Here is a 57,671-nt window from a genome sequence, read left to right on the forward strand (position 1 = left end):
TCATGAGTTTAAAATCGTTGTTTTTCTAAATGACTGAAACAATTACTCTTAGCGTTCTTTCTACTCCGCTTTCCCTGAAACCAATGAATAGGTGATTATAACTAGCAAGATTACTTCTTCATCAACCGACAATTATATATGTTGGATACGCGGGTCGTATCATTTGCCCTGAAGGTGATTCTTAGTTTGTCTTTACTTTTTGTTACCTCCGTTGGCAGATCAATGATTTGTTCTACAAAGCCTTCCTGCGTCTGGGTGAGGCTGATGCTTTGTGTCCAGTCGCCAATCACGATGTCGAAGGTGTATTTTTTAGAATCGCCTCCCCAATAGGTCAGTAACAGTTGGGTAGGAGAGTCGTATCCGCATTTCATGTCGAAGGCAAACCAGCCGTTTTCGTACGCCATGCGGTATTTGTGGAGGTATCCTTCTCCGGTGCGGGTATTATCGCCATCCAGGTTGTGGTCGCGCTCCGGTTGCATTTCCCCTAATACAATGTAATCGAGGGTCTTCCTGTCCAGGGCTGCAATCCGTTCTAGTTCTGCTTTCCGCTTATTTTCAGCCGTTTCCCACTCTTTGGGAGAATACACATCCCAATATACCGTCTGATACTGATCGTACACCTGGTAGAAAGGTATCATGGTTACATTTTCCGGGCCTCCGGGAGCTTGTGTAATAAATGTCTGTGACTTGCCGGATAAGGGTTTGATGTAGTTTGTCATACTTTTTTCTTCGGATACGAAAACAGGGATATCACCTTGATTCCGCTCTTCTGTTCCGAATACTCCGGCCAATAGGGTAGGGCCATAGAATACGGCGCGACGGTCTGCATTATCAGGCATAGAAACGGTATGGAGAGACATCGGCAGGTTGAGCTCTATTTTGTCTCCCTTTTTCCATTTGCGGTTGATGCTTATGTACGAACCTGCTTCGGAAGTTATCTTCTGGGTAGAACCGTTTACCTTTACAGATACGCCTGATGTAGCCCATGCCGGATAGCGTAAGTGTATCGTGAAGGCTTCATTTTTAGGACATTCTTCCAGTCGCATTTTAACTTTCCCGTTTTCCGGATAAGCTGTTTCCATCTGCAGTTTTACGTTTTTATCTTTCCAGGTAAGTACCGATGGGATATAGAGGGTAACGTATAGCGAAGCCCCGTCTGCACCATAGGCATAGATGGCGCCACCATATTTGGAATGGTTTTCAAATCCGCTTCCCATGCAGCAAGTAAAGTTGTTTGTTTTGCTGTAAAAGTTCTTTTTGGTGCCCATGCCCAATGATACGAAATAACAGGTTCGTCCATCGTGTGGATGCTGAGAGGCCAATATATGATTATATAAGGCTTTTTCGTAATAATCAAGGTATTGGGGGGCATTAGTCCATTCATACAGAAATTGTGTCAATTTCAGCATATTATAGGTGTTGCAGGTTTCACAGGTATTGGTACCCAAGCGGTCGTTTAGTTTGTCGGGAACCGAAAGGTATTCTCCCATACTGTTGCCTCCGTTGGCATACGAATGATGATGTACAAGCGTATTCCAGGAGAAATCGGTTATTTTATGGTCGCGCTGATTGCCGGTCAGTTCATATTGCCGGGCGCTTCCGATTAGTTTGGGTATCTGTGTATTAGAGTGTAATCCCTGCAAGGCGTCGATGCCGTCTGCCAGTTTGTCTTGTAGTTTTTTATGATAAAAGATGTACGAAGCCTCCAGGTATTTCTTGTCACCGGTAAGGGCATATACCTGTGCAAAAGCTTCATTCATACCGCCATATTCGCAATCCAGCATTGCTTGTATCTGTTCATCATTCAGACCGGATACTACATCTGCCAGATAGTCGGATAAGTTGACTAACACCTTTTTGGCTGTTTCATTTCCGGCCAGTAAGTAAGCATCGTTCAGCCCCATCATGGTTTTGTGCTCGTTATACCATGGAACCCAGAGGCCGTTCAGGTCGAAGCCTTTGGAGCGGATAATCCCTTTCTTTACTTCCTTAAATACCTTATCGCCTCCCGGCATACCGCCAATAAAGCCGTTTACAAACCATATCTGGCAGGAGTCCAGTTCGGCTACGATATAGTCTACCCGCTCTTTGAAGCGTTCGTCTCCGGTGGCAGCATATTGCTGGGAGGCAGCTGTCAGATAGTGGCCCAAGGTATGTCCGGCTATACCCATGTTTTCCCAGCTTCCGTATGATTCGGCTTTCGGTGTCAGGCCTGCGTTTTTGCGGAAATTAGATAATAAGCGGTCCATATCCAGTTCCAGCATCCAGGCGGCATTTAAGTCCATTGCATGCTTGAACGGACTGTCCAGCAGGCGTACATCTTTTATTCCGGCATATTTTACTTTGGCAGGAACTGTGTTTTTTACGACTATTTTTTTACATTTTTCACAGGCCAGGCTGCCGGTGACTATTATACTACTTAATAATAAGGTATAAATCAGTTTCTTTTTCATAATGATAGATAGTTGATTGTTTACCGCAAAAGTACGACAGGAGCGGCAGAGAGAATAACTTAAAAGTCCATTTGTATGCAACTATTATCTATAAAACGCTCTTCTTACCTTGTATTCTTGTTTTGAAACTCTTTGGGTAATAGTCCGAACTGTTTTTGGAAGCATTTGGAGAAATAAGACGGATTATTAAAGCCCACCTGGTAGCAAATCTCATTGATGCGGAATTGGCCTTCCGATATGAGGGTTGCAGCCTTTTTCAGGCGGATCAGCTGGATCAGTTCATTCGGTGTCATGCCTGCCAGGGATTTTACTTTCGCAAATAAACCGGAACGGCTGATGTGTAGTTGTTCAGCCAGTATGTCTACCGAAAAATCGGTATTGGCTATGTTTTTGTCTATTATCTTGTTCATCCGGTCGAGGAATTGCTCGTCTGCCTTGTTGCCGGCTACGCTGTGTAGCGGTGTGAAGGGCATTTCCGAGAATTTCTTCCGGAGCTCCCTTCTGGATCGTAGCAGGTTCTCAATCTGTGCCAGAAGTAGTTGGGGCGAGAAGGGCTTTTCCATGTAGGCATCAGCCCCGGACTGCATGCCCGACAGCTTAGACGCCTTATCCGTTTTGGCCGTGAGCAGGATCAGGGGGATATGGCTGAATTCCAGATTTTCTTTCACTTCGCGGGTAAACGATTCGCCATCCATAATCGGCATCATAATGTCACTGATGATGATATCTACGGCTTGTTTGCGTAGCTGTTCCAGCCCTTGTTTTCCGTTCCTGGCCTCGATTACTTTGTAGCGGGTATGCAGGCTTTCTGTCAGGAATTTACGCATGTCGGAATTGTCTTCTACAATCAGCAGCAGGGGCTTATCAGATACCGGCTCATTCCCCTTTAAGGCCAGCGGCTTTTTCAGGTAAGGTTCTTCATCGGAAAGTATCTCTTTCTGTTCCCCTTCAGGGGTGGAAACTCCTTGTTGCACCAGGGGTAATGTAAGGGTAAATACTGTTTCTTCGCCGGGAACGCTTTCTACTTCTATCGTTCCTTTATGGGCATCGGCCAGTAGTTTTACAAGTGAAAGTCCTATTCCGGTGCCCGGTTTGGGTGTCTGAGCCACTTGGTAGAAGGGTCTGAAGATGTTCTTATATTCTTCCGGCAAGATACCCTCTCCATTGTCTAATATTTTGATTATCAGATAATCGTTTTCGGTGTTACAGGAGATTACAATCCGGCTCCTGGCGTGTTTTATGGCATTTGTCAGTAGGTTGCTCACGATCTTTGTCACTGCTTCTCCGTCTATTGTGGCAGTAATGCTATGATCCTCCATTTCCAGGTTCAGTGAGATATCTTTTTGTTCGGCCAGCGGTTTGAAGCGGATATACACATTCTGCAGCAGTTCGTAGACGGAATGCCGGGCAAAGCGGATAACAAAAGCTCCTTCTTCCGCCTTACGGAAATCCAGCAACTGGTTAACCAATGATAAGAGCCGCTGGCTGTTACGGTCGATAATCTTCAGGCTGTCTTGCATTGCCTGGGGCATTGTAGCGGCTGCATCCATGATTTTTTCAAGTGGCCCGATAATCAGGGATACAGGCGTGCGTATCTCATGCGCTACTAGTGTAAAGAAGTTTATTTTCGCCTCGTGCAGCTCTTTCTCCTTGTCATGCTTTAGCTTGGCTATCCTTCTTTTATGTTTGATTTCCGTACGGCGGCGCATCATATAGATAGCACATCCGGATATCCCCATAATGATGGCTGCATACAGGAGATAGGCCAGGGGTGTAAGCCAGAAAGGCGGGCGGATCGTGACAGACAAGGTAGCTTCCTGCTCGTTCCATTTGCCGTCGCTGTTGCTTCCGGCTACGCGGAACAGGTATTTCCCGGCCGGTAGGTTGGTGTATGTGGCTTTCCGTTGGTTGCCGATGATGTTCCAGTCTTTGTCAAAGCCTTCCAGCTTGTATTTGAACTGGTTCTTATTCGGAGCGCTGTATCCAAGGGCCACATATTCAATGCTTAATACGCTTTCTTTATGAGATAGTTCTATCTCGTCGGTATAGAGGGAAGAGCGGTTTAAGATACTTTTCTCTCCGATAGGAATGTCTTTGTTAAATACCTGTATGTTTGTGATGTAGACCGGCGGCACAAAATGATTTCCGGAAATATCATCCGGGCGTATGATATTAAAGCCGTTTGTTGTTCCGAGGTAGAGGGAGCTGGTAGAGCTAAGTAGTCCGGATGCCACGTTGAACTGGTCGCTTTGCAAGCCATCATTCTTATAGAAAGTCTGTATTTCTTTATCCGAAAGTGAATAACGAACCAGCCCGTGGGGAGTAGTAAGCCATATATTTCCATCAATGTTTTTTACGAAATAAATCAACTGATTGTCAATGTTTAAAGGGGTTTTCTGAAAAGAATTACTTTCTTTTTCATACACTGCCAGCCCGTTATCGGTACCCAGCCATAGCTTGCCGTTTTCGTCAAAATGGAAGGAATTTACCTGATTATTGGGGATAGAGGTCGGGTCGGTAGGTATATGGTAGTAGTGGTACCAGCTTTTGTCCAATTTGTTGTATCTGTAAACCCCTTTGCCCCAGGAAGAAAACCAGATATTCCCATCCCGGCTGTCTGTAATATCAACTGTTGTTGTACCTATTTCCCGCATCCTTATAAAGTTGTCATTTTCACGGTCATACAGGCAGATTCCTTCCATGGTTCCTATCCATAGGTTGTTGTCTGTATCTTTGTAGATGGCGTAGATACTGTTTCCATATAAAGAGGAGGGATCGCCTGCTTTTGGGTAGTACTGAGAGAAGCGGTTTGTTTTCAGGTCCAATACGTTAAGCCCTCCGGAATAGGTACCAATCCACAGTTTGTTATCGTCCAGACATAGTGCATGTATATTGTGGTATGACAGGCTGTTGTGTCCTTTTTGAGAGGTGTAATTAACAAAGGTTTTCTGCTTCGGGTCAAAGAGGCTCAGTCCTCCGTCGTCTGAGCCGATCCATATCTTGCCGGACGGATCTTCGCAAAAGCAACTGATGATATTTCCCCCTATCGAATTGCCGTATTTGGAGTGGGCATAGCCCTCTATGTTTCCCTTTTTAGGCGGTGCGTAGTTTATGCCTCCGTAGTAGGTGCCTACCCATAAGCCGCCTTCTTTGTCTTTAAAGACGGGGTAGACGAATTTGTCTGATAAGCTGCTGTTTTTCAGTTCAGAAGAAGTCATTAGTTCGCTTTCATATGTCTCGGTATTGAAGATACTCAGTCCGTCGTCTGAACCGATGAGCAGGATGCCGGGCTGGTATTCCGTCAGGCTGTGTATATGCGAGATACCGTTTGGCATCCCGGGAGCCAGGTAAGATTCTATCGTGCCGCTTTCCCTGTCGAGCCTGCAAACGCCTTGGTTCCAGGTGCCTATCCAGAAATCTCCTTTGAGGTCTTCCAGCATGGCATAGATGCCGAAGTTATTGCTCTGTGCCTCATTTATCTTAATTGATAATGACACAAAGCGGTCGGTGGCGGCGTCATAGCGGAATAAAACCTTGTTGTTCCGTTGAGGCGAGGCCCATACTACGTTTCCGGGATCAATATACATCTCAAGCATCATCTCCATATTGTCCGTTTTTCCGGAAGGATCGGAAGAGAGGTATTGGAATAATTTACCGCTTGGCTGATTGTAGCGGAACATGCCTTGGGTGAGGGTTGCAAACCAGATATTTCCATCCGCATCTTGCCGTATGGCGGCCACGTGGCTCCGGATTCGTATGCCGTCGGCTGTTTTCTCGTCAAAGGCTTGAAACTTCTCCATTTCAGGCAGATAGATGTATATGCCATCATCCGTACCTATCCATAGTTTCTTGTCATGGTCTTCGTATAAGGAGTAAATATAGTTGCTGCCGAGGGAGGAGGAGTCATTGGGTATGTGCCGGAAATTTCTGAAGGTATATCCGTCGAAACGGCTCAGCCCATTCTCTGTACCAAACCACAGAAAGCCGCATTTATCTTGGGTGAGGCTTCGTACGGTGTTGGATGGCAGCCCATTCTCTACCTCGTAATGCCTGAACCGAAACCTTTCCGCATAAGCCTTCACAGCGAAAAAGCTGATACAAACAAACAGACAAATGATGCGGAAATGCTGTGTTTTCATGTGGTATAATCATTAAAGTATCTACAAAAATAAGGTTTTTCTTCAAATAAATGTACATAATACAGTGAATCTTCTTTCGGAACAAAATTGCTGGGTCACAGCTGTGACCCACGTGGTTCACGGCTGTCGACCAGCTGGGTCACAACTGTCGACCACCTGATTCACAACTGTGACCCAGCTGATCCATATCTGTAACTCAGCAATTTTGTGGCTACAAAAAAAGTACAAAATAATGATAAAATAATCTAATGATTGCGTTTTAATACATTGAATATTAGAGTAATATATATCTATTTCCCTGGCGCTTTCGTTGCACAATCCTTTTATTCTATTGGATGATTGTTCAGCTTACTCTTATTAATGTTCTTTTTATTTGTGATGATATAATTCCTTAAAATACAATGTCAAACATTAACTTCAGTAACATGAAAAAACAGACACTTTTGATGACTATCGGTAGAAGTATGCTACTGGTAGGATGCTTTGTTTTCTTATGTCCTGTTTTGCACGCAAACGCCTTGTACAGTGAGCGTGGCACCGAAAAACAGGATATTGCTCAGCAATCTATTACTATTACGGGGACAATAACAGATGAATTTGGCGACGGCTTGCCGGGTGTCAATATTGTAGAGAAAGGGACGACCAATGGTACCCTGACGGATATGAATGGGAAATACTCTATTTCAGTAAGTAGCTCGTCTGCGGTGTTGATGTTTTCGTATGTAGGTTTCCAGACACAGGAGGTGGCCGTTGGTAATCAGCGGACGATCTCCCTTAGCATGTCGGAAGATTCCAAGGTTATGGATGAAATCGTAGTGATTGGATACGGAACCCAGAAAAAGGCTGATGTTACAAGTGCTGTAGCCAGTGTAAAATCCGAATCCTTCAATAAAGGAGCCATCCTGGATGCCGGACAGCTGGTACAGGGTAAAGTAGCCGGTTTGCAGATTACCTTAGCTTCCGGAGACCCTGCTGCTGCTACCTCTGTTATGTTGCGCGGAAACTCCAGTATTAATGGTACTTCAGACCCGCTGATACTGGTAGACGGAGTACCGGGAAGCTTCTCTACTGTTGCTCCCGAAGAAATCGAATCGATTGATGTATTGAAAGATGGCTCGGCAACGGCTATCTACGGTACGCGCGGTACCAATGGTGTGATCATCATCACCACCAAAGGCAGCAAGCGGGATACACCTAACTCTATAGACTATAACGGCTATATCTCTATCTCCGACATCGCACGTACGCCTGATTTTATGTCGGCTTCCGAACTGCGCCAGCGCTGGAGCGATGGCTATTCGCCCTCCGGAGCAAATGATAAAGACTATGGTGCTACTACAGACTGGCTGGACGAAATAACACAAACCGGTATCAGCCATGTACATAACCTGACTTTCAGAGGGGGTGGTAAGCAACTGGGTGTAATTGCCAACCTGACATATGACAAGAAAGAAGGTACCATGAAAACATCTGAGTCTGAGAATATCCGGGGACGTCTGGAACTGACTCACCGTATGTTTGACGACCGCCTGACTACCAATGTTTCCCTTATCGCCAACGAACAAGTGCGTAGCCTTGATTTTGAAAAAGGTGTTTATCGTCAGGCTTGTATTCAAAACCCTACACAGCCTGTCTACAACGATGATGGAACCTATATGGAAAGAAACGTTTACTTCTACGACAACCCAGTTTCTTTGCTGAATGAAAAGTTGGGAGAAGTACGTAGCCGCAACATTCGTTTTACAGGTAGTATGGAGTTCCGCCCGATAGAAAGTCTGGCGCTGAAAGCCATGTACACACGTAAGGGACAGAGCAGATTGACAGGCTCTTACCTCACCAAGAAACACCCGACCAGTACAGAAGGATCGTATAACGGACAAGCCTACAGATATACCAGCAACTATGTAAATAACCTGATAGAACTTACCGCCAGTTGGAACCAAACATTTGACAAACATGCTTTTACTGCTATCGTAGGATACAACTACGAAGATACAATGGACGAAAACTTCTCGGTTACAAACCGCGACTTCCCAACAGACAGTTATACCTATAACAACCTCGAAACTGGTATGGCATTGGCTAAGGGGATTGGTGGAACAGGCGCCTGGTCTTACAAAGGAGCGGATAAGTTGATCGGTCTGTTTGCCCGTGTAACCTACAATTTTGATGATCGCTACCTCTTGATGGCTTCTCTTCGCCGGGAAGGTTCTTCCAAGTTTGGAGACGACCATAAATGGGGTTACTTCCCCGGAGCATCTGTGGGTTGGCGTATCAATGAAGAAGAGTTTATGGAAGATTACAGCTGGCTCGACAACCTGAAAATACGTGCCGGATACGGGGTTACAGGTATCAACGTAGGTAGGAGATACGAGTCGTTGGCATCTATCAACTACGAAGGTTACTTCCTCTATAACGGTGCATGGACCAACACGTTAACTCCTGTTCGTAACCCGAATCCGGACTTGCGCTGGGAAAAGAAATATGAATATAATGTGGGTATCGACTTCGACCTGTTCGGTGGACGCTTTGGCGGAGCTGTTGATGCGTATCTGCGTGATACAAAGGATGCTTTATTCGGCTATACGGTTCCGGTACCTCCTTACATTTATTCCAGTATTATGGCCAATGTGGGCGAGATCCGCAACCAGGGGATTGAGGTATTGTTAAATGCCATCCCGGTTCAGACCAAGCATTTTGAATGGAGCACTAATATGTCGTACTCAACTAATAAGAACAAGCTGAGATCTATCTCCAATGAAGAGTTTCAGATGTCTACAGACTATTATTATCCTGATGATGTATATGGTGGCGGCTATACCGGAGAACCTATCCAGCAGTGGACTCATATTGTGAAGGTAGGGCAACCTATCGGTAACTTCTGGGGATTGAAGTCCGTAGGTCTTTCCTCTGAGGGTAAATGGGTGGTAGAACGCCTGAAAAAAGACGATCAGGGAAATACAGTCGGAACCTATTATGATTATGCCGAAAATGCAGGAGACGAAGACAAACAAAAGCTGGGTAATGGTGTGCCCAAGCACTTTTTAAACTGGAATAATACTCTTCGTTTCAAGAACTTCGACCTGTCTATCAATATGCGTGGAGCTTTCGGTTTTGAGATACTGAACTTCCAGAAGATGTATTACGGAAACCCAACGATACAGTATAATGTATTGAATTCAGCCTTTGATAAACTGCCGGTAGTAGACCTTGCAACAGGAAATCAAACAGGCGATAAGATAGCGATAAACGACTCTCAGCGCTATGTAAGCGAGTATGTGGAAAAAGGTAACTACTGGAAGATAGACAATGTAACATTGGGTTATACCTTCAACCTGAAAACGAAGTATGTAAAGAACCTGCGGGTATATGCCTCTTGCATGAACCTGGCAACTATTACAGGCTATGATGGCATTGATCCGGAAATAGAAATCACCGGCTTATGGCCTGGAACCGACCAACGGGACAAATACCCCACTGTACGTTCTTATACATTCGGTATTAATGCAACTTTTTAATCAATAAATAAAGACAGAATTATGAAAAAGATATATAAATGGGGCTTATACATGCTAACAGCCAGCTTGATGCTAACCAGCTGTTTCGACCTCGAAGAAGAAGTATATGCAGAGATAACGGAATCTTCCTTTATTCCTACGGATAAGGATGTGTCGGCTCTTATCGGAAGCGCCTATTCGCCTATGCGTTACATGATGGACTGGTATGGCTATTTTGACCTTCAGGAAGAGCCGGGCGATTGTATCATTACCCCTACACGCCCCAACGGATGGGACGATGGAGGTACCTACCGACGGATGCACCAGCACGCCTGGACGTCTGAACAGGGACAGCCCGAAAGTACCTATGGCAGATGTTATGAAGGTATAAATAATGCCAACCGGGTTATGGACCAGATTGAGCGGGATGAGCTTCCTGTAGGTGATTTGAAAGAGGCTACCCTGGCTGAGCTACGCGCCGTGCGTGCTTTCTGGTACTCTATTTTGCTTGATACACACGGGAATGTGCCGATTGTAACTGCTTTTACGGATGAGGTACCTACTCAGTCTACCCGTCAGGAACTCTTCAATTTCATAGCCAGTGAGATACTGGAGATAATGCCTCTGTTAAGTTCAAAGGCAGATGTGAGCACCTATGGGCGTATCAACCAGTGGGCAGCTTATATGATCCTGGCCCGTATGCACCTGAATGCACAGGTATATACCGGAACCCCTCAGTGGGAAAAAGCGCTGGAATACGCCAATAAGATTATAGACTCAGGCATTTACAGCCTGTCGGCAGATTTTTCTGACAACTTTAAAATGGATCTGGATCATAATAATAAGGAGTGTATCTTCAATGTGCCTTACGACAGGACGTATGGCGGCTTCTACCAGTTTGCCAAGTGGTATCCTCCGGTTTCCAAGTTACATTTTGGTTCTTCTTACCAGTGCTGGGGAGGTTCTTGCGCCAATCCGCAGTTTATTAATGCATATGACCAGGAAGACTTGCGTTTGCAGAAAACCTGGATCATGGGTGAGAGATATGCCTATAACAATCCTAACGAACTTATCTGGACTGCAAAGAACTATCTACCTTCTTTAACCTGTATCAAGGATGGTGTGAACCATACCAGCATTGATTACGGATACCGTGTAGGCAAGTATGAATATGACAATGTTACCGCCTGGGCATGGGGCAATGACTTTACGTATTTCCGTTATGCGGAAACGTTGATGATTAAGGCCGAATGCTTATTGCGTTTAGGCAGAGACGAGCAGGAAGCTGCTAGTATCGTGTCTCAGATACGTGCCCGTGTATTCGACAATCCGCAAAAGGCAAAGGTAACGGTTGACTACCTGAAGGGTGATACAAAGATCAAGTACGGAACATTAGACTGGGACAACAATATAGATGTTCTCGGCGACCAGTCTCCGGTCTATCTGGGAGGATTGTATGACGAATACGGCTTTGAGTTTGCCTGTGAGGCACAACGCCGTACGCACATGATACGCTTTGGAACCTTCTCTACTAAGAACTGGTTTAACCATACAGCGGTAACTGATGGCCATACAGCGATATTTCCTATACCACTGGAAACGCTTCAGGCGAATGCCAACCTGAAACAAAATCCGGGATATAATTGATAAATAAGTAAGAGATGAAAAATGCTATAATAGTAGCACTAATGGCGTGGGCTCTTAGCTCTTGTAGCTCTCAGCAGAGCGAAGAGCCTTTTACGCCTATTCGCGAAGTTTCCTTTACCCAGGTACAACTGACAGATAACTTCTGGGCGCCTCGCATAGAGGTCAACCGGACGGTGTCTATCCCTTCGGCTTTCCACCAATGCGAGATCAATGGCCGGTTCGACAACTTCGCACTGGCAGGTGGACTGATCAAAGGGGAGCATAAAGGCGACTTCTCCTTTGACGATACGGATCCTTATAAGATTATAGAAGGAGCCTCGTATTCGCTGGCCGTAAAGTATGATCCGAAGCTGGATGCCTATCTGGACAGTGTTATTGTCCTGATTGCTGCAGCACAGGAGCCGGACGGTTATCTGACTACCTGTGTAACCAACAAATGCGAGCGTTTGTCGCGCTGGTGGGGAAGCTCCCGCTGGGAGAAGATAAACAGTCACGAATTGTACAACAGCGGGCATCTGTACGAAGCAGCCGTAGCTCATTATAAGGCTATCGGTAAGCGTACCTTACTGGATGTGGCACTGAAGAATGCCGACCTGGTGTGTGAAACCTTTGGTCTGGGCGAAGGACAGATCAAGTACCCTTCCGGACATCCTATTATTGAGATGGCACTTGTAAAGCTGTACGACGTAACAGGCGAGCAGAAATACCTGGATCAGGCACGATACTTTGTCGATGAAGCGGGAAGGCTCTCCAACGGGCGTCAACCGGGCATCTATAGCCAGGATCATATGCCGGTATTGGAGCAGGAGGAGATTGTAGGGCATGCAGTTCGCGCAGCTTATTTCTACTCCGGCGTAACGGATGTTGCCGTACTACAGCAGGATGAAGAACTACTGAATGCTGTTAAGCGTGTGTGGAATAACATGGCAAGTAGGAAGTTGTATTTAAACGGTGGGATAGGCTCTCGCCCGCAGGGAGAGGGTTTTGGCCCTGATTACGAGCTGAATAATTTCAATAATTATTGCGAAACCTGCGCCTCTATAGCTAATGTATATTGGAACCACCGGATGTTTCTGGCAACCGGAGAATCGCAGTATGCAGATGTGTTGGAAAGAGCTTTGTATAACGGCCTGATTGCCGGTGTGTCATTAAGCGGTGATAAATTCTTCTATGATAATCCGATGGCCTCTGATGGCGTACACGAGCGGGAAGAGTGGTTTGGCTGCGCTTGCTGCCCGGGAAATGTGACCCGTTTCATGGCTTCTGTTCCGGGTTATATGTATGCTACGAATAATCAAGGAATTTTTGTAAATTTGTATGCAGAGGGAAAAGCCACTGTCAAACTGAATGATATGGAGATAGGACTGCTGCAGCAAACCAACTACCCCTGGGAGGGCGATGTGGAACTGACGGTAAATCCGTCGGAAGCCGCTGATTTCTCGCTGATGTTGCGTATTCCGGGATGGGCAGTTGATAAGCCGGTGCCTACTGATTTGTATCATTATGTGGACAATGCACAGCCAAAGGTAAGGCTCTCTGTCAACGGAAAAGACGTGAAACAACAGATCAGTCATGGCTATGCTGTGATCAGTCGGGAGTGGAAATCAGGCGACAAAGTATCCCTTCATATCGACATGCCCGTCAGAAGAGTACAGGCGTGCGAAGAAGTAAAGTATGACAAAGGCCTGTTGGCAATGGAACGTGGGCCGGTTCTGTATGTGATGGAGAGTATCGATCAGCCGGAAGCCTATCTTTTTGATATTGTTGTTCCCCGCGAGTCAAAGATTAACGCTCACTACGAGAAGAGTATGCTTAACGGAGTAGTAGTGTTAACGGGTGATGCTTACAAGGTAGAGAAAGGAGCCGATAAAGCGCTTGTGGAAAAACCATTCACCTTTAAAGCCATTCCTTACAGTACATGGAATAACCGGGGGAAGGGGCAACTGGCTGTCTGGACACCCGAAAGGAAAGAAGATGCGAAAATCAAGCCGGAACCTACGATTGCCTCACGGGCTGAAATGGTAAACGGCTGGGGCTTCAATGACCAGTTTGAGCCGTCTTCTTCGGACGATATCAATACGCCATACCACTATTGGTGGCTGCGTTGGGGTACGGAGGAAACCATCGGTTACAAGTTTGAAAAGCCGGAAACGGTGTCAAGTGTAGAAGTGTACTGGTTGGCCTTTGAGCATTACGACGTGATTTATAAAGAACCCGAATCATGGAAGTTAATGTACAAAGAGGGCAATACCTGGAAGGAAGTGAAGAATCCTTCGGGCTATGGTACGGAAATCGACAAGTACAATAAGGTAACATTCGACCCGGTTACGACTACCGAACTGAAGCTGGTAGCCCAACTTCAGCGACCCAAAGCCCCTGAGCAGGCTTCAGTAGAAGAAAAAGGTCCGCAAGTGGTAGATGTAACGCGCAGAGGCTATTCAGGCGGTGTTATTGAATGGAAAGTAAACTAAAAGTAACGAGACATAATCTAACGTTATAAATCTAATAGTATGAGAAGAATAGCTGTTTTTGTTTTATTGCTTTCTATCGTCTGCGGGATGCAGGCGCAGAAGAAAGAGCAAGCTCATGGTTACCCGATCAATCCGGTGCCTTTTACATCTGTGAAGGTAACAGACGCTTTTTGGGGGCAACGCTTAAAAGCCAGCCGCGAAGTAACGATACCCCTTGCCTTCAGTAAATGCGAGGAGACAGGGCGTTATGAGAATTTTGTGAAAGCTGCTAATCCCAGTCCGCTTTATAAAGTGGAAGGCTTGTCTTTCGACGATACGGATGTGTATAAGACAATTGAAGGGGCCAGCTATTCTATGCAAACATACCCGGACAAACAATTGGCGAAGTATATAGATAGCGTATTGGTGATTGTTGCTGCGGCACAGGAAGCCGATGGCTATCTGTTTACTTCCCGTACAATGAATCCCGAACATCCGCACGAATGGGCGGGAAGCCAGCGCTGGGAGAAGGTAGAAGAGCTAAGTCATGAGTTCTACAACCTGGGGCACATGATAGAAGGCGCCATTGCGCATTATCAAGCTACGGGCAAACGAAACTTCCTGGATATCGCCATCAAGTATGCAGACTGTGTAGAGGGCGAGATAGGGGAGGGTTCCGGCAAACAGGTGAAGGTACCCGGACATCAGATAGCAGAAATGGCCTTAGCCAAGCTATACCTGGTTACAGGGCAACAAAAATACTTGGATCTGGCGAGGTTTTTCCTCGACAAACGTGGATATACCACCCGGCAGGACGAGTATAGCCAGGCGCACAAGCCCGTGCTCGAACAAGACGAAGCCGTGGGGCATGCTGTACGTGCAGCCTATATGTACTCGGGCATGGCAGACGTAGCAGCTCTTACCGGAGATGCCGGTTACATCCATGCTATTGATAATATCTGGGAGAATGTAGTTACCAAGAAGCTGTATATCACCGGTGGGATAGGGGCTACAAGTCACGGAGAGGCGTTCGGCAAGAATTACGAACTGCCCAATATGTCTGCCTATTGCGAGACCTGCGCGGCGATAGGTAATGTGTATTGGAATTACCGCTTGTTCCTCTTGCATGGCGAGTCTAAGTATTATGATGTGTTGGAACGTACATTATATAATGGGCTAATCTCGGGTGTTTCACTGGACGGCGGGGGCTTTTTCTATCCCAATCCGCTGGAATCCATAGGGCAGCATCAGCGTCAGCCCTGGTTTGGCTGTGCCTGTTGCCCGTCTAACGTTTGCCGTTTCATCCCTTCTTTGCCGGGATATGTTTATGCCGTGAAGGATAAGGACGTATATGTGAATCTCTTTATGGGCAACACCTCTGAAATAGAAGTAGGAGGAAAGAAACTGACACTTAAGCAAACGACAGATTACCCCTGGAACGGAGATATCCGCATGGAAGTGACTCCCAAAGGCAAGCAAGACTTTACCTTGAAAATACGTATCCCCGGATGGGTACAAAACGAGGTAGTTCCCAGCAAGCTGTATAGTTATACAGATCGCAAGCAACTGAATTATACGGTGAAAGTGAACGGATCGCCAATGGAAGCCGAGCTGGATAAAGGTTACTTCAATATCTCCCGCCAATGGAAGAAGGGGGATGTAGTAGAGGTACATTTCGATATGGAGCCTCGTACGGTAAAAGCGCATCCGAACGTGGAAGCAGACAATGGGCGTGTGGCTGTAGAAAGAGGACCAGTTGTCTATTGTGCCGAATGGCCGGACAACGACTTCAGCATCTTGAGTGTATTTATGAATCGTAAGCCGGAATTTACAGTTGAAAGCAAGCCGGGCCTACTGCATGGCATCAGGCAGATCAACACAAAGGCACAGGCTTTGAACTATGACGAGAAAGGCCGCTTACAGACCCGGGATGTTACTTTGTCGCTCATTCCTTATTATGCCTGGGCGCATAGGGGAAGCGGCGAGATGGCAGTCTGGTTGCCTCAGGATGTAAGTGCTACCCGCCCGTCTGCACCTCCTACTATCACTACCAATGCAAAGGTAACTTCCTCGCACGAAGCCAAATCCATAACAGCTGTAAACGACGGAATGATGCCCAAAGGAGGAGAAGATCGAAGCGCTCCCTATTTTCATTGGTGGCCGAAAGAAGGTACAATCGAATGGATTGCGTATGAGTTTGATACGCCTCAGAAGGTGACTGCCTCTTCTGTTTACTGGTACGACGACGCGCCCTGGGGCGGATGCCGTCTTCCTCAAAGTTGGAAAGTCTACTACCGGGATACTGCCGGAAACTGGCAAGCAGTAGCTAATTCTACGTCTTACGGAATAGAGAAAGGGATGAGTAATGAAGTCCTTTTCGACCCGGTGACGACAAAAGCCTTGAAACTGGAGGTAGTTTTACCGGAAAAAAATGCAGCAGGTTTGTTTGAATGGTCAGTAGAGTGATATGAAAAAAATACATTTGGTTTTATTAGGTGTTCTTTTGTCTGTAACGATATCTTACGGACAAGGAACGATAGATGATTACAAACGTGCCTATTCCTTGCCGGAGAAGTTCAGGAATCTGATTCCCGGCGCAAATGTGTATCCCCGTTGGCTAGGGGATACACATTCTTTTTGGTATGTGAATAATACATCTGCAGGAGATGAATATATACTGGTAGATGCCGATAAGAAGAAGCGGACCATCATGCCGGACAGTATGAAACAACGGTTACAGGCAGAGGCGGCACAAATGGCCGGAAGGCGTAGCAGCCGCTATTGGGGCGAATGGGATGACGAAAAGACAGGCGACTCGATACCTTCGCCCGATAAACAGCGAATCGCTTTCATCAAAAACAGCAATGTGTATGTAAAAGAAGTGGCTAGTGGGCAGATAAAAGCCCTGAGCAATGACGGGGCAGCCGGCGAGTATTATTCTACGGATATTCGGTGGTCGCCGGATTCCCGGAAGCTAGCTGTCATGAAGATACGCCCTGCCGAAAGGCAATATTTCTATATGGTAGAATCGTCACCTGCCGACCAGTTGCAACCCAAACTGCATACCCGCGAATATGCCAAACCGGGTGATGCCTTACCTTTCTATGTTCCGCATATTTTCCATGTAGAGAGTGGACAACACCTTGCCCCCTCTACAGAACTGTTCGCTTCCCAGTATTACCTGGCCCGCCTGGAATGGGAAGCAGACAGCAAGTCCGTTTTATTTGAGTATAACCAGAGAGGGCACCAGGTGTACCGGGTGTTGGAGTTCTCGGCTGAAACAGGCTTGGTTCGCCCGCTAATAGAAGAAACAAGCGATACCTTTGTGAATTACAGACGCTATTTCAGAAAAGATCTGGCAGGCACGAACGAAATAATATGGATGAGTGAGCGAGACAACTGGAATCATCTCTATTTGATAGACAAAGCCTCTGCAAAGGTAAAGGCGCAAATCACCAAGGGCGAGTGGTATGTAAGAGAGGTACTATATGTAGATGAAGAGAACCGCCTGATTTATTTCTCGGCCAGCGGAATGGCTAAAAAGGAAGACCCCTACTTGGTTCGTTACTACCGTATCAACATAGATGGAAGCGGCCTGACCTGCCTTAGCCTGGAAGAGGGAATGCATACGGCTTGGTTTTCTGCCGACCGGAAATATATGGTTGATGTTTGGTCTAAAGTGGACGTCGCCCCCAAAGCGGTTTTGCGCGACGGCAAAGACGGCAAGATACTGATGGAACTGGAATCGCCCAACCTGACAGCCTTGAAAGAGGCCGGTTGGATAGCTCCGGAGCCTTTTGTAGCCAAAGGGCGCGACAATAAAACGGACATCTGGGGCGTTATCTACCGACCTACGAACTTCGACCCGAAAAAGAAATATCCGGTGATAGAGTACATCTACGCAGGTCCCGGCAGCGCCTATACGCAGAAAGCCTTCCGCCCCTTTATGGCCACTGCGCAACAGATAGCAGAGCTGGGCTTTATCGTTGTACAATGCGACGGGATGGGGACTTCTTTCCGCAGCAAGGCATTTGAAAGCATCATCTACAAAAATCTGAAGGATGCCGGATTCCCGGACCGCAAGGCCTGGATAAAAGCAGCCGCCAATAAGTATCCCTTTATGGACATAGAAAAAGTAGGTATCTACGGAGCTTCTGCCGGTGGGCAGGAAGCGATGTGGGCTGTCTTGTTTCATCCGGAGTTTTACAAAGCAGCCTATGCTGCCTGCGGATGCCATGACAATCGCATGGATAAGATCTGGTGGAACGAACAATGGATGGGATATCCGGTTGATAGCAGTTATATTGCCTGTAGCAACGTAGAGAATGCGCATCTGCTCACCCGCCCGCTGATGTTGATGGTGGGCGAACTGGACGACAATGTAGACCCAGCTTCTACCATGCAGGTAGCAAATGCCCTGATCAAGGCAGGCAAGGAATTCGAACTGGTGATTGTGCCGGGCATGAATCACACGCTGGGCGGCGATTATGGCGACCGGAAGCGCTTTGACTTCTTTGTAAAACATTTGCTGAACGTAACCCCTCCCGACTGGAACCTGATTGGTGACCTGAAGAAATCGAATTAATCTATATCGGATAGAAATTATCTGTTTGACGCATATGATTACTTGCCGTACCTTTGTAGTGTTGATATGAAAAGCGTATAATAATAAATAAAATACAGACATTATGAAAACATTAGATTATCTTCATTTAGATGCTGCAGGTGCAGGCAAAGTAGTAAGTGGTTTACAACAATTATTAGCAGATTTCCAGGTCTTCTACACAAACCTTCGCGGATTCCATTGGAATATTAAAGGGCATAGTTTCTACGTGTTGCACGAAAAATTTGAAAACATGTATGACGATGCCGCTGACAAGGTAGACGAAATAGCAGAACGTATCCTCATGCTGGGTGGCGTGCCGGAAAACAAGTTCAGCGAATACCTTAAAGTGTCAAACATCAAAGAAGTATCAGACATATCCTGCGGGGATGAAGCCGTTAAGAGTGTCCTTGATTCTCTCGGCAAACTAATTGAGGAAGAACGCACCCTGTTGTCGCTGGCTTCCGAAGTGAACGACGAATCAACCGTAGCTTTGATGAGCGACTACCTGAAAGAACAGGAAAAGACCGTCTGGATGCTGGTTTCTTACCTGTCATGTGATTGCAAGAAGTAACAATTTCTGATTTGCACATTAGTTATATTTTTTCGCTCGTTACCTAACAAAAATAGGTGACGAGCGATTTTTTTTTGGATACGTGCTATTTCCGGCTGTTACATTTCCGATTTAAAAGGGAACAAGGGGCTTCTTGAATGTGCGCTTTCTATGTGTGTTTTGAGTTCCCGCACTTTTTCCGGGTATTGCGTTACAGCATTTAACTGTTCCGAGGGATCGGCATTCAGGTTGTATAGTTCCATATAGGCCTTGCCGGGATTGTTGACGTTGAAAGTGATTAGCTTCCAATTGTCTTTTATGACGGCTTGTTTGCCCCCTTCTTCGTGAAATTCCCAGTACAGGTAATCATGTTTCTTTTGTTCGCCACTTTTCGTTAGTTCCGGTAGATACGAAAGGCCATCAACTCCAAGAGGCACCTGTTCGCCTATCAAGTCACACATCGTTGGCAGAAAATCCCAGAAAGCCGACACGTGGTAACTAACCAAGCCTTTGCTGATCTTCTTGGGCCAGGAAACAATAAAGGGTGTACGGATGCCGCCTTCATAAAGGTCTCTTTTGTGTCCCCGGAAGCCGCCACTGCTGTTGAAGGCAAACGGGTTGTGCCCTCCTTCGATATGCGTCCCGTTGTCAGACGTAAAGATTACGATTGTATTTTCTGCGATACCTTTGCTTTCAAGCAAATTCATGATTTGTTGGACACCTCTGTCTAAGCGGCTGACCATCGCGGCGAATGTAGCACGAGGTTTCGGCTGAGCCGTATATCCTCCCTGAGGGAATGGTTTTTCGTCGAACATTCCGTCATATTCCCCCAGTTCGTCGTCAGGTACGATTAGATCCGCATGCGGAATGGTAGGTGTGAGGTAGAGGAAGAACGGCTTTCCTGCATTTTCGCGAATGAAATCCAGAACTTTTCCCATGATGAGGTCGTGCGAATAAACCTGCTTGTTTAGGTTTACTTTGGTTTGATTTTCAAATAGGAAGCGGGGGTAATATCGATGGGCATTGGCCTGTCCCAGATAGCCAAAGAAATAATCGAACCCTTGGCTGTTCGGATGTCCTTCGGTATGCGGGCCACCCATTCCCCATTTCCCGATACAGGCCGTTACATAGTGTTTGCGCTTCATAATCTCCCCAACGGTGATCTCATTGGCTGCCAGAGGGTAATCGAAGGAGTCGCCTTCTTCGCTCACTACCCCTTTATTGCCCCGGATAAAGCTATGTCCGGTATGTTTGCCGGTCATGAGCGAGCAACGCGAGGGAGCGCTGACTGTACTTCCCGAATAATGCTGGGCGAAGCGAATCCCGTTGGCCGCCAGCTTATCAATGGCCGGAGTCTTGATAAAACGCTGTCCGTAGCAGCCCAGGTCACCTATTCCCAGGTCGTCTGCCATGATATAAATAACGTTGGGCGCTTGTTCGTTGCCCTGATCCTGCGCCATTATTCCGGAAACTCCCATGCCGATCGAAGCTGAGCAGTAAACCGTTCTTTTAAGCCAATGTGTCATAAGAGGAGTATTACCTTTAAAGTTGCGAATCAAAAGTACAAATTATTTTAGCGCCTGTTTCTATTTTCAGGGCTTGAATTTTAGCTCGAGTTGGATGTTGGGAGGAGGGCCGGGGCGGCCGTCTTCGGTATTGCTGATGGTGAGTCCCATCAGACGGACTTTCTTCTGCGAAGTGTCGATATGCTTCAGCATTTCTTTGGAGGTATCCCAGAAGAAACGGAAGTCGTGAACGGGATTGGGAAAGGTTTTGCTACGGGTAATGATCTCGAAGTCGGTATATTTTATCTTTAAGGTAATGGTTCGCCCGTAGAACTGCTTTTCTTCGATACGTTCCCAGGTTTTTCGGGCAATGTGATATAGTTCCAGTACCATCTTTGTCGATAGTTCCAGGTCTGTATCAAAGGTATTTTCCGCACCGATGGATTTACGTATACGGTTGGGATTGACTTCGCGTTCGTCAATGGCGCGCGCGTTCTCGTAATAGAGATGCCCCGCTTTCCCGAAGTGCTGGAGCAGGTAGGTTTCGCTCATCTGCTTCAGATCATAGCCCGAATGAATACCTAACTGGTGCATCTTTTTAGCTGTCACCTTTCCTACACCGAAGAAGCGTTCGATCTCCAGCGACTCAACAAACTTTTCCGCATCCTTCGGATGTATCAGGAACAGCCCGTCAGGCTTCTTATAGTCGGACGCTATTTTTGCCAGAAACTTATTATAGGAAACTCCGGCAGAAGCTGTCAGACCGGTTACTTCCCGGATACGATTTTTAATCTCTTTGGCTATGAGAGTGGCTGAGGCCATGTTCTTATGATTCTCGGTGACATCGAGAAACGCCTCGTCAAGCGACAAAGGCTCTACCAGATCCGTGTATTCAAGAAATATCTCCATGATCTGGTCGGAAACTTCCTTGTAAACCTCAAAGCGTGGCGAAACAAATATCAGGAAAGGGCATTTGCGCAGAGCCGTCTTGGAAGGCATCGCCGAGCGAACACCATAGCGCCTGGCCTCGTAACTAGCTGCTGCCACTACTCCTCGCGCTTCCGCATACCCCACAGCAAGCGGCTTCCCCCGATACTCCGGAAAGTCCCGTTGCTCAATAGACGCATAAAACGCATCCATATCGATATGTATAATCTTTTTCAACTGCCTTCGACTTGTTTCTGTAGTTTTCGTAACAGAACGTTAATATACGTATTTTTGGAATATTGCCAAAAAGAAAAGGCTGCCTCGGAAGACAGCCTTTCACGTATATAGTTTTTCTTAACTATGCTTGAAGTATCCGATGTCTTTCGGGTCGAAAGTGGTGATGTAGGAGTAGTGTTTGTTTACTTCGGCTTGTCCGTAGGTGATGTACACTTCGGCGGAGCGGCGGAAGTTGACTTCGTCCTTGTTGGCATCCTGCAAGAGGAGGTAGCCCATTATGCAGTGTCCGGCAGTTTCTACCAGGCGGCGTGCGTGGAAGTCCAGATACTCGCTGTCTTTGGGATCCATTACCAATCCTACGATCTCGTCATATCTTGATGTCATCTCGATTAACTTCTGGCGAAGAGGTTCCAACTCCGGCTTGTAATCCAGCGCTTCGTATTCGCGGATCTGAGTCAGGTACGTACCGGTGGTGACGTGGCGGATGGCTGCTACCACCTGCAACTGGGTTGTTCCTTCGTAGATGTTGGTGATACGTGCGTCGCGGTACAAGCGCTCGCAGGCATAGTCTTTCATGAATCCTGAACCGCCGTGTATCTGGATAGCGTCGTACGCATTCTGGTTGGCATATTCGGTAGTCATACCTTTGCCCAGCGGTGTGAAGGCATCTGCCAGTTTGCTGTATTTCTTCATTTCCTGGCGCTCTTCCGGTTCCAGTTTGCGGTCTCTGGAAATATCTTCCAAAGCCTTGTACACATCCACAAAGCGGGAGGTTTCGTACAACATGGTGCGGGAAGCATCTGTCTTGGCACGCATTAAGGCAACCATCTCGTAAACAGCAGGGAATTCGATAATAGCTTTTCCGAACTGCTTGCGTTCCAATGCGTAGGCATATCCTTCGCGATAGGCAGCTTCACAAAGTCCGACTGCCTGAGCCATGATTCCCAAGCGGGCACCATTCATCAGAGCCATTACATATTTGATAAGTCCCAGTTTGCGTTCTCCGCAAAGTTCGGCTTTTGCATTCTTGTATACAAGCTCACAGGTAGGAGAGCCCTTGATACCCATTTTATTCTCGATACGACGTACATTTACACCTCCGTTACGTTTGTCGTAGATAAACATGGAGAGGCCGCGTCCGTCCCTGGTTCCTTCTTCCGAGCGAGCCAGCACTAAGTGGATGTCCGAGTCGCCATTGGTAATGAAACGCTTCACACCGTTGAGATACCAGCAATCGTCTTTTTCGCTATACGTAGCTTTCAGCATAACAGACTGAAGGTCTGATCCGGCATCCGGCTCGGTAAGGTCCATAGACATGGTTTCTCCCCCACATACACGAGGAATATAACGCTTGCGCTGATCTTCGTTTCCGAATTCGTATAGTGTTTCGGCGCAATCCTGCAATCCCCAGAGGTTTTCAAAGCCCGCATCGGCACGTGATACCATGTCGGCAGCCATAATATAGGGAGTGATCGGGAAGTTTAGCCCACCGTATCTGCGCGGCATGGAAATGCCCATCAATCCGGCTTTACGTACGGTATCCAGGTTTTGTTGAGTGCCTGAAGCATAGCTTACCCGCCCGTCTTTCACCTTCGGACCTTCCTGGTCTACGCCTTCTGCGTTTGGAGCGATGATCTCGTCGCATATTTCGCCTACAATTTCCAATACTTTTTCATAACTATCCATTGCATCTTCGAAATCGTACGGAGCATAATCGAACTCGTCCTTGTCGGCATAGTTGCGCTCTTTCAGTTCAACGATACGTTTCATCAACGGGTGATGCAGATGATGCTTAAACCCGGGTGTATCTAAAAAATAATTGGCCATGTTACTTAGTATTCTGTTTGTAGTACTTAATCATTTTAGGAAGAACCTCTTCTACAGAGCCGGTTATAACGTAATCGGCAATGGTATTGATAGGTGCATTCGGGTCATTATTCACAGAAATAATGATAGAGCTTTCCTGCATACCGGCAATGTGCTGGATTTGTCCGGATATTCCGCAGGCAATATAAAGCTTCGGACGAACGGTTACGCCGGTCTGTCCGATCTGGCGTTCGTGCTCAAGATATCCGGCATCTACAGCGGCGCGTGATCCGCCTACCTCGCCTCCGATAACGGCTGCCAGGTCGTATAGCAACTGGAAGTTTTCTTTTGAGCCTACACCATATCCTCCCGCCACAATAATAGGCGAACCTTTGATATTGGTCTTGCTCTTCTCCATTTGCCTGTCTATTACGCTTACAACAAAGTCGGCATCGCTTACGAATTTGCTGATATCATGTTTCTTTTCTTCGCCTTTGTAATTGGCATCTACTACCTCTTTTTTCATTACGCCTTCGCGAACGGTAGCCATCTGTGGGCGACAATCCGGGTTGATAATTGTAGCAACGATATTTCCCCCGAAGGCCGGACGTATCTGGTAAAGCAGGTCTTTATATACCTTATTAGCTTTCTTTTCTTCGTGATCGCCAATCTCTAAGGAGGTACAGTCGGCAGTCAGGCCACTTCCCAAGGCGGAAGATACACGCGGACCCAGGTCTCGTCCAATGCTTGTTGCTCCCATCAGGGCAATCTGAGGTTTCTCTTCCCCAAACAGTTTTACCAAAATAGAGGTATGAGGTAGCGAAGTGTAAGGAGCCAGGCGCTTATCGTCGAACACGTGAAGCACATCCACACCATACGGAAATACCTGCTTACCAATGCTATCCAGTTTATGACCGATAGCAACAGCCTCCATCTTACATCCCAAAGTATTGGCCAATGAACGTCCTTTCGTCAGCAACTCAAGGCTCACATCGGCTACAATACCGTCTTCTATTTCGCAGTATACAAATAAATTATTCATATCTTATCCGATTGTGTGGTTTAAAATTAATTCTTTCATCAGTTCGTCGATGTTATGATCGGTAGGCTCAAAGGTTTTGCTTTCTTTGGCCTGGAAAATAACATTCTCTATCTTTTTAACCTTTGTCGGAGAACCGGAAAGGCCACATTGTTCCACATCAGCCTGTACGTCGGCTACGCTCCACTCTGTTAAGTTGAGATAAGGACGATTGCTGAACAATTCGGTATAGTCTACAGTAGCCTCTTGTTTTTCGGTAACTGTCTTAGCATGTTTGTATTGCTGAATATATTTTGCGTTACGAGGTCTGCAATCAGCGGCGCTTCCGTTTACTGTAATAACAATCGGGAGCTTACCTTCTACTGTTTCAACACCTCTTTCCAGGCGACGTTTAACTGTAATTTTTCCGTCTTTTACCTGTAGGATGTTTTCAGCATATGTAATTTGGGACAATCCTAACTTCTCGGCCACCTGAGGTCCTACCTGGGCTGTGTCACCGTCTATCGCCTGCCGTCCGCAAATGATCAGGTCGTAATCCTTGATTTTACGGATCGCCATAGAAATGGCATAGGAAGTAGCCAGTGTATCTGCTCCGGCAAAGGCACGGTCGGTTAACAGATAACCTCCGTCTGCTCCACGGTATAAGCCTTCTCTGATGATTTCGGCTGCGCGTGCCGGACCCATTGTCAGCAACGTAACAGTTGATCCCGGATGCTCGTCTTTCAGTTGTAAAGCTTGCTCCAGTGCATTCAGGTCTTCTGGGTTGAAGATAGCAGGAAGTGCGGCACGGTTTACAGTTCCGTCTGCCTTCATGGCATCCTTCCCTACATTGCGTGTATCCGGCACTTGTTTTGCTAATACAATAATCTTTAAACTCATAACATTTATATTTTTCATGGCAGGTTAGTTCCGAAACCAACTTACCCAATTATTAATTCTCGCGCTGCAAAAGTAATTAAACATTCTAAAAATCAAAGAAGATTCGCGCGAATTATGCACACTTTAGACTTTTTTGAGCATTAAAAACGAAAAGTTTCACCTAGGTGAGAATTTTTTCTCACGCTGATGAGAACTTTTTCTCACTCGCATGAGAATTTATTCTCATCCAGATGAAACTTTTTGTTTTTTTACATAAAAAAATCCGTAAATACATGTGTATTACGGATTTAATTCGTTTGTTTTGAGGTGGGTTATTCTTCTACCGGAGAGAAATCGTCTTTTCCAACTCCGCAAAGGGGGCATACCCAGTCGTCGGGTATATCTTCAAAAGCTGTTCCTGGTGCTATGCCACTGTCTGGATCTCCTTCTGCCGGATCGTAGATGTACTCACATACATTACAGATGTACTTTTTCATTGCTTTACTTTTAAATGGTTTTATTTATAAAAATATTAATCACGTTTACCTAATTCATGGTCGATGCTATACAGGCCGTGTACGCCATATATTTTGAATTTGTCGAGAATGCTTTTGGCTGTATCTTCTTCTTCTACCTGCTCGCGAACGAACCACCAAAGGAAATCCTGTGTTGCCTTATCGTTCTCGGCAATAGCAATATCCATCAGTTTGTCAATCAGCTCTGATACATAGCATTCGTGTTTGTACACCTGCTCAAAGACAGCTTCCGGGCTATCCCATTTGTTGGGAACGGCATCAATCGTGCCAATCGTCACTGTACCTCCGCGCATAACAGAATAGTCTATCAACTTGTGCGCGTGTTCTGTCTCTTCTCCGGTTTGTTTCATCATCCAATGGGCACATCCGGAAAGTCCTAAATCTTTAAAATAAACAGCCATTTGTAAATACAGGTTAGAAGACTCCATCTCTGCTTTGATCTGTTCATTAAAGGCATCTGATAATTTTTTCGTTAAATTCATGATATTAATCGTTTTTATTATTGATGAACAAAAATAGGGAAGCAAAATAACTTTCCCTCTTTTTCGTTTATCGAAATTATTTATCTGCTTATTAATAAAACAAATTAGAAGGCAGGAAGTTTAAAATTATAGGATTAAAATGATTGGGGTTCCAATATTTACTATTGATTTGATTTTGTGGCGGATGTTGTTTTCTCCAGTATCCGTAAGGCGATGAGAGAGGCCGACGCCTTTGTTGATGTTCTTTTTTAAAAACTATTTAAAGATAAATCACAAAAATCATCTATATTTTTTTAACCGGAATTAGATGTAATTTTTAAAACGTATGCATGCGATTTTTTAGGCCAAAATAAGGATGAATAATATTCTTAATAACTACATTTGTAAAAAGGTTTCGACGACTTCGTGTAAAGACTCTCTGTTGTGGATTAAAAAGTGGATGGCTTATATGGAAATTATTGAATTGGAAGGCGAAGATCAACGATTATATCGCTTGGTTGCGCATTTGGTGATGAATAAAAATGTATTAAGTTATAATCAGAATTATCCGTTTAAAACATCACCCGAATACCGTTGGTTTGTAGCTGTAGACAATGAAGTTACGCTAGGATTTATCCCTGTAAAAATGGGGAAAGGGAAAGTTACGATCAATAATTATTATATACCGGATGATCAGGAAACTGTTTTTTCTGCCTTATTGAAAAAACTTATTAAAAAGTTTCACCCTGATTTTGAGATTGAATCAATTACACAAATACGACATATTCCTGTTTTTGAGAAAAACGGATTTTTAATTGTTTTGAACTGGAGTAAATATGTAAAAATGAAAGTGCAGATCAATGAAAAAAAATGTCTATGAATTAGCTATGCGCCGCTTGGAAATTACCTTTAATGAGTTTGATAATATTTATATTTCTTTCTCAGGAGGTAAGGATAGTGGCATTATGTTAAATCTGTGTGTCGACTACATGCGGAAAAACGGTATAACAAAGAAAATCGGTGTTTTTTGTATGGATTACGAAGTGCAGTATAATGAAACGATTCAATATATTGACCGGGTATTCAAAAGCAATCAGGATATTCTTGAAATATACCGTATTTGCGTACCGTTTAAAGTAGTAACCTGTACCTCTATGCATCAGTCGTACTGGCGTCCCTGGGATGATGCATATAGGGATATCTGGGTAAGGGATATGCCGGAAGGGAGCTATACAAAGGATCATTTTCCGTTTTATAATGAAGAACTGTGGGATTATGACTTTCAGAACCTTTTCGCCCAATGGTATCATCACCAGAAAAAGGCAAGAAAAACCTGTAGCCTGGTAGGCATACGTACCCAGGAGAGCCATAACCGCTGGAAAGCCATCTATAGCGGACGTAAGAAGCTGATGTATTGCAATCTGAAATGGACGCATCGCGTATCAGACGATATATACAACGCATATATGATATATGATTGGCTGACAACGGATGTATGGACGGCAAACGGACGCTTCGGTTGGGACTATAACCATTTGTATGACCTTTATTACCAGGCAGGTGTATCTTTGGATAAACAACGGGTGGCCAGTCCCTTTATCATTGCCGCTCATGAGAGTTTGCATCTTTACCGAGCCATCGACCCTGATATGTGGGGGAAAATGATCTGTCGTGTAAACGGAGTGAACTTTACGGCTTTATATGGCAATACAAGCGCGATGGCGCGATTTAAGTCTGTCTTGCCGAAAGGGCATACCTGGGAGAGTTATATGCACTTTCTTTTGTCTACCTTGCCGGAAGCTACCCGTTTGAATTATTTGAAAAAACTGTCTGTCAGCATTAGCTTCTGGAGGAATAAAGGGGGCTGTCTGGCAGAAGAAACGATCGAAGCCTTAAGAGCTTGCGGTATCGAAATAGATGTGCAGGAGCGTTCTAATTATCGAACCTCCAAACGCCCGGTCAGGATGGAGTATCAGGACGATATTGATGCTCCGGAATTTAAGAATCTTCCAACCTTCAAGCGTATGTGTATCTGTATACTGAAAAATGATCACCTGTGCAAATACATGGGCTTTTCCCTCACGAAGAAAGAGTTGGAAAGTAAGCAGCGAATCTTGGAGTTTTATCAAAATTTATACACATAAAATCAAATGAACGAATACAAAAGCCCGGTGTATGATATAAAACCGGTACCTATAGAGAAAATTCAAGCCAATGCCTATAATCCCAATGTAGTAGCACCTCCGGAAATGGAACTACTCGAACTCTCGATATGGGAAGATGGATATACCATGCCTTGCGTATGCTATTATCTGCCCGATAAGGATCGCTATGAGCTGGTAGACGGCTATCACAGGTATAAGGTTATGAAAAAGTCTAAACGCATCTACGAGCGCGAGAAAGGAATGCTGCCTGTTGTTGTTATAGAGAAAGACCTTTCAAACAGGATGGCTTCTACTATCAGGCATAACCGTGCCCGTGGGACGCACAACATAGCATTGATGACCAATATCGTGGCAGAACTCAAAAACTCGGGCATGAGCGATGCCTGGATTATGAAGCATATCGGTATGGATGCCGATGAACTGCTCCGGCTCAAACAAGTATCAGGACTGGCGGCTTTGTTTGCCGACAAAGATTTCAGTATACCGGATTAAGCTAAAATATAATTACGTAACTTCGCGTTTGATTGGATAAGTAAATCACGTAGAAATATAATAAAATGAAGATACAGCGAAGATATAGACTGCTTTTTTTATTACCGGCGCTTATCTTCCTGTTATGGTTTGTTATGTTTTTACTGATGCCCCGTAATTTGTTTTCTGTACCTTACTCCACCCTTTTATACTCTTCTGATAATGAATTGTTAGGCGCTCGTATAGCAACTGACGGACAATGGCGTTTTCCGGAAACGGACAGTTTGCCGGATAAGTTCATTACCTGTCTGACGATGTATGAAGATAAACGCTTTTTTTACCATTTGGGGGTTGATCCAGTAGCCGTCTTCCGGGCTATTCGTCTGAATACACGAGCCCATAAAGTAGTGAGCGGGGGAAGTACCATAACTATGCAGTTGGCACGTATTGCCCGGGGCAACCGGGACAGGAATTTCCGCGAAAAGCTGATAGAGATGTGTTGGGCGGTGTTTCTGGAGACTACACATAGCAAAAAAGAGATATTGAACCTGTATGCCTCGCATGCTCCCTTCGGAGGGAATGTGGTAGGGGTAGAAACGGCTTCCTGGCGCTATTTTGGACGAGGGGTAACTGATTTGTCATGGGCAGAAAGCGCCACCCTGGCTATACTTCCCAACGCGCCGGCGCTGATACATCCGGGCAGGAACCGAACGCAACTGAAAGCAAAGCGGGACCGCTTACTGGCTGTCCTGCATAAGAAAGGAATCTTGGACGAACAAGGCTATGAACTAGCCTGTATGGAGCCCTTGCCCGATGCCCCGCTTCCCTTGCCTGATGAAGCTCCGCATCTGTTGGCGCGCTTGGCTGTTCAGGCACAAGGTACCCGGATTGTTTCATCTGTAAAGTACCAGTTGCAGAAACAAACGCAAGATCTGGTGAATCGCTATGCCGCCCGCTATAGTTCAAACCATATCTATAACCTGGCGGCTTTGGTGGCTGATGTAGAGACCGGAGAAGTATTGGCTTATGCCGGAAATGTGAGCAATATGCAGGATGAGAAAAGGGGTGGGAGTGTGGATGTCATTATGTCTCCACGAAGTACGGGTAGTATCCTGAAACCCTTTTTATATGCCGGAATGCTGCACGACGGCATGATTCTTCCGTCTACGCTTGTGTCTGACATTCCGCTCAATATCAATGGCTTTATGCCTCAGAATTATAACAAGACCTTTTATGGGGCTGTTCCGGCTCACCGGGCAATCGAGCGTTCGCTGAATGTTCCCTTGGTACGTATGCTCTCGCAGTATAATACCGGGCGCTTTATGACGCTATTGAAGCAGTGGGGAATGACTACACTTCGCTTTTCTGAAGATCATTATGGGGCGGCTTTGATACTGGGAGGTGCGGAAGGTACACTCTGGGACTTATCCGGCATGTATGCCTCCATGGCTCGTACCTTGTCTCACTACAGATCCTATAACGGACGCTATAATCCGGAGGATATTCACCCCTTAACGCCCTTTCCGGCCAAGCCTAAACCGGTTATCGAATCTCTTTCCGATAAGCGTTTGAAAGATAAATCGTCTTTGTCGGCGGCTTCTCTCTGGTTTACCTTTGAGGCTATGTCGGCCTTGAACCGTCCGGAAGAAGAAGCGGATTGGCAGCAGTTTGAATCGATGAAGCAGATAGCCTGGAAAACAGGTACCAGCTACGGAAGCCGTGATGCCTGGGCGATAGGTGTTACCCCGCGCTACGTAGTAGGTGTATGGGTAGGGAATGCTTCGGGCGAAGGCCGTCCGGGGCTGACAGGAGTAGGGAATGCGGCCCCCGTTTTGTTTGATATCTTCACCTTGCTTCCTGCTACTTCCTGGTTTGATGCGCCGTATGATGAATTGGAAAAAGTAGCGGTTTGCAGAAGCAGTGGCTACAAGGCTTCTTCTATCTGTAATCCGGTAGACTCGGTCTATATTCCGCTTTCGGGTATGGTTACCCGCTTATGTCCGTATCATCAACTGGTACATCTTTCTGCCGATGAACGTTTCAGGGTGAATAGCTCCTGTGAGTCGATCGACCGGATTGTTACCCGCTCTTGGTTTGTTCTTCCTCCTTCGCAGGCGTATTATTACAGGAACTATCATATTGATTATATTCCTCTTCCACCCATTAAACCGGGTTGCGAACAGGAACAGAGCCAGCAGTTGGAGATTATCTATCCCGAGCACAACTCGGTACTTTATTTACCGAAAGGTTTTACGGGTGAATATGAGCATTTTATTTTCAAAGCGGCACATACGCGTCCGGAAGCTGTGATATACTGGCACGTAGATGATGTGTTTTTAGGAGAGACGCGGGATAATCATCAGATAGCCTGCCGGATAGATGCCGGGAAACACCTCCTTACATTGGTGGATTCTTGGGGAAATCAGCGAAAAATCATGTTTGAAGTAATGTCAGACAAATGAAAAAGTAGTTAAATGGAATAATATGTATGCGATTTGGCACTATAACAATGTTAAAAGATTATGTACTTTTGCATCCTTAATAGGTTGATGACTTTAACAATATGTATAAGAAATATACTCTTATTTTTCTTTTTATCTGGATTGCCTGTGTAGCCAATAGCCAGAATACAATAATCAAAGGGATTGTAACAGACTCGATTACCGGTGAAACGTTACCTTATGTTTCGCTGATATTGGCCGGAACAACCATCGGAACAACTACCGATTTGGACGGGAAATTCAATATGACGACTACTTCCCGTGTACGTAAATTGCAGATTTCTTATCTGGGATATACCGAAAAAGACGTAACAATAAATCTGGATCGGACCAATAATCTGGATATCAAGCTGGCTCCTTCCAGTATTGCTTTGTCGGAAGTAGTAGTCAAGGGAGGAAAGGATAAGTATTCCCGCCGCGATAACCCAGCCGTTGAGTTTATAAAGAATGCCATTGAGTTACGCAGTAGCAATGATCCTCGCAATCACGATTATTTTACATACGAGCAGTACGAAAAAGTAGTCTTTGCCATGAACGACTACGAGCCCAAACCAAGGACGGATGGGAAAGTAGGCCGCTTTGACTTTTTAATAGACTTTGTGGATACCCTGGATGTAGGAACCACCATATTACCTGTTTCGGAAAAGGAAAAAGTAGAAACGATCTACTACCGGAAAGATCCCCGTTCGGAAAAGCGCTTGATCAGAGGGCAGAAGTCTGCCGGTGTGGATGAAATCTTTTCCCGGGATGGAGTAGCACAGGTTTTAAATGAGGTGTTCAGAGAAGTGGATATCTTCCAGAATGATATATCCTTGTTCCTGCAACGTTTCGTTAGCCCTATGTCTACCTTAGGCCCTACGTTCTACAAGTATTATATGCTTGATACGGTTGTAGTTAATAATCAGCAATGCCTCGACCTGGGTTTTGTTCCTTTTAACTCCGAATCTTTTGGTTTTACAGGACATTTGTATATCACGCTCGACTCTACCTATTTTGTACAGCGGGCTGTCTTGAATGTACCTAAAAAGATCAACCTCAACTTTGTAAGTTGGATGATGATTGACCAAACGTTCGACCGGGCGGAAGACGGTACCCGCATCATCACCAAAGACGATATACAGGTAAACTTCAAACTGACGGAAAAATCAAAGGGAATGTATGCCCGGCGCTTGAATATCTACTCAAACCAGACATTCGCCGAACCGGAAGACAACATGGCTATCTTTAATCAAAGTGCCCCTATCATAACAGTAGCAGATGCCTTCAAGAAACCGGAAGACTTCTGGATAGAAAACCGTCCGCAGGAAGGAGTGAAACGAAATCCTAATTCGGTAGAAAAACTGATGGCCCGTATGCGCGAAGTGCCTCTTTTCTATGTGACAGAGAAGGTAGTATCCCTTTTTGTGAATGGATATATTGCTACAGATACGGATCCGTTGAAGAGTAAGTTTGAGTTTGGACCTGTGAATACCTTCATTAGTGGTAACGCCATAGAAGGCGCCCGTTTCCGTGTGGGAGGGACTACTACCACGAATTTCAGCAAGCGCCTTTTCCTGGATGGACTGGTGGCTTACGGAACCAAGGACGAAAAGATCAAATACGACCTGATTGCCGAATACTCATTCCACGATAAGAAAGACTATCGCAAGGAGTTTCCCGTACACTCCATCCGCGCCCAATATTTCTACGATATCAACCAGATCGGGCAGCAATATATGTACACCAATAAGGATAACATATTCCTGGCTTGGAAACGTCAGAAAGACGACAGGGCTACCTATCTGCGCTTTGGTGAACTAACTTATTATAACGAAAGTTATAGTGGCTTTGCCTTTGGCGCCAGCGTTCGTAACAAAAAGGAATATTCAACAGAATATGCCGTTTTCGACCGGATTGAAGCAGACGGTAGCATCAAGCCCATCAAGGATTACACCATGAGTGAGCTGGAACTGAAACTCCGCTATGCACCCAACGAAAAGTTCTATCAGACACGTAACTATCGTTATCCTATCACATTAGATGCTCCGATATTTACGCTTAATCATACCACGGCAGAGAAAGGATTCCTGGGCTCCGATTATTCTTACAACCGGACAGACTTCGGTATTCAATACCGTTTGTGGATGCCTATGTCATTCGGCTATATTGATATGATCGGCAAGGCGGGTAAGGTATGGAGCAAAGCCCCGTATCCGATGCTTATACTCCCCAATGCCAACCTTTCGTACACCGTTCAGCCCGAGTCGTACAACTTGATGAACGCCATGGAGTTTATCAACGACGAATATGCCTCTTGGGATATCACATACTTCATGAACGGAGCTCTGTTTAACCGTATGCCTCTGATCAAGAAGCTGAAGCTAAGAGAAGTAATCACCTTCCGTGGCCTGTATGGCAACCTGACAGATAAGAACAACCCCTTCAAAGAAGGAAACAAAGACATTTATCTCTTCCCTGAAGGCTCTTATACAATGGGAAACGAACCCTACATGGAGATTGGTGCCGGCATAGAAAACATCTTCTCATTCCTCCGCCTGGACTACGTTTGGCGTCTCACATACCGCGACAACCCCAACATCCAGAAAAACGGTATCCGCTTCGTCATGAAACTCTCCTTTTAAGATGTCATCTACTATTATGAAACAGATATTGGTAGACATGGATGGGGTATTGGCGGATATTTATGCCCATTTGATAGCTTATGAATACAGGGAGTCAGGTATATTACTAAACCAACAGGAACTGAACGGCAAACTGGAAGGAGAAGCTTTCCCCTCCTTTGAAAAGGTTGTCAGAAGTAAAGGTTTTTTTCGTACCGCTCCGGTGATGGAATACAGCGTAGAAGGCTTAAACTATCTGAATAACAAGTATAAAGTACTGATAGTATCATCAGCCACAGAGTTCCCCGATAGCTTAACTGAAAAACTCGCCTGGCTCAATGAACATTTCCCATTTATTTCTTGGAAACAAATGATTTTCTGCGGCAGCAAAGACAGCATCTGCGGCGACATAATGATCGACGATCACATCAAAAATCTAGGCTCCTTCCCCGGCCGAAAAATCCTATACACCCAACCTCAAAACGCCCTCATCCAAGACCCCTCCCTCGAACGCGTAAACACTTGGCAAGAGATTGTTGGGATGCTATAGCATTGCGTAGATGGAGTGTTTGTTTTGGCCTAGGTTGATGATTAGGCCTTCTTGTTGCATTTCTTTCAGGTCTTTTTTGGCGAGGTAGCGTGTGCAGCCGTTTAGGTGCATGCAGTGAGAGGTTTGGATGGTTTGGTATTTTTCCAGATGCGCTAGGATGTTTTCTTTTCGTTCCTTGGGGGAGTAGGGGGAGCCGTTGGGGTCTCGGGCTACTTTTTCAAACTCCAGGGCATATAGGCGTTGTTTTACTTCCTTGGAACAGCGAAACTTAACGGTTTTGAAGCGGATGTGCTGTGTTTTTATCTGCCTGGGGTTGGTTACTTTGGGGCAGGAGAGGCTAATACTGAAATGGCCCAGTCCTTCGAGCTCCAGCTCGTTGCCGTCTTCCAGGTGTGAAACCAACTGGTCTACCAGTGCCTGGAGCATTCCTTTGATGTCGGAGGAACTGAAAGACGAAAAGGCGGATACTTCCTTTATAATTCTATTCATACGAATGGTGGTAGTGGGTACTACTCTTGCGTGAAGCGCTTGCTTCTTCCCGTTCCCTTTGGGAGTCGGGCTTTCGTATAAGGCATATTTTACGCTCATAATGCTGAAAAACAATTTTTTAATAGTGAATAACAGGTTTTAATTATGCAAAAAAGTTGCTGGTTCACAGATGTGGTTCACCTGGTCGACAGCTATGACTCAGTTGGTCGACAGTTGTGACCCAGCTGGTCGATGGCTGTGAACCACGTGGGTCACAGTTGTGACCCAGCAACTTTTTCACGACACAAAATTAGGTAGATTGTGGTAGAGAAAATGAAAAACCCCCTTCTTTTTTGTGTCATTCTGCGAAACGATAAGAAAATAATCTCATACGCGCAAAATAATTTGTAAAATGATTTGGTTTGTATTGCAAACTAATTTATATTTGCAGTATAAATGATATAGATATGGAAATGAAATTAACATTTTTGTCAAGGATTATCAGGAAGTGGTGGTTTTACGTACTAATTATTCTTTTACAATTTATCCTCCTTCCGTATGCGGCGTATAACTTCTCTTATGAAGGGATAGGTGATATAATTAATTATACATTGACACATTCTTTGCAAGGTGATATCCGTAATTATTATTTTATTTTTCAATTGGTGTCGCTGGCTTTTCTTGTTTTGCTATTTGTGTATAAAAACAGATTTGCCAGAGCTTTTAATGTCTATATATTAGTTAGTTATTTGTTGTTTGCGATACTGCAAAATGTGGCTATTACCGATAAATATGGTGTTAGCGCGGTATTAATTAATGTATTTATGTTTTTATTAGTAGCCTTTTGTTGGCTGAGCGAATGTATAAAGCCACAAAACGATTATTCTTTTTTATCAATTAACCTAAAAAATAGTTGGCTGCTTGTATTGGCATTGTTTGCTTATTGGTTGCCCTTGGCTGGTACTAATACCTTTGATTTCTCACCTTTATCCTTTATAAAGAATGGTTCATCTACTGCGTTTTGTATGATGACTCCTGTGTTTTTGGCTATCATGTCGGTGAATTTTCCAAGAATTAATAAACCGGTTTATAGGATAACTTCATTCATCGGAATTATAATAGGATTATATAATATGGCCAGTTTTCAGCATCCGGAAAAGATAGCTATGGGGATTGTACATTTGCCTCTTTTAATTATATCCGTCTATTCATTTGTGAAAAGTTTTAAAATAAAAGATTATGGAAAAGAATTTTAATGAACAAGAAAGCTTGCAGTTAATTAATAGCATGATTGCTGAGGCAAGAAACAATGTGAGTAAGGGAGATGGTATGACCTTGCTTTTTGTAGGGTATTCTTTAGTGGTGATATCGTTATTGAATGCTTTGTTATTACATCTATTAACTCCGTCTTATATGGCTTATAATGTTTGGTGGTTAATGTTGCCGGTTACCTTTATCGTTTTTTGGATAGGGCATAAGCAAGACAAGAAAGCAACCGTACGAACGCATATAGACAAGATTGCGACCGGCGTATGGAGTGTTTTTGTTTGGTCTATGTTTCTTGTTTTTATCCTTTCATTCGGGTTTGCCTTCTCCTTGAAAAATACGGGTTTGGGAATAATGCTGACACCTGTGATACTTGTTTTGGTGGGTTTTGCCCAGTATGTAGTTGGCATTGCCTATAAATATGCGCCTTTTATGAAAGGAGCTATTGTGTTTTGGATTGGAGCTATCCTGTGTATGGTTTATTTTTATGTTATGAAAGAAGAATCCGGACAATACATTATATTCGCATTGTCTGTTATCGGAGGATTTATTATCCCTGGCCACATGCTTAATAAAAAAACGGAACAAAATGTTTAAAGATTTAGACCCCTTATTGCTATCGCAGCAGCGGCTGGCTATCATGTCTATACTGATATCGGTCGACGAAGCGGACTTTGTCTTTATCAAAGAGAAAACCGGCGCAACGGCCGGTAATCTGAGTACCCACATCGAAAAGCTTAGCGAGGCAGGATATATTGAAGTAGATAAGTTTATCGACGGAAAGCGCCCCCGCACGGTATTGAAGATAACCGGGAAGGGGATAGATGCTTTCGACAACTATGTAAAAGCCCTGCAGGACTATATCCGTAAGTAGTTACGGACGTCCCCCTCCGCCGGGCATATTTCCTCCGGAGCTTCCTATACTTGTAAGAGCAGATGATGTGGTGAATGTTTCTACAGAACTGCCTTTGCATTAGAACCGTATATCAGGCTGTTTTGCGTAGAGACGGATGTTGTAGGTTTGCTGTCGCCTCCCCCCAGTCCGATGAGTGTTCCTCCGGTGATTTTGAACTGGTTGTTGTCGCAGTCGAAGCCAGCTTCAGGACTACTGCTTCCCAGGGAAACGATGGTTCCTCCGGTGATGGTGAGGGTGCCGTTGGAGTCGATTCCGTCATTGGTTTCGCTGTTGCAATATACATAACCTCCGTTGATCTCGATATGCGTAGAAGCGTTGATACAGTCGTCGTAGGCTTCGATGTCTACTTCGCCATTGTTGATGGTTAATGTAGCTTTGCTTTCAAGTCCTTCGGCTTCGGTTTTGTAGGTGCGGATGGTTACTGAGCCCCCGTTGATCGTCAGGTTGCCGTCGCTCTTGATCGCCTTTGCGGCTGTGTCATTGTTCCGGTCGTATACGTATTGCTCTCCGGTGGTTGTTACGCTTATTTTGCCGTCGTTTATCACCAATGTACCGTCTACGTTGATACCCTTACCGCCCGCTCCGGTACTTATAATTGTGAGGGTTCCGCCATCTATTAGGGCGTCGCCGTCGCACTTGATTCCGGCAGCGGAGGAGGTATCCTGTTCGTCTTCCTCCCAAATAGCCTCACCGACTGTATTGATGGTGATGTCTCCTTTTGTAATCGTCAGGTTACCACTTGGTTTTATGCCTTTGGAGGCATTGCCGTAGACTGTAATCTCTATGCTTCCGCTGGTATCTATGTTGATATCCTGTTTGGCTTTGATAGCATGCCCCTTCTCTCCGGTAGTAATGATGCTGAGGGTGCCTCCGCTTATGCTGATAGGCTCTTCTTTGCTTTCGCATTCTATGGCATCACTGGCCGAGCGGACGCTGAGCATACCTCCCGAAATGCTGATTGCATCGTTGGTATGGATGCCATCGCTGGCTGCCTCTTTGATGTTTATCGTACCACTTGCTATAGCCAGCGAGCCGTCTACGCATAAGGCATGTTTGTACTTCCCGCGTATCTCCAGGGTACCGTTGCCCGATACCTCCATATTGCCCTCGCTGAAGAGGGTAGCTTTCATGTCTTCCCCGTCTACCAGGGTATAGCTGCTGCCGTCTATCAGACGGTTGTTCGTTTCGTCTACGATGGTGAGCATTACCTTCTTCTTACACTGGTTGTTAATAGCCGCACCATTAGGGTTGGTGATGCCTGTGCCGTTCAGTATCAGGCCGAATTTCTTCTCTCCGTAAATCTTCACCGAGCCATCCTCCGTAATACCGGAAAGTACATAGTTCAGTTCCTTGTCTGTAATGGTAGAAGTGATGCTTATGTGCCCATCCGCATTGGTGATCGTTACTCCGCTGTTTTCAAAAGGGTTATCAATCGTTACCCCGCTGTTTGAAAAGGCGATCTTCACAGCATTTTCATACGTCTGGTTTTGCGAGTTGGGATTCAGGTCGTCGTCTCCCGAATCGCCCGGATCATCCGGAATAATAATGTTTTCGGGATCCTCTTCATCGGTTAAGAGTTCATCCGTATCGCTACTACAGGAAAAGAAAAGCAGGCCTGTTATGCACAAAAAGCCCAATAATAATTTGATCTTCATAGGAATATTACTTTTAAAAAACAGCTCAAAAGTAAATAGCCCTCCATTCCCTGAAAAATATAATCTGCCAACAAGCCTATTCTGTCTGCGAATACAAGCATGTATTTGAAAAGAACTGTTTTGATAATTTTAGGTGGGAGTATAAAAGCAAAAAAGCTGTCCAAAAGACAGCTTTCTGCGGAGGGAGGGGGATTCGAACCCCCGGTACAGTTACCCGTACGACAGTTTAGCAAACTGTTGGTTTCAGCCACTCACCCATCCCTCCTTCCTCTTATAAAAGTTTGGGCATTGCTTTAACCAATGCGGGGGCAAAGATAGATTTATATTTCTGAATAAACAAAGGATTTTGATGATTATTTAAAGAAAAAGATGTTACTTTTGCGGATGTTTTTCGATATTTAATTGATTCTGAATTTATATGGCAAAACACAAAAAATTGAAGAAGCCGTTTATTTTTATTCTGCTAACCATTTTTATCCTTATCCTTGCCGGTGCCGGTCTTTGGGCGTATCGCCTGTTGTATGCTCCCGATTTTAATGCAGAACAAACGGTCTATGTATATGTAGACGAGAAGAAAGACTTTGATGAGCTGTGCCGACAGTTGGTCGACTCCGCAGGATGTAGTCGTATCGGTGGTTTTAAGCAATTAGCAGATATGCTGAAATATCCTGCTGCCATGAAGACCGGACGCTATGCCGTAGAACCGGGAATGGATCACCTGACCTTACTGAACCAGTTACGCCGGGGGCAACAAACTGCTACCCGTATCACATTTAATAATATACGTTTGAAAGACGATCTGGCAGAGCGTTTGGCTGAACAATTGATGATTAACCCGGAGGATATCCTTCAACTGATTGACGATCCGGCTTTCTGTGAATCCTTAGGCTTTACAACAGAGACGATTACTACTCTGTTTATACCGAATACCTATGAGGTGTACTGGAATATTCCGGCTGACAATCTGCTGAAACGGATGAAGCGTGAATATGATGCTTTCTGGACGGACAAACGTAAAGCGAAAGCCAAAGCAATTAACCTGACTCCTGTTGAGGTAGCTATCCTGGCTTCCATTGTAGAAGAAGAAACGGCTGTTTATGATGAGTACCCCATCGTTGCCGGACTTTATCTGAACCGCCTGAAGAAAGGTATTCCTTTACAGGCAGACCCGACGGTGAAGTTTGCAGTAGGGGATTTCTCTCTACAGCGGATCTTGTTCCAACATCTGGAGGTAGAGTCGCCTTATAATACCTATAAATATGCCGGGCTTCCTCCGGGCCCTCTTCGTGTCCCTTCCATCCGTGGATTGGACGGCGTATTGAATTATATGCAACATAATTATTTGTATATGTGTGCCAAAGAAGATTTTTCGGGCAGACATAATTTTGCGATTACTCTTGCCGAGCATAACAGAAATGCCGAACGCTACAGGGCAGAGCTGAACAGAAGAAGAATTCGTTAAGAACGATTAACGATCAATGATTAACGATTAATTGCTCAAAAAAACTATCTTTGACATTCGAAAAAAACAACATTAAAATAAGGATATAAATTAATGGAAAAAAATCTATTCTTGGGAGACGAAGCGATAGCACAAGCAGCTATTGACGCCGGGCTGTCTGGTGTATATGCTTATCCGGGAACTCCTTCAACTGAAATTACAGAATACATTCAGACGTCGCCTGTTGCGAAAGAGAGAGGTATCCATAGCAGATGGAGTGTTAATGAGAAAACAGCGATGGAGACGGCTCTAGGAATGAGCTATGCCGGAAAGCGGACGCTCTGTTGTATGAAACACGTAGGGATGAATGTAGCTGCCGACTGCTTTATGAATGCAGCCATGAGTGGTATTCACGGAGGTATGATTATTATAACAGCTGATGACCCTTCTATGCACTCATCGCAGAACGAGCAGGACAACCGGACGTTTGGTAATTTCGCTATGATCCCCATGCTGGAACCTTCTAACCAGCAAGAGGCCTACGATATGGTGTATGACGGTTTTGAACTTTCTGAGAAATTAGGTTATCCTATCTTGCTGCGCATCACTACCCGTATGGCTCATTCCCGCTCCGGGGTTGTCAGACGTCCGATGCAGGAACAGAAGCAAATGAGCTTTCCCGAGGATGGACGCCAGCGTTTTATCTTGCTGCCGGCTTTGGCTCGCAAACGCTTTAAGGTATTGTTGGCTGCTCAGGAAACCTTTGAACAGGAGTCGGAATCATCCGCTTATAATAAATACTTTGAGGCCCCGAATAAGAAGCTGGGTATCATTGCGACAGGGATTGCTTTCAATTATCTGTCCGAGAATTATCCCGAAGGCTTTGAATATCCCGTTTTGAAGATCAGCCAATACCCTTTGCCTCTGAAACAGATTGAAAAACTGGTAGATACCTGTGACGAGATACTGGTATTGGAAGAAGGCTTTCCAATAGTGGAAGAACAATTGAAGGGCTTGCTGGGAAGAGGTCTTAAAGTACACGGACGATTGGATGGTACTTTGCAGCGCGACGGCGAACTGAGTCCGGATTCAGTGGGCAAGGCTTTGGGTAAGGAAATTACAAGTTATTATGCTATACCGGAAGTGGTAGAGCAACGTCCTCCGGCATTGTGCCAGGGCTGTGGACACCGCGATGTATATGATGCCCTGAATGAAGTACTGTTGGAATACAAGGATGCGAAAGTATTTAGTGATATCGGTTGCTATACGCTTGGCGCTTTGCCTCCTTTCCGTGCGATTGATACCTGTATCGATATGGGGGCTTCTATTACGATGGCTAAAGGGGCTTCCGATGCAGGATTGTTCCCGGCTGTTAGTGTAATTGGCGATTCAACTTTTACCCATTCGGGTATGACGGGCTTGCTGGATTGTGTTAATGAGAACTCGAATGTAACGATTGTTATCTCCGATAATGAAACAACAGCTATGACAGGCGGTCAGGATTCTGCCGGAACGGGTCGTATAGAAGCTATTTGCGAAGGGATAGGGGTTTCTCCCGAACATATCCGGGTGGTTGTTCCTTTGAAGAAGAACTACGAGGAAATGAAGCAGATATTCCGTGAAGAAATAGACTATAAAGGCGTATCGGTTGTTATCCCGCGTCGTGAGTGTATCCAAACATTAACCAGAAAGAAAAAAGCAGCTAAAAAATGAAAATAGATATTATTTTATCAGGGGTTGGAGGACAGGGTATTCTTTCTATTGCTGCCGTAATCGGTGAAGCCGCCCTGAAAGAAGGTTTATATATGAAACAGGCAGAGGTGCACGGAATGAGTCAGCGTGGGGGAGACGTACAATCGAACCTTCGTTTGTCGGATAAGCCGATTGCTTCGGATTTGATTCCTAAAGGACAGGCCGATCTGATTGTCTCTCTGGAGCCGATGGAAAGCCTTCGTTACTTGCCTTATCTGAAGAAGGACGGATGGTTGGTAACCAACTCTCAGCCGTTTATTAATATTCCGAACTATCCGGACATAGAACAGGTAAATGCCGAGCTGGATAAACTTCCGCGAAAGGTGATTCTGGATGTAGAAGCCATCGCGAAAGACCTGGGTTCTGCCCGTGCGGCCAACATTGTTATGCTGGGTGCTGCTACTCCCTTCTTAGGTATTGAATATCAGAAAATAGAAGAAGGGATTCGTCGTATTTTCGGAAGAAAAGGCGAAGAAATTGTAGAGATGAACCTGAAGGCTTTGAAGGCTGGGTATGATGTAGCGCAACATCTTCAACAATAATATAAATTCGTATGAAAAGGATCATTTTTGCCCTGTTTTTTATTTCTGTAGCTTTGTATTCTACAGCACAGGAAGATAGTGATGTTGTGAAAGTAGGCGATACTATGCCTGCTTTTACCATTGTATCAGATAATGGAAATGAATTCAAATCATCCTCTCTGCAAGGTAAGGTCATTCTGCTGAACTTTTTTGCTACTTGGTGCCCGCCTTGTCAGAAGGAGTTGGCTGCCGTACAGGAGACTCTTTGGCCGAAGTATAAGAACCATGCCGGTTTTGTGATGCTTGTTGTTGGTCGGGAACATTCCGATGCTGATCTGGCTACCTATAACGAGAAAAAAGGCTTTACTTTCCCACTGTATCCGGACAAGAGCCGGGCTATCTACAGTTCGTTTGCCAAGAGCCTTATTCCCCGGACATACCTGATAGGAAAAGACGGAAAGATTATTTACGCCAGCAAGGGGTATAATGATGCGGAATTTGCCGAACTAATGAGCAAGATAGAAAAAGCGCTGAAATAGCCTAAATATCTGATATTATGAAACACACACATTTTCTGTTTTTGTTTTGCCTTTTGGCTTGTTTATCTGCAACAGCTCAGATCCGCCTGACCGGATATAATCAGTCGGAAATCAACCCTGCTTTGCTGGAAGGGGGGCGTTGGGACGCCCGCTGGATCTCGCTTCCCGGCGAACCGGCTAATACCTATGGCATTTACCACTTTCGTAAGTCCTTTGATTTAAAGGATGTTCCCGGAAAATTTGTCGTACATGTATCGGCAGATAATCGCTATAAATTGTATGTAAACGGAACGCTGGTTTCCCTAGGCCCGGCTCGTGGCGATATTTATAACTGGAATTTTGAAACAGTAGATATTTCTCCCTGGCTTACAAAGGGTAAGAATACCCTGGCAGCTGTTGTATGGAATTATGCCGAGCAGAAACCGGTAGCCCAGATTAGTATGAATCAAACGGGCTTTCTCCTGCAAGGAAATACAGATACAGAGAAGGTCGTCAATACGAATAACTCCTGGCTTTGTATAAAGAATGAGGCTTATTCCCCTTGGACAGACTGGCAGGTTTTGGGTTACTACGTGGCAGGCCCCGGTGAGTTATTGAACGCTTCCGCCTATCCCTGGGGATGGGAACGCCCGGACTATGACGATTCGCAGTGGCAGAAAGCCCGCTCTGGTATAGAAGGCGCTGTAAAGGGAGCTCGTGATTATCCGGGACGTTTGCTGGTACCGTCTCCCATTCCTCCTATGACGATGGAGCTGGAGCGTCTGCCCAGTGTCCGTATAGCGGAAGGAGTAAAATGTCCGGACGATTTTCCGAAGCGCTCTGCCTCTTTTTGCATCCCAGCCAATACCAAGGCTCGTTTATTGTTGGACAATCAACAGTTGACTACCGGCTACTTTTCTTTCTTATATAGCCAGGGGAAAGATGCCGAAATAACGATTGCTTATGCCGAAGCACTTCACGAAGACTCAAGCGAATCCACTACCAAATCATATAGCTTGAACCCCAAAGGACATCGTGACAGGATAGACGGAAAACTATTTATCGGTTATGCGGACAAGATTATTGCCGATGGAGGCGAAAACCGTGATTTTACAACGCTTTGGTGGCGTACCTGGCGCTATGTGGATATCCAGATAAGCACCTCTGACGAGCCATTGGTTATCGACGATATATATGGCACATTCTCAGCCTATCCTTTTGTGAGTGAGTATGCTTTTGATGCTCCGGCTCATCCGGAACTGAACAAAATGCTTGATATCGGATGGCTCACAGCCCGTTTGTGTGCGAATGAAACCTATATGGATTGCCCTTATTATGAGCAACTTCAATACTTTGGAGATACACGTATTCAAGCGATGATCACGATGTATAATACCCGCGATCCGTATATGGTAAAGAATGCGATAGAGCAGGGGAGACAGTCGATTGTTGCCGAGGGTATTACCATGAGCCGTTATCCTTCTGCCTTGCACCAGTTTATCTCTTCTTTTTCCCTTTGGTGGATCTGCACGGGGCATGATTACTGGATGTATCGGGGCGATGAAGAATATATGAAAAGCTTGCTGCCTGCTTACCGGGGAGTCCTTGCCTGGTACGAGCAGTGGCTGAAACCGGATATGAGCCTGGATTATGTTCCGCATTGGTTCTTTGCCGATTGGTCGGCAGGTCTTGATTATGGCGAGCCGGTTCGTGAGAAAAACGGTAATTCAGCTTTCCAGGATGTATTGTATATATTGGCTCTGGATGCTGTTTCAGAGATGGAAGAAGCAATTGGGCTGTCTTCTATGGCCAGGCATTACAAGAAAATAGCTTCGGGTATCCGTTCTACGATGCGCAAGAAATATTGGGACGAAGAACGTAAGTTGTTTGCTGATACACACGATCATCGTTCGTATTCTCAACATGTAAATGCCTTGATCATTCTGGCAGGAATCGTTGAAGGTGAGGAAGCTGCAGAAGTAATGGAGCGTACGCTTGCCGATAAGGATTTAAAGCAAGCAACCATCTATTTCCGTTACTACTTGCACCAAGCCTTAAATAAGGCCGGATTGGGCGATCAACTGTTTGAAAACTTACAGATATGGCGGGATCAGATGGCATTGGGCTTGACTACCTGGGCTGAAATGCCGGAGCCTTCCCGTTCCGATTGCCATGCCTGGGGATCCAGTCCGAACATTGAATTATACCGTATTGTATTGGGAATAGACAGCGATGCTCCCGGATTCAAAAAGATACGCATCGCCCCTTCACTGGGAAAACTGAAAGAGGTTTCCGGCAGCATGCCACACCCCTTCGGCACTGTAAAAGCCAGCTATTCGGTAGACAAAAAAGGCAAGCTAACTGCGACCCTAAGCTTACCTTCCGGTACCTCCGGTACCTTCATCTGGAAAGGAAAAGAATACCCGCTTTCCGCAGGCGAGCAACAGATAATTTTGTAGAAAAAAGGCAATGCCTTTTCTCTTTCGGAACACGCAGAACGCAGTACGGTTTTTTCCCCTCTTGAGAGGGTCTCCCCGTACTGCGTTCTGCGTGTTCCGTTCTGCAAAAAATCAAAATCTGCTGATTGAGCCACCGCCACCGGAACGGCCTCCTCCGAAGGAGCCTCCGCTGAATCCGCCACCTCTTGAGCCACCGAAACCGCCTCCGCCCATGATAATAGGGCCACCGGCAGCTTCGCGTCTTATGCGGCTGGTTCTGCGTTTTTGCTCTTCTGTGTATCCGCAGTTTTTGCAGCGATAGATATCTGCTACAAGCCCTTCGGAAGTGTAGGTAGCCCGTTGGATGGTCTGCTGACGTACAAAGACCAATGTTTTTTGTCCGCATTTCGGGCATACTCGCGGACGGTGTTTAATATATGTGCTGAGTAGGACAATCAATATGAGAGTTATCGGAAAGCCCATAATCATCAGAAAGGCAGCCCAGAAGGGAAGATCATCCTCCGAGGTATCACCAGTTATAGCCTGCCGCTCGTAATCGCTGGATAACAGATAGTCGGTTACAGCAATCACGCCATTCAGCATCCCGCTGTCATAATTACCGTCTTTCATGTCGGGAATCATGTAGCGCTGTTGCAGGCGATAGCAAATAGCGTCCGGCAATACACCTTCCAGCCCGTAGCCTGTTTCAAAGACAACGGAGCGCTGCGAAGGCTCGGTAACTAGCTGAATCAACAGCCCGTTATCATCTGCATTCTTCCCGATTCCCCAATGCTCAAACAAGTCGGTGGCAAACATGCGGGCATCGTTGTCACCTATGCTGTAAACGGCTACGACAGCCACTTCAATCCCCGTACTGTCTTCCAAGGCCTGGAGGTACATGTTGATGTTCCTGATCGTATTCTCGGAAAGAATATCGTCGGGATTACTCACATGATTGGTCCGGTCTGTCAGCCGTACATTAGGAATGGTTTCTACCGTATGGTCGGTAGCTGCCATGCCCGGCGGGAAAAAGAGAAGAAGCAGTCCCGCCAGTACTACCTTGTATATTACATCCGTCATACGGCTTAGAATTCCACTTTCGGTGCTTTTTCTGCTCCGGATTCGGCTGAGAAATAGGCTTTTGGGAAGAAGCCAAACATACCGGAAAGGATGGAATTAGGAAATGTCCTGATATAGGTGTTGTATCCCCTGGCCACTTCGTTAAAGCGCTGACGCTCTACGGCTATTCTGTTCTCCGTACCTTCAAGCTGAGCTTGCAGTTCTTTGAAGTTTTCGTTGGCTTTCAGCTCGGGATAGCGCTCTACTACTACCATCAGTCGAGACAGGGCACTGCTCAGTTCGCTTTGTGTAGCCTGGAATTGTTTCAGTGACTCTTCCGTCAGATTTTCCGGGTTGATGTTGGTTTGCGTAGCCTTGGCACGGGCATTAACTACCCCTTCCAGTGTTTCGCGTTCATGCGTTGCGTATCCTTTTACGGTATTTACCAGATTGGGGATCAGGTCCAGGCGGCGCTGGTATTGATTCTCTACCTGGCTCCAGGCAGTTTTTACCCCTTCGTCTTGTGTTACCATATTGTTGTATACACCTTTAAACCAAACAAATAAAACGATAAGTAATACGACAGGGATTGCAATCCACAAAATCTTTTTCGACATAATTCTAGTATATTAATAATTGTACATTAACTCCGACAAAACTACAAAATCCCCCTTTGATAACAATACTCAAGGTGATTTTTTTCCCTAAACAAGTTTACCTGCAATTGCTTGCTTTTTCATGCTCATGCGTGACTGCAAATTATTTAGAGGTACGTCTAAATTGATTTACACCTACCTCTAAATAAATTTACACGTACCTGTAATCTGATTTACACGTACCTCTAAATTGTTTTAGGCGTACCTTGTATAATTCTTTATTCATAGATTAAACAGAAAATGCTTACATTTGTTGTGAACAATAATAGATACCAATGAAAGTTGTACCACTGCTAATCTGTGTAATTTGTAGTATTTGTAGTATATATGCGCAAGAAGAGAATAACAAAGCGCGCGTTTTTGTGTTGACGGATATTAATAACGAACCCGATGATGAAGAATCGTTGGTGCGTTTCCTGCTCTATAGCAATGAATATGATATTGAAGGTATTGTAGCAACCACTTCCTGCCATTTGAGAAAAGAGATTCGTGAAGACTTGATCCGCAAAATTATTACAGCTTACGGGCAGGTTCGCCCTAATTTGCAAATACATGCCGACGGATATCCCACTCAGCAAGAATTAGAAACTATAACAGCAAGCGGACAAGCTACTTATGGTCTTCAGGCAGTAGGCTCCGGAAAATCCACAGAAGGTTCCCGCCTGTTATTGAAAGCTGCACAAAAAGAGGATAATCGCCCCTTGTGGGTATGCCTATGGGGTGGAGCAAATACATTGGCGCAGGCATTGTCTGATGCACGGAATGAAATGGCAGAAGAAGAATTAAAGCGGGTGATAGGCAAACTAAGGGTCTATTCTATTTCAGATCAGGATGATGCCGGCCCATGGATACGGAGCGAATTTCCGGAACTTTTCTATATTGTTGATCCATCCGAAGCCGACTATTATACATATTATAGATCCACCTGGACGGGTATTTCCGGAGATGTACAGAACCAACTGGGAGTAAACTATCATTTTGACTTGGTGGATAACCCATGGCTAAAAGAAAATATCATTGAAAATCATGGTCCGTTAGGTGCATGTTATCCGCTTGCAGCATTTATCATGGAAGGAGATACGCCTTCTTTTCTGGGGCTTATCAACAATGGTTTGGGATGGAGCGAAAGTCCGGGCTTTGGCGGTTGGGGAGGACGATATGCACTGTATCGCCCGTATGGAGAAATACGGTCAATATGGACTAGTAATGTATTCAGCAGGGATAGAGTGGAGTATGAACCTGGAAAATTTCATACATCAAACGGTGCGACCATCTGGCGTTGGAGAGATCATTTTCAGTATGATTTTGCCGCCCGTATGGACTGGTGTATAGCTGATAGTTATCAGAAAGCCAATCATAATCCTACAGTTGTATTGAATGGAGATACCGGTAAAAAAGTGCTTTATGTACAGGCTGACGGGAAGAAGAAAATACAACTATCGGCAGCCGGTACTTCCGACCCTGATGGCAATGCCCTTCATATAAAATGGTGGATTTATCAGGAAGCAGGCTCATTACAAGGCGCTTCGTTAAGTAAAACTGAAGGGGAGACAACCGAAATAGATTTAAGCCGAATAGAGTCCGGCAAGGGTACTGTGCATGTAATACTGCAGGTGAATGATGATGGATTTCCTAACTTATATGCCTACCGCCGGGTTGTTGTTGTTTTATAATTAATCGGAAATATACAACAAAAAGAATCTGCCGATTGTTGTATTGATACTTTGAGGAATGTTTATATAAATGATGAAAAAAACAGAAACAAAAATAGTTCCCGTATTGGATATGAGTTGTGCTGTTTGCGCCAATAACGTTGAGAGCACAGTAAAGAAGTTGGCCGGTGTGGTAGACGCATCTGTTAATTTTGCTGCCAATACATTGAAAGTGACATATGTACCGACTGATATTAGCCTGGATAATATCAAATCTGCCGTTCAATCTGCCGGTTACGACTTAGTGGTAGACGAAGAAGAAGATGCGCTGGAAAAGCGGGATGAAATCAGTCGGAAAAAGTATGAGCGCTTGAAACGTAATACGATAGGTTCCTGGGTGTTAGCCATTCCGTTGGCTGTACTGGCGATGGTGTTTATGCACCTGCCGTATGCTAATTGGGTGATGATGGCCTTGGCGCTGATTATCATGTTGTTATTCGGACGTTCTTTCTATGTGAACGGAGTACGTCACGCTCTGCGTGGATCTGCTAACATGGATACGCTTGTGGCCTTGAGTACATCCATAGCTTTTCTGTTTAGTTTATTCAATACCGTTTATCCGCAATTCTGGACCGATAAAGGGCTGGAAGCCCATGTGTATTACGAAGCCTCCGGTATTATTATCGCCTTTGTATTGCTGGGTAAACTGCTGGAAGAAAGGGCTAAGAACAGTACTTCGTCGGCCATTAAAGGGCTTATGGGACTGCAACCCAAGACAGCTCGCAGACTGGTTGACGGGAAAGAAGAAGAGGTGCCTATTGCCCTGCTGCAAGTGGGGGATAGGGTGAGTGTACGCCCGGGCGAAAAAATACCGGTAGATGGTATCTTGGTAAACGGTTCGTCATCTATTGACGAGAGCATGCTTAGCGGCGAGGCTATACCGGTAATGAAATCGAAAGGTGATAAAGTACTGGCCGGTACGATCAACCAGAAAGGCGCTTTCTCTATAGAGGCTACCGGAGTAGGTAAGGCTACGGTATTGGCTCAGATTGTACAAATGGTGCAGGAAGCACAGGGTAGCAAAGCTCCGGTGCAGCGTATTGTTGACAAAATCAGCCGCATATTCGTTCCGGTGGTTGTTCTTGTAGCCGTTATTACCTTTGTAGTCTGGCTGGTAGTAGGAGGGGAGTCTTACTTTTCGTATGCCCTGTTGTCTGCCGTATCAGTATTGGTAATCGCCTGTCCTTGCGCATTAGGACTGGCTACTCCTACAGCTTTAATGGTAGGTATGGGAAAAGCAGCCGAGCGTCATATCCTGATAAAAGATGCCTTTGCCCTGGAAAATTTGTGTAAGATAGATACTGTAGTACTGGATAAGACCGGAACACTGACGGAGGGTGTCCCTCAAGTGATTGATTCCTACTGGCTTTCGGATCCTAATATATGCTATCTGGATATCCTTTATACGGCAGAGATGAAATCGGAGCATCCTCTAGCCTCTGCTATTGTAAAATGGATGGAAGATTCGGGAGCTTCCGAATTTGAACCGAAAAGTTTTGAAAGTATTACAGGTCAAGGGGTTCGGATGGAAGTAGGGGATCAAACATACTGGGTAGGCAATCGGGCGATGATGGAAATTTTCGGAACTAAAGTTCCTGATAATGTGGTAAAACACATTGATCGCTGGAACATGAACGGAAATAGTATTATTTATTATGGAGGAGAAGGAAAACTGCTGGCTGTTCTTGCAATTACCGACCGGGTTAAACCTACTTCGCTTATTGCTGTAGACAAATTAAAATACTTAGGCATTGACGTGCATTTGCTAACGGGTGATACGGAAAAAAGTGCCGAAGTAGTGTCAACTGTATTGGGTATCCAACAATATAAAGCTGGAGTACTTCCTGATGATAAAGATCAATATATTAAAAATTTACAGCATTTAGGGAAGCGTGTAGCCATGGTAGGCGACGGGATAAACGACTCGCAGGCATTAGCCCGGGCAGATGTAAGTATCGCCATGGGGAAAGGAACAGATATCGCCATGGATGTAGCGATGGTTACCTTGATGACATCGGACTTGTCATTGCTGCCTGAAGCTATTCGCATCTCGCGACAAACGGTTCGCCAAATCAAGCAGAACCTATTCTGGGCCTTTATCTTTAACGTAATAGGTATCCCCTTGGCAGCCGGTGTATTATACCCGATAAATGGATTATTGCTCAACCCTATGATTGCCAGTGCAGCGATGGCCTTCAGCTCTGTGGCAGTAGTAACCAACAGTTTACGATTAAAATTTATAAAATAGGTATGAAAAATTTATTGTTTTTATTTGTATTTGCTTTTGTATTTGTTTCTTGTGGAAACCGGGGGCTCTCTGATGGACATTATGCACAAAATTCCTTAAGTTATGGTGGAGTGTATGAAGGAGTTATCCCTTGTGCCGACTGTCCGGGCATTGATCTTGTGATTACCTTGGACTATAAAGGAAACTATACCAAAAAAATGACCTATCAGGATAAGGAACCGGAAAATGTATTTTCTACCTCCGGCAAATTCAAATGGGATAGTACCGGAACAGTCATTACCCTTACCGGTAAAGCCGATGGGGAAAAATTCAAAGTTGTAGAAGGCGCTATCATCATGCTTGATGCAAAAGGCCAGATGATATCAGGACCTACTGCCGGAATGTATAGAATTAAACAAACAAAAATGCAGGAATAATAAAATAGAAGTCTATGAAATTCAAAACAAATGCCAAATGCGGCGGCTGCGTATCCGCCATTGGCGATAAGCTAAACAAAGTAATCAAACCCGAAGAGTGGCACATCGATCTGAACACCCCGGAAAAGCTCCTGAAAGTAACTGCCAACGTCTCACCCGAAACAATCATCGCCCTGGTAGCCGACGCCGGCTTCAAAGCGCAACAGTTGTTGTAATTTTTTGAATAAAAAAACACGGGTCTCCTTTATAATCAGGTAAAAAATGGTGACCTTTGTGTCTTAATTAAACTAACAAAAAACAAAGGGTATGTACGGAAAATTAAAGGATTTTCTAACAGATGAACTAGCTTCTATAGAGAAGGCTGGTCTGTACAAGAAAGAGCGTGTTATTACCACGCCACAGCGCGCCGATATTCAGGTGAATAAAGGTGAGCATGTACTGAATTTTTGTGCCAACAACTACTTGGGCTTGTCTGACAACCAGCGGCTGATAAAAGCGGCGAAAGATGCTATGGATACACATGGCTACGGGATGTCATCGGTTCGTTTTATCTGTGGAACACAAGACCTTCACAAAGAACTGGAAGCAGCTATCTCTCGTTATTTCAAAACGGAAGATACGATTTTATATGCTGCCTGCTTTGATGCCAACGGAGGCTTATTTGAACCCCTTTTTACAGAGGAAGACGCCATTATTTCTGACGCTTTAAATCATGCCTCTATTATTGATGGGGTGCGCTTATGCAAGGCGAAACGATATCGCTATGCCAATGCTGATATGGCAGACCTGGAGCGTTGCCTGCAAGAAGCACAGACTCAGCGTTTCCGTATCATTGCTACTGATGGGGTGTTTTCTATGGACGGCAATGTAGCTCCGATGGATAAGATTTGTGAGTTGGCCGAAAAATATGATGCTTTGGTAATGGTGGACGAGTCTCACTCTGCCGGTGTTGTAGGAAAGACCGGACGTGGAGTAGCCGAACAATTTGATTGCTATGGCAAGATTGATATTTTCACCGGAACATTGGGTAAGTCTTTCGGAGGAGCTATGGGTGGCTTTACGACTGGAAAGAAGGAGATTATAGATATGCTCCGCCAGCGTTCACGCCCTTATTTGTTTTCAAACTCTCTTGCTCCTGTCATTGTAGGAGCCAGCATAGAGATGTTCAGGATGCTGGAAGAAAGTGATGCATTACATACCAAATTGGTGGAAAATGTAAGCTATTTCCGCGATAAGATGCTTGCTGCCGGATTTGATATTAAGCCGACTCAGTCCGCTATCTGTGCTGTGATGCTGTATGACGCTAAACTGTCGCAGGATTTTGCTGCCAGAATGCAGGAAGAAGGTATCTATGTAACTGGATTCTACTATCCGGTTGTGCCTAAAGAACAAGCTCGTATTCGCGTGCAACTATCTGCCGGACACGAAAATGAACATCTTGACAAAGCGATTGACGCCTTTATAAAAGTAGGAAAAGAATTGAATGTTATTAAGTAATTATCATAGTCACTGTACCTTTTGTGATGGTAGGAGTGCGCCTGAGGATTTTGTGAAGTTTGCTGTTTCAAAAGGTTTCAGCACCTATGGTTTTTCATCCCATTCTCCGCTTCCTTTTGAGACGTTCTGGAATATGTCGGATACTGATCTTCCTGAGTATCTGGCGGAGATAGAGCGTCTGAGAAAGAAATACGAGGATAAGCTAAAGATCTATGTAGCTTTAGAGATTGATTACCTGGACGAAACGTTCAATGCCTCAATTCCGTATTTCAAAGAATTACCTTTGGACTACCGGATAGGATCTGTGCATTTTCTACCGATCTCGAAAGAACTAACAGAAGCAAATATGGTTTGCATAGACGGTTCTTTTGAAGATTATAAAAATGCAGTGAATACTCATTTTGGAGGTAGTATCCGAAAACTGGCAGAGCGTTTCTATGATTCAGCAATGAAGATGGTAGAGGCGGGAGGCATTGATATTGTAGGACATATCGATAAAGTTTATATGAACGGCCAACGTATCGATTCCTCTCTAATAGACGCTCCTTGGTATAAAGACTTGTTCATATCCTGTCTTGACCTGATTGCTGAGAAAGGGATTATGGTGGAAATAAATACGAAAAACATGAGTAGAAAAGGAGAAACATTTCCCCATGTAAACTATCTCTCATTGTTGAAGGAAAGAAATATACCGGTGTTGGTTAATTCAGACTGCCATTTCCCAGATCTGGTAAATGACGGACGTTCCGAAGCTTTTCAATTACTAAAAGAAACAGGTTTCCGTACTACACGGGAATTAATAAACGGAAAATGGAACGATGTTCCATTCTCCGTTTATTGATATTAATATTGTTCGTTTTCGTTCGGGAAATCTTGCCGTTTTACATCTTCGATGTAGGTTTGAACGGCTTTAGTGATCACCTCTTTCAGATTGGCATACCGACGTAGGAAACGGGGAGAGAAATCTTCCGTAATGCCCAACATGTCATGCATAACCAATACCTGTCCGTCTACTCCATTTCCGGCACCAATACCGATTACTGGGATCGTTAGTTCCGAAGCAACCTGGGCTGCCAACTTAGCCGGAATCTTTTCAAGTACGAGAGAGAAACATCCCAGCTCTTCAAGCAGGTGGGCATCTTCAATCAGCCTTTTGGCTTCAGCCTCTTCCTTTGCACGTACTGTATAAGTTCCGAATTTATTGATCGACTGAGGGGTCAATCCCAGGTGTCCCATAATGGGGATACCGGCCGAAAGTATTCGTGTAATCGAATCTTTTATTTCTGCTCCCCCTTCTATTTTGATACAATCTGCATGTGTTTCTTTCATCACACGAATAGCAGAAGAAACGGCTTCTTTGGAGTTCCCCTGATAGGTACCGAAAGGAAGGTCTACTACGACGAGCGCACGTTTAACAGCTTTCATTACCGATTTTCCATGATAAATCATCTGGTCAAGGGTAATGGGAAGTGTTGTTGTGTTTCCCGCCATTGTATTAGAGGCTGAATCGCCTACCAGAATGGCATCCATTCCTGCCTGATCTATCAACTTCGCCATGGAGTAATCATAAGCTGTAAGCATAGATATTTTTTCTCCTCTTTGCTTCATTTCAAAAAGACGGTGAGTAGTTACTTTCCTGTCTTCTGTATCACGTTTTGCAACCGACATATTATTTATAGTTTAATGTTACAGGGGGCGAATTTACATAATAAAATTGATATCGATTATTTTTTCCAATATTGTTCCATTTCTTCCAGGGTCTTGCCTTTGGTTTCTGGAATCATTTTCCAGACAAACAAAGCAGAAAGAACAGCCATCAAACCATAGAACCCATAGGTCACAGCTCCGCTGAATTCCATCATGGCCGGATAGGTAGAAGAAATCAGGTAATTGGCAGTCCACTGAGCAGCTACAGCCACAGCTACGGCCTGTCCACGTATCTTATTGGGGAATATCTCGGCGATTAATACCCAGCAGATAGGACCCCACGACATCATAAAAGAAGCTGTATAGATGATGATGAATACCAATGTACTGATACCAATTATGTTCAGGTATGACAAGGTGGCAATAGCAAACATACCGATAGCCATACCGATAGAACCTACAATAAGCAAAGGTTTACGTCCCCATTTATCTACTGTCATGATGGCTACTACTGTGAAGATTACATTCACCAGTCCCATTACAATTGTCTGAAGCATAGAAGCATCTTTGGCAGCTCCCATACTTTCAAAGATACGGGGTGCATAATACAGGGCTACATTGATCCCAACAAACTGCTGGAATACAGAAAGCAGGATACCAATCACGATAACAGTAGCGCCATAAGAGAAGAGCTTCCCTTTAACGGTTTCTGACACTGTAGCTTTAATCTCGCCTAAAATATGCTGAGCCCTTTCTTTTGAGCCATTGATCTTCTCTAGTACATCCAAGGCTTTTTCGTCCTGATGTGTAAGTGCCAGGTAACGGGGTGTTTCGGGCACAAAAAGAACCAACAAACCAAATAAGCCTGCCGGAATAGCTTCCGATGCAAACATGTAACGCCAGCCTATATCGTTGATCCACTCGATGGTTTGCCCGTTAGCGATTCCCCAGTTCACAAAGTAAACAACCAACATCCCGAAGATAATAGCAAACTGGTTGAAAGAAACCAGACGACCACGTATCTCGGCAGGAGCGATCTCGCCAATATACATCGGACATACAGCCGATGCCAGCCCTACACCGATACCGCCTAATATACGGTAGAGGTTAAAGACTACCAGCAAAGACATCGTGGGCTCGCCGCGCGTAAAGAAGAAGGTTTCCGGGAAGCCGGAACCCAATGCCGACAGGAAAAACAGGATAGCTACCAGTAAAAGTGATCTTTTACGACCCAAACGAGACGAGAAGAAACCTGACAGCGCGCCGCCGATAATACAGCCTATTAAGGCACTTGACACTGTAGCTCCGTGCATGAAAGCACTTAGTCCCAAAGGCCTGATCAGGAACGCTTCTATCGATTTTTCGGCACCGGAAATAACTGCCGTATCATAACCAAACAACAAGCCGCCGATGGTGGCAACCATTGTTATACCAAACACATAAGCCGAATTATAATTTTTCATGGTTCTATTTGTTTATTTAGGCGTTCTTTCCATACTTCATAAGCTCCGCAATACGCATCGGCTTTAAAAGCATCGGGTTCTATTATATCTATCTTTTTCAGGGAGTGGAAAGCTTCTTCTTCCGAGCGGTATATGCCGGCGCCTATTCCTGCTCCTTTGGCTGCTCCTACAGCTCCGTTCGTATCGTACAGTTCGATAACGGCTCCTGTAACACCGGCCAAGGCTTCTCTGAATATCGGACTCAGGAACATATTGGCGTTTCCGGCACGGATTACGCTGATGTCTATTCCCATGTCGTTCATGATATCCATACCATACTTAAACGAGAAGACAATGCCTTCCTGTGCGGCACGAATCAGGTGCTTTTGCTGATGAATATTGAAGTTTACTCCGTATAATGAACAGTCTATCTCCTGGTTTTTAAGCATGCGTTCTGCTCCGTTTCCGAACGGCAGGATGGAAATTCCCTCACTGCCTACAGGTACTTCGGCAGCTATGTCATTCAGCTCGTCATAGCTTACACCGGCGGGGGCAACGTTTCGTTTGACCCAGGAATTAAGAATACCTACTCCATTGATGCAGAGTAAAACGCCCAAACGAGGTTGTTCTGCCGTATAATTCACATGTGCAAAACTGTTTACACGTGAATATGTATCATAATTTACCTGATCGTTTACTCCGTATACTACACCGGATGTTCCGGCTGTCGCGGCAATCTCACCCGGGTTGAATACATTCAGAGATAAAGCGTTATTGGGTTGGTCTCCGGCCCGGTAGGTTACGGGTATGCCTTTCTTTAAGCCCAGTTCGGCAGCTATACTGCCCAGTAGCTCGCCTTGTCTTCCGAAGGTAGGGCATATTGTAGGAACAATATCAGCCGGGAAACCGTAATACTGCATAACATCTTCCGAAACTCTGTTGTTCTTGAAATCCCATAAAATACCTTCTGATAGCCCGGATACGGTACTTGCTATTTCACCGGTCATGCGCATAGCGATAA

General features: G+C 45.1%; 42 protein-coding genes and 1 tRNA gene (1 of these 43 cut by a window edge). 26 read left to right on the top strand and 17 right to left on the bottom strand.

Going from position 1 to position 57,671, the window contains the following annotated elements; translation table 11 throughout:
• Positions 1 to 110: 110 nt before the first annotated feature.
• Positions 111 to 2,453 carry a glycoside hydrolase family 127 protein gene (locus tag M2470_RS03985; protein ID WP_280743847.1) on the bottom strand — a complete coding sequence of 781 codons (2,343 nt, stop codon included), beginning with the start codon at positions 2,451 to 2,453 and terminating at the stop codon, positions 111 to 113.
• 104 nt (positions 2,454 to 2,557) lie between these two features.
• Complete coding sequence (locus M2470_RS03990) at positions 2,558 to 6,592, bottom strand: two-component regulator propeller domain-containing protein (RefSeq protein ID WP_280743846.1); 4,035 nt, start codon at positions 6,590 to 6,592, stop codon at positions 2,558 to 2,560.
• 425 nt (positions 6,593 to 7,017) lie between these two features.
• Here M2470_RS03990 and M2470_RS03995 point away from each other — a divergent pair, with 425 nt between their 5' ends.
• The 6 genes from M2470_RS03995 (at position 7,018) to M2470_RS04020 (ending at position 19,363) form a co-directional block, all read left to right on the top strand.
• Complete coding sequence (locus tag M2470_RS03995; RefSeq protein WP_280743845.1) at positions 7,018 to 10,110, top strand: TonB-dependent receptor; 3,093 nt, start codon at positions 7,018 to 7,020, stop codon at positions 10,108 to 10,110.
• 21 nt (positions 10,111 to 10,131) lie between these two features.
• Complete coding sequence (locus tag M2470_RS04000; protein WP_280743844.1) at positions 10,132 to 11,736, top strand: RagB/SusD family nutrient uptake outer membrane protein; 1,605 nt, start codon at positions 10,132 to 10,134, stop codon at positions 11,734 to 11,736.
• A 14-nt stretch (positions 11,737 to 11,750) separates the two neighbouring features.
• A complete protein-coding gene (locus M2470_RS04005) occupies positions 11,751 to 14,207 on the top strand; it encodes a glycoside hydrolase family 127 protein (RefSeq protein ID WP_280743843.1) in 2,457 nt (818 codons plus the stop codon).
• A gap of 39 nt (positions 14,208 to 14,246) precedes the next feature.
• Positions 14,247 to 16,652: a beta-L-arabinofuranosidase domain-containing protein gene (locus M2470_RS04010; protein WP_280743842.1), complete on the top strand. Its 2,406-nt coding sequence runs from the start codon at positions 14,247 to 14,249 to the stop codon at positions 16,650 to 16,652.
• 1 nt (position 16,653) lies between these two features.
• Positions 16,654 to 18,771 carry a S9 family peptidase gene (locus M2470_RS04015; RefSeq protein ID WP_280743841.1) on the top strand — a complete coding sequence of 706 codons (2,118 nt, stop codon included), beginning with the start codon at positions 16,654 to 16,656 and terminating at the stop codon, positions 18,769 to 18,771.
• Between the two features lie 103 nt (positions 18,772 to 18,874).
• A complete protein-coding gene (locus tag M2470_RS04020) occupies positions 18,875 to 19,363 on the top strand; it encodes a Dps family protein (RefSeq protein WP_280743840.1) in 489 nt (162 codons plus the stop codon).
• Between the two features lie 98 nt (positions 19,364 to 19,461).
• On the opposite strand, the gene M2470_RS04025 is transcribed toward M2470_RS04020, so the two are convergent.
• The 7 genes from M2470_RS04025 to M2470_RS04055 form a co-directional block, all read right to left on the bottom strand.
• Entirely contained in the window at positions 19,462 to 20,868 is a 1,407-nt protein-coding gene (locus M2470_RS04025; RefSeq protein ID WP_280743839.1) for an arylsulfatase, read from the bottom strand.
• 66 nt (positions 20,869 to 20,934) lie between these two features.
• Entirely contained in the window at positions 20,935 to 22,011 is a 1,077-nt protein-coding gene (gene dinB, locus M2470_RS04030) for a DNA polymerase IV (RefSeq protein ID WP_280743838.1), read from the bottom strand.
• Between the two features lie 117 nt (positions 22,012 to 22,128).
• Complete coding sequence (locus tag M2470_RS04035; RefSeq protein ID WP_280743837.1) at positions 22,129 to 23,838, bottom strand: acyl-CoA dehydrogenase family protein; 1,710 nt, start codon at positions 23,836 to 23,838, stop codon at positions 22,129 to 22,131.
• A gap of 1 nt (position 23,839) precedes the next feature.
• A complete protein-coding gene (locus M2470_RS04040; protein ID WP_280743836.1) occupies positions 23,840 to 24,859 on the bottom strand; it encodes an electron transfer flavoprotein subunit alpha/FixB family protein in 1,020 nt (339 codons plus the stop codon).
• A gap of 3 nt (positions 24,860 to 24,862) precedes the next feature.
• Positions 24,863 to 25,735 carry an electron transfer flavoprotein subunit beta/FixA family protein gene (locus M2470_RS04045; RefSeq protein WP_280743835.1) on the bottom strand — a complete coding sequence of 291 codons (873 nt, stop codon included), beginning with the start codon at positions 25,733 to 25,735 and terminating at the stop codon, positions 24,863 to 24,865.
• A 311-nt stretch (positions 25,736 to 26,046) separates the two neighbouring features.
• The gene (gene rd / locus M2470_RS04050; protein ID WP_280743834.1) at positions 26,047 to 26,211 is read right to left on the bottom strand and encodes a rubredoxin; all 165 of its coding nucleotides are present in this window, start codon (positions 26,209 to 26,211) and stop codon (positions 26,047 to 26,049) included.
• Positions 26,212 to 26,246: 35 nt separating this feature from the next.
• Positions 26,247 to 26,732: a ferritin gene (locus tag M2470_RS04055; protein ID WP_280743833.1), complete on the bottom strand. Its 486-nt coding sequence runs from the start codon at positions 26,730 to 26,732 to the stop codon at positions 26,247 to 26,249.
• 448 nt (positions 26,733 to 27,180) lie between these two features.
• Between M2470_RS04055 and M2470_RS04060 the strand changes: the two genes are divergently transcribed.
• The 6 genes from M2470_RS04060 (at position 27,181) to M2470_RS04085 (ending at position 34,998) form a co-directional block, all read left to right on the top strand.
• Positions 27,181 to 27,591: a hypothetical protein gene (locus tag M2470_RS04060; RefSeq protein WP_280743832.1), complete on the top strand. Its 411-nt coding sequence runs from the start codon at positions 27,181 to 27,183 to the stop codon at positions 27,589 to 27,591.
• Complete coding sequence (locus M2470_RS04065) at positions 27,572 to 28,855, top strand: DUF3440 domain-containing protein (protein ID WP_280743831.1); 1,284 nt, start codon at positions 27,572 to 27,574, stop codon at positions 28,853 to 28,855. The genes M2470_RS04060 and M2470_RS04065 overlap by 20 nt, the downstream gene beginning before the upstream one ends.
• 6 nt (positions 28,856 to 28,861) lie before the next feature.
• Positions 28,862 to 29,368: a ParB/RepB/Spo0J family partition protein gene (locus M2470_RS04070; protein ID WP_280743830.1), complete on the top strand. Its 507-nt coding sequence runs from the start codon at positions 28,862 to 28,864 to the stop codon at positions 29,366 to 29,368.
• Positions 29,369 to 29,433: 65 nt separating this feature from the next.
• A complete protein-coding gene (gene pbpC / locus M2470_RS04075; protein ID WP_280743829.1) occupies positions 29,434 to 31,809 on the top strand; it encodes a penicillin-binding protein 1C in 2,376 nt (791 codons plus the stop codon).
• A 101-nt stretch (positions 31,810 to 31,910) separates the two neighbouring features.
• Complete coding sequence (locus M2470_RS04080; RefSeq protein WP_280743828.1) at positions 31,911 to 34,469, top strand: DUF5686 and carboxypeptidase-like regulatory domain-containing protein; 2,559 nt, start codon at positions 31,911 to 31,913, stop codon at positions 34,467 to 34,469.
• 16 nt (positions 34,470 to 34,485) lie between these two features.
• The gene (locus M2470_RS04085) at positions 34,486 to 34,998 is read left to right on the top strand and encodes a 5'(3')-deoxyribonucleotidase (RefSeq protein WP_280743827.1); all 513 of its coding nucleotides are present in this window, start codon (positions 34,486 to 34,488) and stop codon (positions 34,996 to 34,998) included.
• Here M2470_RS04085 and M2470_RS04090 read toward each other — a convergent pair.
• Positions 34,993 to 35,586 (bottom strand): HU family DNA-binding protein, encoded by a 594-nt coding sequence (locus M2470_RS04090; RefSeq protein WP_280743826.1) that lies wholly within the window; start codon positions 35,584 to 35,586, stop codon positions 34,993 to 34,995. The two genes, M2470_RS04085 and M2470_RS04090, sit on opposite strands and share 6 nt — an antisense overlap.
• A 347-nt stretch (positions 35,587 to 35,933) precedes the next feature.
• Between M2470_RS04090 and M2470_RS04095 the strand changes: the two genes are divergently transcribed.
• The 3 genes from M2470_RS04095 to M2470_RS04105 are packed head-to-tail and all read left to right on the top strand — an operon-like array spanning position 35,934 to position 37,606.
• A complete protein-coding gene (locus M2470_RS04095; RefSeq protein ID WP_280743825.1) occupies positions 35,934 to 36,722 on the top strand; it encodes a hypothetical protein in 789 nt (262 codons plus the stop codon).
• A complete protein-coding gene (locus M2470_RS04100; RefSeq protein WP_280743824.1) occupies positions 36,706 to 37,329 on the top strand; it encodes a hypothetical protein in 624 nt (207 codons plus the stop codon). Before M2470_RS04095 ends, M2470_RS04100 begins: the two co-directional genes overlap by 17 nt.
• Entirely contained in the window at positions 37,322 to 37,606 is a 285-nt protein-coding gene (locus M2470_RS04105) for a transcriptional regulator (RefSeq protein WP_280743823.1), read from the top strand. Before M2470_RS04100 ends, M2470_RS04105 begins: the two co-directional genes overlap by 8 nt.
• A gap of 80 nt (positions 37,607 to 37,686) precedes the next feature.
• Here M2470_RS04105 and M2470_RS04110 read toward each other — a convergent pair whose 3' ends face one another.
• Both M2470_RS04110 and M2470_RS04115 read right to left on the bottom strand, forming a co-directional pair.
• Positions 37,687 to 39,303, bottom strand: coding sequence for a carbohydrate-binding domain-containing protein (locus M2470_RS04110; RefSeq protein WP_280743822.1), 1,617 nt, complete (start codon positions 39,301 to 39,303; stop codon positions 37,687 to 37,689).
• 178 nt (positions 39,304 to 39,481) lie between these two features.
• A tRNA-Ser gene (locus M2470_RS04115) sits at positions 39,482 to 39,568 on the bottom strand.
• A 153-nt stretch (positions 39,569 to 39,721) separates the two neighbouring features.
• Here M2470_RS04115 and mltG point away from each other — a divergent pair.
• The 5 genes from mltG to M2470_RS04140 all read left to right on the top strand — a co-directional run bounded on the left by mltG (position 39,722) and on the right by M2470_RS04140 (position 45,994).
• On the top strand, positions 39,722 to 40,765 hold the full coding sequence (gene mltG, locus M2470_RS04120; RefSeq protein ID WP_280743821.1) for an endolytic transglycosylase MltG: 1,044 nt from the start codon (positions 39,722 to 39,724) through the stop codon (positions 40,763 to 40,765).
• A 93-nt stretch (positions 40,766 to 40,858) separates the two neighbouring features.
• Entirely contained in the window at positions 40,859 to 42,457 is a 1,599-nt protein-coding gene (locus M2470_RS04125; protein WP_280743820.1) for a thiamine pyrophosphate-dependent enzyme, read from the top strand.
• Entirely contained in the window at positions 42,454 to 43,038 is a 585-nt protein-coding gene (locus tag M2470_RS04130; protein ID WP_280743819.1) for an indolepyruvate oxidoreductase subunit beta, read from the top strand. The genes M2470_RS04125 and M2470_RS04130 overlap by 4 nt, the downstream gene beginning before the upstream one ends.
• Before the next feature lie 11 nt (positions 43,039 to 43,049).
• Entirely contained in the window at positions 43,050 to 43,556 is a 507-nt protein-coding gene (locus tag M2470_RS04135; RefSeq protein ID WP_280743818.1) for a TlpA disulfide reductase family protein, read from the top strand.
• A 17-nt stretch (positions 43,557 to 43,573) separates the two neighbouring features.
• The gene (locus M2470_RS04140; protein WP_280743817.1) at positions 43,574 to 45,994 is read left to right on the top strand and encodes an alpha-L-rhamnosidase C-terminal domain-containing protein; all 2,421 of its coding nucleotides are present in this window, start codon (positions 43,574 to 43,576) and stop codon (positions 45,992 to 45,994) included.
• Between the two features lie 111 nt (positions 45,995 to 46,105).
• Here the strand turns inward: M2470_RS04140 and M2470_RS04145 are convergent, their stop codons facing one another.
• Together M2470_RS04145 and M2470_RS04150 are read right to left on the bottom strand one after the other, a co-directional pair.
• Positions 46,106 to 47,053, bottom strand: a complete 948-nt coding sequence (locus M2470_RS04145; protein WP_280743816.1) for a TPM domain-containing protein — start codon at positions 47,051 to 47,053, stop codon at positions 46,106 to 46,108.
• Between the two features lie 5 nt (positions 47,054 to 47,058).
• Entirely contained in the window at positions 47,059 to 47,652 is a 594-nt protein-coding gene (locus M2470_RS04150) for a LemA family protein (protein ID WP_280743944.1), read from the bottom strand.
• A 311-nt stretch (positions 47,653 to 47,963) separates the two neighbouring features.
• On the opposite strand from M2470_RS04150, the gene M2470_RS04155 reads away from it, so the two are divergent.
• The 6 genes from M2470_RS04155 (at position 47,964) to M2470_RS04180 (ending at position 54,402) form a co-directional block, all read left to right on the top strand.
• Positions 47,964 to 49,361: a DUF1593 domain-containing protein gene (locus M2470_RS04155; RefSeq protein WP_280743815.1), complete on the top strand. Its 1,398-nt coding sequence runs from the start codon at positions 47,964 to 47,966 to the stop codon at positions 49,359 to 49,361.
• A 73-nt stretch (positions 49,362 to 49,434) separates the two neighbouring features.
• Positions 49,435 to 51,648 (top strand): heavy metal translocating P-type ATPase, encoded by a 2,214-nt coding sequence (locus tag M2470_RS04160; protein ID WP_280743943.1) that lies wholly within the window; start codon positions 49,435 to 49,437, stop codon positions 51,646 to 51,648.
• 2 nt (positions 51,649 to 51,650) lie between these two features.
• Positions 51,651 to 52,064 (top strand): copper resistance protein NlpE, encoded by a 414-nt coding sequence (locus M2470_RS04165; RefSeq protein ID WP_280743814.1) that lies wholly within the window; start codon positions 51,651 to 51,653, stop codon positions 52,062 to 52,064.
• Between the two features lie 14 nt (positions 52,065 to 52,078).
• Complete coding sequence (locus M2470_RS04170) at positions 52,079 to 52,279, top strand: heavy-metal-associated domain-containing protein (protein ID WP_280743813.1); 201 nt, start codon at positions 52,079 to 52,081, stop codon at positions 52,277 to 52,279.
• Between the two features lie 91 nt (positions 52,280 to 52,370).
• Positions 52,371 to 53,561, top strand: coding sequence for a glycine C-acetyltransferase (kbl, locus tag M2470_RS04175; protein WP_280743812.1), 1,191 nt, complete (start codon positions 52,371 to 52,373; stop codon positions 53,559 to 53,561).
• Positions 53,548 to 54,402 carry a histidinol-phosphatase gene (locus M2470_RS04180; RefSeq protein WP_280743811.1) on the top strand — a complete coding sequence of 285 codons (855 nt, stop codon included), beginning with the start codon at positions 53,548 to 53,550 and terminating at the stop codon, positions 54,400 to 54,402. Before kbl ends, M2470_RS04180 begins: the two co-directional genes overlap by 14 nt.
• A gap of 2 nt (positions 54,403 to 54,404) precedes the next feature.
• On the opposite strand, the gene panB is transcribed toward M2470_RS04180, so the two are convergent.
• The 3 genes in view from panB to M2470_RS04195 are tightly spaced (at most 56 nt apart) and all read right to left on the bottom strand, a layout consistent with a single transcriptional unit that may run on beyond the window.
• On the bottom strand, positions 54,405 to 55,229 hold the full coding sequence (gene panB / locus M2470_RS04185) for a 3-methyl-2-oxobutanoate hydroxymethyltransferase (protein ID WP_280743810.1): 825 nt from the start codon (positions 55,227 to 55,229) through the stop codon (positions 54,405 to 54,407).
• 56 nt (positions 55,230 to 55,285) lie between these two features.
• Complete coding sequence (gene xylE / locus M2470_RS04190) at positions 55,286 to 56,671, bottom strand: D-xylose transporter XylE (RefSeq protein WP_280743809.1); 1,386 nt, start codon at positions 56,669 to 56,671, stop codon at positions 55,286 to 55,288.
• Positions 56,668 to 57,671, bottom strand: partial view of an FGGY family carbohydrate kinase gene (locus M2470_RS04195; protein WP_280743808.1) — the 3' portion only. It continues 487 nt past the right edge of the window; 1,004 of the gene's 1,491 nt are visible here — the last part of the coding sequence; its start codon lies off the right edge, out of view; the stop codon is at positions 56,668 to 56,670. The genes xylE and M2470_RS04195 overlap by 4 nt, the downstream gene beginning before the upstream one ends.

Source organism: Parabacteroides sp. PH5-46 (assembly GCF_029892785.1).
In the GTDB taxonomy this organism is placed as follows: Bacteria; Bacteroidota; Bacteroidia; order Bacteroidales; family Tannerellaceae; genus DFXE01.

Coding starts and splice junctions, on each gene's coding strand:
- M2470_RS03985 (WP_280743847.1), bottom strand. CDS start 2,453: ATGAAAAAGAAACTGATTTATACCTTATTATTAAGTAGTATAATAGTC.
- M2470_RS03990 (WP_280743846.1), bottom strand. CDS start 6,592: ATGAAAACACAGCATTTCCGCATCATTTGTCTGTTTGTTTGTATCAGC.
- M2470_RS03995 (WP_280743845.1), top strand. CDS start 7,018: ATGAAAAAACAGACACTTTTGATGACTATCGGTAGAAGTATGCTACTG.
- M2470_RS04000 (WP_280743844.1), top strand. CDS start 10,132: ATGAAAAAGATATATAAATGGGGCTTATACATGCTAACAGCCAGCTTG.
- M2470_RS04005 (WP_280743843.1), top strand. CDS start 11,751: ATGAAAAATGCTATAATAGTAGCACTAATGGCGTGGGCTCTTAGCTCT.
- M2470_RS04010 (WP_280743842.1), top strand. CDS start 14,247: ATGAGAAGAATAGCTGTTTTTGTTTTATTGCTTTCTATCGTCTGCGGG.
- M2470_RS04015 (WP_280743841.1), top strand. CDS start 16,654: ATGAAAAAAATACATTTGGTTTTATTAGGTGTTCTTTTGTCTGTAACG.
- M2470_RS04020 (WP_280743840.1), top strand. CDS start 18,875: ATGAAAACATTAGATTATCTTCATTTAGATGCTGCAGGTGCAGGCAAA.
- M2470_RS04025 (WP_280743839.1), bottom strand. CDS start 20,868: ATGACACATTGGCTTAAAAGAACGGTTTACTGCTCAGCTTCGATCGGC.
- M2470_RS04035 (WP_280743837.1), bottom strand. CDS start 23,838: ATGGCCAATTATTTTTTAGATACACCCGGGTTTAAGCATCATCTGCAT.
- M2470_RS04040 (WP_280743836.1), bottom strand. CDS start 24,859: ATGAATAATTTATTTGTATACTGCGAAATAGAAGACGGTATTGTAGCC.
- M2470_RS04045 (WP_280743835.1), bottom strand. CDS start 25,735: ATGAGTTTAAAGATTATTGTATTAGCAAAACAAGTGCCGGATACACGC.
- rd (WP_280743834.1), bottom strand. CDS start 26,211: ATGAAAAAGTACATCTGTAATGTATGTGAGTACATCTACGATCCGGCA.
- M2470_RS04055 (WP_280743833.1), bottom strand. CDS start 26,732: ATGAATTTAACGAAAAAATTATCAGATGCCTTTAATGAACAGATCAAA.
- M2470_RS04060 (WP_280743832.1), top strand. CDS start 27,181: ATGGAAATTATTGAATTGGAAGGCGAAGATCAACGATTATATCGCTTG.
- M2470_RS04065 (WP_280743831.1), top strand. CDS start 27,572: ATGAAAAAAAATGTCTATGAATTAGCTATGCGCCGCTTGGAAATTACC.
- M2470_RS04070 (WP_280743830.1), top strand. CDS start 28,862: ATGAACGAATACAAAAGCCCGGTGTATGATATAAAACCGGTACCTATA.
- pbpC (WP_280743829.1), top strand. CDS start 29,434: ATGAAGATACAGCGAAGATATAGACTGCTTTTTTTATTACCGGCGCTT.
- M2470_RS04080 (WP_280743828.1), top strand. CDS start 31,911: ATGTATAAGAAATATACTCTTATTTTTCTTTTTATCTGGATTGCCTGT.
- M2470_RS04085 (WP_280743827.1), top strand. CDS start 34,486: ATGAAACAGATATTGGTAGACATGGATGGGGTATTGGCGGATATTTAT.
- M2470_RS04090 (WP_280743826.1), bottom strand. CDS start 35,586: ATGAGCGTAAAATATGCCTTATACGAAAGCCCGACTCCCAAAGGGAAC.
- M2470_RS04095 (WP_280743825.1), top strand. CDS start 35,934: ATGGAAATGAAATTAACATTTTTGTCAAGGATTATCAGGAAGTGGTGG.
- M2470_RS04100 (WP_280743824.1), top strand. CDS start 36,706: ATGGAAAAGAATTTTAATGAACAAGAAAGCTTGCAGTTAATTAATAGC.
- M2470_RS04105 (WP_280743823.1), top strand. CDS start 37,322: ATGTTTAAAGATTTAGACCCCTTATTGCTATCGCAGCAGCGGCTGGCT.
- M2470_RS04110 (WP_280743822.1), bottom strand. CDS start 39,303: ATGAAGATCAAATTATTATTGGGCTTTTTGTGCATAACAGGCCTGCTT.
- mltG (WP_280743821.1), top strand. CDS start 39,722: ATGGCAAAACACAAAAAATTGAAGAAGCCGTTTATTTTTATTCTGCTA.
- M2470_RS04125 (WP_280743820.1), top strand. CDS start 40,859: ATGGAAAAAAATCTATTCTTGGGAGACGAAGCGATAGCACAAGCAGCT.
- M2470_RS04130 (WP_280743819.1), top strand. CDS start 42,454: ATGAAAATAGATATTATTTTATCAGGGGTTGGAGGACAGGGTATTCTT.
- M2470_RS04135 (WP_280743818.1), top strand. CDS start 43,050: ATGAAAAGGATCATTTTTGCCCTGTTTTTTATTTCTGTAGCTTTGTAT.
- M2470_RS04140 (WP_280743817.1), top strand. CDS start 43,574: ATGAAACACACACATTTTCTGTTTTTGTTTTGCCTTTTGGCTTGTTTA.
- M2470_RS04145 (WP_280743816.1), bottom strand. CDS start 47,053: ATGACGGATGTAATATACAAGGTAGTACTGGCGGGACTGCTTCTTCTC.
- M2470_RS04155 (WP_280743815.1), top strand. CDS start 47,964: ATGAAAGTTGTACCACTGCTAATCTGTGTAATTTGTAGTATTTGTAGT.
- M2470_RS04160 (WP_280743943.1), top strand. CDS start 49,435: ATGAAAAAAACAGAAACAAAAATAGTTCCCGTATTGGATATGAGTTGT.
- M2470_RS04165 (WP_280743814.1), top strand. CDS start 51,651: ATGAAAAATTTATTGTTTTTATTTGTATTTGCTTTTGTATTTGTTTCT.
- M2470_RS04170 (WP_280743813.1), top strand. CDS start 52,079: ATGAAATTCAAAACAAATGCCAAATGCGGCGGCTGCGTATCCGCCATT.
- kbl (WP_280743812.1), top strand. CDS start 52,371: ATGTACGGAAAATTAAAGGATTTTCTAACAGATGAACTAGCTTCTATA.
- M2470_RS04180 (WP_280743811.1), top strand. CDS start 53,548: ATGTTATTAAGTAATTATCATAGTCACTGTACCTTTTGTGATGGTAGG.
- panB (WP_280743810.1), bottom strand. CDS start 55,229: ATGTCGGTTGCAAAACGTGATACAGAAGACAGGAAAGTAACTACTCAC.
- xylE (WP_280743809.1), bottom strand. CDS start 56,671: ATGAAAAATTATAATTCGGCTTATGTGTTTGGTATAACAATGGTTGCC.